This window comes from Amycolatopsis sp. 195334CR, assembly GCF_017309385.1.
Taxonomy (GTDB): Bacteria; Actinomycetota; Actinomycetes; order Mycobacteriales; family Pseudonocardiaceae; genus Amycolatopsis.
The window spans coordinates 1,126,376-1,184,046 of record NZ_JAFJMJ010000001.1; the positions used below are offsets into that span (position 1 = coordinate 1,126,376).

The following is a 57,671-nucleotide window of genomic DNA, read 5'->3' on the forward strand; positions in this document are numbered from 1 at the left end:
GCAGTGCCTCGGCGACGATCAGCACGGTCTCGGTGGCTTCGCTGACCGCCGACAGGCCGCTCTGGCGATTGGTCCAGCGGCGCGCGTGCGCCCGCCCGGCCTCGTCGGCGAAGATCACCTCACCGGGCTGCGGGTGTTCGAGCGCACCGCCGAAGGTCTGGTACTCCTCGTCGCCGGTGGCGTACCGCACCTCCAGATCGCCGGTGATCCGCGCGAGGTCGAGCACGGCGACCGGGATGGCGTAGGCCATCGAGACGGCGTTGCACAGGTCGATCACCGGGTGGATGCGCGGGAGCACGTGGTCCTTGCGGAAGCGGCGCAGCAGCGCCTCCGAGGCGCAGCGGTACTGCGTCGGTTTGAGGCCGAGCTGGGTGTAGGCGCGGCGCCAGGCCTGGATCTCGGGGAGCTGGGTCTCGGTGGTCCCGTCGAGCCGCCGTTCCGCGGTTTCGAGGTACTCGGTGAGGTCCCGCCGGGCGTCGGGGCGTTCGACGTGGAGAACACCGGGCACGAGCTGGGGGAAGTCGGCCCAGAGGGCGTCGGAGTGGCGGAAGGTGCTCACGCGTCGGTCACCGCCAGCTTCAACGCCAGCCCGGCGAACGCGGCGGAGAAGGTGCGTCGGGTCCAGTCGAGCACCTTCGGGCGGGTGAGAACGCGGTCGCGCAGGGCGGCGGCGAAGGCGCCGTAGCCGAGGAAGACGACCAGGGTGAGGCCGGTGAACACGGCGCTCAACTCCACCATCCGCCACACCGGTTCGCCGGGCTGGACGAACTGGGGCAGGAACGCGAAGAAGAAGATGGTCAGCTTGGGGTTGAGGAGGTTGATCAGCACGCCTTCGGCGATCACCCGGCCCGCCGAGGCGGGTGCCTTGCGGGGTTCGAAGGCGCTCTTGTCGCGCAGCGTGGCCCACGCGAGGTACAGCAGGTAGGCGACGCCGATGTACTTGAGGACCTCGAACGCCACGGCGCTGGTGTGCAGGAGGGCCGCGAGCCCGGTGATCGCGGCGAGCAGGTGGGGCAGGGTGCCGAGCGTCCCGGCGAAGGCGGCCACCGCACTGGCCTTGAACCCACGACTGAGCCCGGCCGCCAGTGTGTAAAGCGCCCCGGTCCCCGGCGTGGCCACGATGACCAGCGCGGTAAGAAAGAACTCGATACTCACGGGGCCACCGTGGCAGGTGGGGTGGCCCAGTGAACAGGTCCAATCAAGCCCCAGCGAACTGGTCCACATGGAGTTTCAGGGTGGGTGTGACGGTGCGGATAGTAGGGTGGGTGTGACGGTGCGGATAGTGCCGTCGGAGTTGAACTCCATCCGGTCGATCGCGGTTTCCCGGTTGGTGCCGCTGCCGCCCGGTACGGCGATCTCTCCCGGTCGAGCTCGGTGAACATCCATCGACCCGCGGTACGGCGAACACCGACAAACCGACCGCTGGCGGATCGGTGCTGCGCAGCTTCCGTCTGTCACCGCACTGGGTTGTCTGCCGGTCCGACTACACTCCGTTCGAACCGGTGGGCGTGACTGACTAGGAGGGGCTGTGGCATCGGGCGCCAAACCTCGCTCGTCCTCAGCGCGGTGGTATCAGCGCAAGCAGTCGGACTTTGCCTGGGAACAGGAAGGGCTCGACTTCATCAAGCGGCAGATGCCGGACGCCGATCCTTATCGCGCCTGGGCTACGTTTTCGTTCACCGCGATGTCCGGCCGGATCAATGAGTGCGACCTACTCATAGCCGTCCCCTCCGGCTTGTATCTGCTCGAGCTCAAGGCGCATCCCGGCCGGGTGACCAACCACGGTTCGACGTGGCGCGTCACCGACCGGCACAGCGGGCGGGTCCGGACCTTGCAGAATCCACTCGAACTAACCAACCTCAAGGCAAAGGAGCTGCGGGGACAACTGATGCGTGCGGCGCAGAAGGACGGCTACACCGGCCGGTTCCCGCGGATCGAGCCGATTGTCTTCCTGACCGACGCCGGACTCCGCAGCGAACTGGACGAGTTCCAACGCCCGAACGTCTATGCCCGGCACGCGAACAGCGGCTTGCCTGCCGTCTGGGACGACCTGCTGGCACGTCCGCCGCACCGCGAGGCAGACCGCATCAGGCCGGACTTCGCGTCTCGCACCTTGCCGCGGCTGATGAGGACCATCGGCATCCAGTCCGCCACGGCCCACCTGCGCTATGGGGACTTCTGGAAGCTCGATCAGCGGGCACTCGACGCCGGGCCGTTCTGGGAGGACAGGCTGGCCAGGCGCGACGACGGCGTACTCGACGAGCAAGGCCGGCTCCGGATCTACCTGATCAGCAAGGGCACCAGCAAGGCCGACGCCGAGAAGGCCGACCGGGCCGCCAGGCGTGAGTACCAAGTGCTGCAAGGGATCGACCATCGAGGCATCGCCCAGGCTCGGCAGTTCGGGGATCACCAGGGCCGACCCGCGATCCTGTTCCGGCACCACGAGTCGGATCTGAGGCTGGACGCCTACCTGGCGACGTTCAGCGACTCGCTGACCTCGGAAACCCGCCTCGGTCTGGTCCGCCAGCTGGCCGAAGCCCTCAAGTACGCCCACGACCGACTGCTCTACCATCGTGCGTTGTCCCCACGGTCGATCTACGTCTCCTGCAGGCAGGACGGTTCCCGGCCGGTGCTCCGGTTGACCGACTGGCAGACGGCGGCGAGGGACTTCGAGACTACTTCGTTGCGGTCCATCGGGGACTCGTCGCTGGATGGGGCGTTCATCGAGGACACGGCGCTGCGCTACCTGGCCCCGGAGTCGGAGCAGCAGTATCCGGATCCGGTGGAGCTCGACATCTTCGGTCTCGGTTCGGTGTCCTATCTGGTGCTGACGGGGCGGCCACCCGCTTCGAGCCGGTCCGAACTCGTCGAGCGGCTGGGTACCGACGGTGGCCTCCAGGTCTCCGCGGTGGATGACACCCTGCCCCCCGAACTTGGCGAGCTGATCTACGACGCGACCCGCTCGGACGTCGTCCTCAGGCTGGATTCGGCGGCGGCCTTCCTCGACCGGCTCGACGACGCGGAGGAGGACGCCAAGCCGGTGCCCACCGGGCGTTCGTTCGTGGATCCGCTCGAGGCGATCGCCGGTCAGGAGGTGGACGACGAGTGGTTCGTGCGCCGCGTCCTCGGCACCGGGGCGACCGCGCGCGCTCTGCTGGTCGAGCGGCTCAGGGAAACCGACGACGGCACCGTCGTCGACGAGCGCGTGTTCAAGGTTGCCCTCGACGAGGACAGCCGGGCGGCGAAACTGCACGATGAGGCAGAGGCCCTGAACAGGCTCAACGGTGGTTCAATTGTCCGGCTGTTCGACGGGCCGCGGACAGTTGGCGGTCACACCGCGCTGGAACTGGAGTTGGCAGGTGAGGTCTCGCTGGCCCGGTACCTGCGAGAACAGGGCGGGCTCACCTACCACGACCTGGACAACTTCGGCCACCAGCTTTTCCAGGCGATGTACCAGCTCGAAGCGGCCGAGATCCACCATCGCGACATCAAGCCGGACAACCTGGGCATCCACCACCGGGCGAACCGGTCGCGACAGCTCAAGCTGCTCGACTTCTCCCTGGCCAAAGCCTCTCCGGCCGATCACGTGGGCACTCGGGGTTACCTCGATCCGTTCGTGCACACCACGCGGCGGCAGCTCTACGACGACCACGCCGAGCGGTACGCCGCGGCGGTGACCCTGTACGAGATGGCCACTGGCGAGCGTCCACAGTGGGGCGACGGCATCACCGCGCCAACAGTGACCCAGGACGAGACGCCCCGGATCGAAGGACACCTGTTCGACGATCGATTGCGGGACGGGCTCACCGCGTTCTTCATGCAGGCGCTGCACCGGGACACCGAGCAGCGGTTCTCATCGTTGCGCAAGATGGAAGCACTGTGGCGGTCGGTGTTCGCCGACGCCGACCAGGCGCGCCCGGCGACGACGCAGGCCACGGTGGAAACGTCCGCAGCCGAGCGCTCGGACAACGAAGTGTTGGACCGCGCCGCGGAAGCCGCCGAGCTCACGACGCCGCTTGCGGCGGCGGGTCTCACTTCTCGTGCTGTTTCGGTCGCCGACGGCCTTGGCGCGACAACCGTCGGTGAGCTACTGGACATCCCGGCGTCGACGATCACCCGTGCCCGCGGGGCGGGTGCGCTGACCCGCCGCGAACTGACCAGACGACACCGGCAATGGACCGCGAAACTCCGCACGGGCGCCGCGCCCAGGTTGTCCTCGGAGAAACTGGCCGTTCCGGTCAAAGTCGGGTACCAGTCGGTCGAGTTACTGCTGGAGCGTCTGCTCACCAAACCCCACGGCAAGGACAAAGGCCCCGACGTCGAACGCCTGACGCTGGGACTTCCCAAGTCCGACGGCACCGTCACCAGGCTCAACGCCTGGCCTGTGCAACGCCTGGTCGCCGACGTGGTCGGGCTCACACAGCCCTCGGTGTCGCAGAAGTACGGCAAGTCCGTCAAGAAGTGGCGCACGTTCGCCTGGATGGACACGATCCGCCGTGAGGTCACCGAGATCCTCGACGACCTCGGCCGGATCGCGAGCGCGTCGGAGGTCGCGGCGGAGCTCCTGGCACGGCACGGCTCAACGGAGAACGACCCAGCCACCGCGCTGCGCAATGCTTCGGCGGTGGTCCGTGCCGCCGTGGACACCGAACTGATGCCACCGGGCAAGGAAGAGCCGGAGGTTCCCGAGCCTGCGTTGGCCGTCCTGCGCCGCAACGAACGGGTGCTCATCGCTTCCGAGTCGCTCAACGGCTCGGACGACCCGACGCCCAACGAGCTGGGCGACTACGCGATCGCACTGGGCCAGGCGGCCGATGTGATCTCGGCCCGCGACCCGCTGCCGAGTTCAGCGACAGCTCTGCGTGACCTCCAGGCGGTCGGCCAGCCCGAAGGGATGCGGCCGCTGGCCGACACCAGGCTGCTTTCCCTTGCCGCGGCGATGTCCGAGCGCTCGGCGGCTTCCCGCCGTCTGGAGCTCTACCCTCGCAACCTCCCGCTCGAGCGCGGCCTGCGTATCTCCCAGGCCGCAGCCGGGGTCGGCGAGGACGGAATCGCCTTGGACGCTCTTCTCGCCAAGGTCAGAGCCCGTTTTCCGGAGATCTCGCTCGGAGATCTCTCACCGATCGACGTCGGGGAAGCACTGCGCGAAGCGGGCAGCAGCCTGACCTTCGATCCGGTCAAGAATCGCTTCTGCCCGCCCAGACCGGTCGAGAGCCAGCGGCAGGCCCGGTCGTCTTCGGGCACCCTGACCTCGATCGACCATGTCGCCATCAGCACTGGCCGCAGCTCCGCCGAGCTGATCGCGGCACGGCTCGACGAAGGCCGAAGGCTCGGCGGCTTCCTCGCACTCAAGATCAAGGCGATGAAGCTGCCCGGAGCGGCCGAACTCGTCGCGTCGGAGCACGACGTGGTGGCCGTCGACCTCGGGCGGCTGTTCCTCACCGAGTTCCGGGCGCTGGCCCAGGAGCGCAACCAGGGCTGGGATCGCGTTCTCACCGCCGACACGCGCATCGCGCACAACGGCACCATGCCGCCGGGGCTTGCTTCCTACGTGTCGGTGAGCTGGCAGCGGGTGCGGGACCGGCTGCTGGCCGCGCTGGCCGCAGCGGGGCCGCGCAGCGTGCTGTTCCTGCACGACGCCGGACTGGTCGGCCGGTACTTCGAAGCGGGCGGCCGCACCTTCCTGACCGAAATACAGCACGCCGCCCGCGACCCACAGGGTGTGCCGCACGGCCTTTGGTTGCTGTGCCCGGCGGAGAGTGCGGGCGAAACACCCAGTCTGGCCGGGCACATCGTCGGGACGGAAGGCGACCATGAGGTGCTGATCCTGCGCAGCGAGTATCTCGATCTTCTCCGCAAGGGCGAAGTCGCCTGAGCCTTCGACTCATGCGCTGCGTTAGTCGGCAATCCGCCCTCCTGTTTGCATAACGGATTGGTACGTTGAGTAGCGCTTAGTGGCCGCGCGACGATGAGGCCACGGTGAGCACGAGGGACAGGGAGCACATGCGCGTGGCGGACGGGATCGATCAGGACGCTCTGCTGGCAGATCTGCGGCAGCAGTTGAAAATGCTGGAAGACGATCTGCGCGAGCGCAGCGCCGAACAGGTGTTCGACGGCCCGCTGCACGAGGAGTATCAGAAGGCTCTCGACGCGGACCGCACGGCCGCGACCTACGAGACCTGGCGTGACGATCGGGTCACCCAGGCCGCGGTTGCCTGGCTACTCGGCTGTGTCTACGTGCGGTTCTGTGAGGACAATTGCCTGATCCCCGAGCCGTTCCTGTCCGGCCCCGGTGATGCGTTGGCCACCGCCCAGGAGCGGCACGAGGCGTTCTTCCGCGCCAACCCACATCTCAACGACCGCGACTGGCTCGAAGCGGCATTCAACCACCTCGCGGAAGCGCACCCGACGGCCGCGGGCTTGTTCGACCGTCGGTACAACCCGTTGTGGGAACTGACCCCGTCGTTCGAGGCGGCCAGCGCACTCCTTGCGTTCTGGCGCCGCCGCGGCCCGGACGGCGAGGTCGTCCATGACTTCACCGACGAGTCGTGGAACACTCGTTTCCTCGGTGACCTCTACCAGGATCTCTCGGACCACGCTAAGAAGACATACGCGCTGCTGCAGACCCCGGAGTTCGTCGAGGAGTTCATCCTCGACCTGACCTTGACGCCGGCGCTGGAGACGTTCGGCCTCGACCCGACCGTGGAGATCCATCGCCAGGGCGGCGGAGTCGAGCGCACCCGCGAGGGCCTGCGCACGATCGACCCCGCTTGCGGCTCGGGCCACTTCCTGCTGGGCATCTTCCACCGCCTGATCGCCGAGTGGCGTCGCACATCGCCAGGTGTGGACGATTGGATCCTGATCCGGCGCTCCCTGGAATCGGTGCACGGCTGCGACAAGAACCCCTTCGCCGCGTCGATCGCCCGCTTCCGCCTCTTGGTCGCCGCCCTCAAGGAGGGCGGAACGCGCACTCTTGAGGCCGCCGGGGAGTTCCCAATCAACGTTGCGGTTGGCGACTCACTGCTGCACGGTATCGGTGTCAAGGGCGAGCAGATGGACATGCTCGGCTCGGAGGCGGATGATGAGTTTACCTACCGCGCCGAGGACGTAACCGAGTACATCAACTCCTGCGACCTGCTGACCCAGGCCTCCTATCACGTCGTCGTCGGAAACCCGCCGTACATCACGGTAAAGGACAGCAACGAGAACAAGAAGTACCGCGAACGGTGGAAAGCCTGCTCCGGCACCTACGCCCTGTCGGTCCCGTTTGCCGAGCGCCTGTTCCACCTGGCGACCCGCACCTCCGGCGGCGGCTACGTCGGCCAGATCACCGCGAACTCATTCATGAAACGCGAGTTCGGCAAGAAGCTGGTCGAGAAGTTCTTCCCGACCGTCGACCTGACCCACGTCATCGACACTTCAGGCGCCTACATCCCCGGCCACGGCACCCCGACGGTAATCCTGATCGGCCGCAAGCAGTTACCGCCCCCGACCAAGACGATCCGAGCAGTACTCGGCATCCGAGGTGAACCTGGCGTCCCCGCAGACGCCGACCAAGGACTCGTCTGGCAAGCCATCACTAATCACATTCACAAGCCAGGCAGTGAAACTGAGTGGATCTCCGTTTCGGATTTCGAGCGATCCGCCGTGGCAATGCACCCTTGGTCACTGGGCGGCGGCGGAGCAGGCGCACTCGTCGGCGCGATCGAACTGAATTCGATTCCTCTTGAGAACAAAATTAAGAAACCGATCGGTCGAGCTATTCGTGCCGGTGCTGACGAAGCCTATATCCGACCCAGTCGGCGTACGTTGCAGACAGTGGCCGAAACATCGGCGTTGCGACCACTCATGGTCGGTGATGTCGTCCGAGACTGGCATGCAAAACCAGATGAAAAAATTTGGTATCCATACGACGCCGAACTCACCATGGCCAAGTTGCAAGCAGAACTTTGGCCATTGCGGACACTTCTTGCTGCGCGCCGAACGTTTCAGGGCGACATGGAGGATGCAGGTCTCGAATGGTGGGACTATATGCAACACACCGCGTCTGCGTACTCCACGCTGCTGTCCATAACGTTTGCGGAAGTGTCCACGCACAACCACTTCGTGCTGGATCGTGGAGGGAAGGTGTTCAAGCAGACGGCGCCGGTAATCAAGTTGCCGGCGGAGGCGAGCGGGGATGACCACCTGGCGATACTTGGAGCACTCAACTCGTCCACAATCTGCTTCTGGCTCAAACAGCGCTGTTTCCCCAAGGGGGGGAGTGGTATGGGGCGGGGAATTCAACCCGAAGATTGGATGGAGCGATACGCGTTCAATGCTGCCAATATCGGGGAAATACCTCTAGTTTTCAATCTGCCACTAAAGTCCGGACGCCTGTTGGATTCATTGGCGCAAGAGCTTGCTCAGCAGGAGCCGACGACAATCGTTGAAGAATCCACGCCAACTCGCGAAGGGCTGGACAAGGCTAGAGCAGAACACAACCACCTCCGTGGCCGAATGATTGCGTTCCAGGAGGAGCTGGACTGGGAGGTTTACCAGCTCTACGGCCTGCTCACTGATGTCGAAGCGCAAGACTTGCGGGCAAACGACGTGCCGGAGCTCAAGCTCGGTGAACGCGCCTTCGAGATTGTCATGGCGCGTAAGATAAAGGGCGGAGAACTCGAAACAGCTTGGTTCGAACGGCACGGATCGACGCCGATCACGGAGCTCCCACAGCACTGGCCCGACGCCTACAAACGCGTTGTCGAGAAGCGGATTGAGACGATCATCAACCACCGCGATATCGCGCTGATCGAGCGTCCCGAGTGCAAGCGCCGGTGGGCAACGGAACCGTGGGAGAAGAAGGAACGCAGGGCTCTCGAAACCTGGCTGCTCGACCGGTGCGAGGACAAGGATCTCTGGTTTGCCCTCCGTGACGGCCTGACCGGTCCGCGCACATTGACCGTCAGCCAGCTCGCCGACCTGCTGCGCGGTGACGAGGACGTCAACTCCGTCGCCGCGCTGTATGCCACCGACCATCTCGGCAAGCGGGATCTGCCGCTGGCCGACGTGCTGGAGCAGGTCATCGCCACCGAGCACGTTCCCTATCTCGCCGCGATGCGCTACAAGGAGACCGGCCTGCGCAAGCGGGCGCAGTGGGAATCTGTCTGGGAGCAGCAGCGCGAGGAGGACCGCACCGGTGAGTGGCTCGATATCAAGGTGCCGCCGAAGTACACCTCCGCCGACTTCCGCAAGACCTCCTACTGGTCCCACCGCGGCAAGCTCGACGTGCCCAAGGAGCGGTTCATCTCCTACCCGGACGCCGGGCCGGAGGCCGACCCGACGCTGCTGCTGGGCTGGGCAGGCTGGGACCACAAGGACCAGGCGCTCGCGCTGGTCAACGTGGTCAACGACCGGCTCGAGCAGTCGGGCTGGGGGGCCGACAAGATCACACCACTGCTCGCCGGGCTGGCCGAGCTGCTGCCGTGGGTCAAGCAGTGGCACGCTGGCTACGACGCCAAGTGGGGCGGGAACCCTGCCGAGGAGTTCCGGACCGTTCTCGAACAGCAGCAGGCCAAGCATGGGCTGACCGACGAGGCGCTGAGCGACTGGCGGCCGGAACCGGCGCGGCGGGGACGCCAGAAGGATTGAGGGAGGGGACGAGGATGGCCGAGGAGGTCTATCTCCGGGATGTGCTGCACATGCCGGAAGAGGTCAACCGGGGCGACTTCAAGATCGACCTGACCAAGGGGTTTACCGCTACCGACGAGCTGGTCGGCAACTACGTCGTCACTGACCAACTCCGCGGCGCCTTCAACCAGGCGCTCGCCCTGCTGCGCACGGCGGTGCGCGACGGCAACTCGCACGCCGCCTACCTGCACGGCTCGTACGGTTCCGGTAAGAGCCACTTCATGACCGTGCTGCACGCGGTCCTGAACGGCAACGACAAAGCACGGGAGAAACCCGAGCTGCGAAAAGTCGTCGCCGAGCACGACGAGTGGCTGGCAGGCCGCAAGTTCCTCATGGTGCCGTTTCACCTGATCGGAGCCGTCGACCTGGACGCGGCGATTCTCGGCGGCTACGTCAAGTACGTGCAGGACGCCCTGCCAGGCAAACCGGTCCCCGCGGTGTTCCGGGCCGACGCGATGCTCACAGATGCCAGGAATCTGCGCGCCGCGGTGGGCGACACCAAGTTCGCGGAGATGCTCGGCGGCGAGGACGCCGACCTTTCCGACCCCGCCGACCTCGAACCTCTCGAAGGGCCGCCCGGCACCTGGAGCACCGTCGAACTCGACAACGCGTTCAGCTCCCAGCCCGGAGATCCGCGGCGGGACGCACTGGTGTCCGCGCTGCTGTCCGGGCCGATGGCGTCCTACTCCCGTGGCGCACTGGGCGACAAGGACGCCTACCTCCCGCTGGAGAACGGCCTCTCCGTCATCAGCAGGCACGCGCAGCAGCTCGGTTACGACGGCATCGTGCTGTTTCTCGATGAGCTGATCCTGTGGCTGCAGGGATACCTGTCCCGCCGCGACTTCGTCAACGTCCAAGTGAACAAGCTGGTCAAACTGATCGAGTCCGGCGACAGTGATCGGCCGGTGCCGATCATCTCCTTCGTCTCCCGGCAGCGTGACCTCGGCACCCTCATCGGCTCGGACATCATGGGCTCCGAGGTCAGCAACCTCGAACAGCAGGTCCAGTACCTCGCCGAGCGGTTCGACACGATCAACCTCGAGGACCGCAACCTCCCCGCGATCGTCAAGGAGCGCGTACTCAAGCCACGCCCGGAGAAGGCCCACCTGCTCGACGCGGCTTTCAAAAGCATCGAGTCGACCAAGTCCAGCGTCAAGGACGCGCTGCTCGACGCGAACGGCGCGACGCACTCGGACTGGTCGGACTTCCGCGACGTCTATCCGATCTCGCCGGCGTTGCTCAACGTGCTGGTGGCGTTGTCCGGCGCGCTCCAACGCGAGCGCACCGGGCTCAAACTGCTGCAAGACATGCTGCACCGGCGGCGGGCTGATATGAAGCTGGGCGACCTCATCCCGCTCGGCGATCTGTGGGACGTCCTGGCCGAGGACACGACCGCCGCCTTCACCGACAAACTACGCGCCGACGCGGCGGCAGGACAGCGTTTCCACAGCAGGGTTCGCCGCTATCTGGAGAACAAGTACGGCTCAACCACCGACCCCCGCTTTGTCGCCGACGAACGGCTGATCAAGACCCTGCTGCTGGCCTCTCTTGCGCCCGACGTGTCCGCACTGACCCGGCTCACCGGCCAGCGGCTCGCCGCACTGAACTACGGGTCGATCACCTCGCGCACCGCCCAGCCGGGCGACCTGGCAATCACTCGGCTGGGTGACCTCAAGACCGAGTTCGGCGAACTGCGCAGCGACGGCGACGAGAACCCGGTGTTCAGTCTGCACCTGTCCGACCTCGACATCGAGCCACTGCTGGACAATGCCAACGAGGCGGACGATGCCGCCAACCGCCGTAAGTGGCTGCGCCGCCAACTCTGGGAAGCGATGGGTGTCAAGGACACCGGCGACTTCGTGTGTGAACGCGAGATCGTCTGGCGTGGCACCAAGCGAACTGCCGAGTTCGTGTTCGAGAACGTCCGCGACCCGCAGGCGATGCCGGACTTCCAGTTCCGGCCCAGCCTCGATGGGGTGATCCGGTTCATCGTCGACTACCCCTTCGACGACCCCGACCGCTCACCCCGGCAGGACGCCGAACGTGTCGAGCAGCTCAAGCAGCACGGTCACGAACACCTGACCCTGGTGTGGCTGCCGACCTTCTGGTCCGAACAGCGCCATAACCAGCTCGGCCGACTACTGAAGATCAACAACCTGCTCGAGCGCGGCAGGCTCGAAGCGGTCGCGGCGAACCGGTCGGCCGAGGACCGGATCCGGCTACGCACCCAGCTCGAAGTGCACAAGGAGAACCTCACATCGAGCCTGCGCGGTGTGCTCGCCCAGCTCTACGGGCTCTCCCGCGGTGACAATTCGAACCTGCGCGACCCCGAGGGCGAGCCCGGCCGGGTACTCAGTCTGTTCCCGCAGCACGCTCCACGACTGCACGTCGGCGCCCCGTTCGAGTACAACGTGCTCGAACTCGCAGACGGCATCCTCGGCGCGAAATACCGGAACCATCCGGACTTCGATCCCAAGAAGGAACGCAAGGCTGTCACTATCGGTGAACTGCGCACCGCGCTGAACTGGATCACCAGGGCGGCCGAGCAGGGCGGCCGGGTCGAGCTGGAGCGGAACCAGCTCGCCCAGATGCGTAAGATCGTGCATCCGCTCGGGCTGGGCGAAGTTCACGACGGGCCGTTGACGCTGAGCTACGACTGGCGCACCCGCATCGAGCAGCACGCGGCGAGGAAGCAGGTCGCGGGCGACTACTCGGTAGACGACATCCGGCGCTGGCTCGACGAGCTCGAGTACGCCGGCCTCGACAAACCGGTCGCGAACCTGATCATCGCCACGTACGCGTTGCTCGCCGACCGCGCCTGGATCCGCGAGACCATCCCGCAGGATGCCCCGGACATCGGCAACATCGGCTCCGGCTGGGCGCTGCGTGCGCAGGAGCTGCCCAGTGAAGAGGAGTTCGCGGCAGCCCGTGCCCGGGCGGGCGCGATCCTCGGTGTGTCCGCGCCCGCGGCCCGGTTCACCCGCAACATCACCAAGCTGGCCAACGGTGTGATCGAGCAGGTCAGCAAGCACGAGCAGGTGGTGCACCGCCTGTACGAAGCCCTGAACAAGCATGCTTCCGAGCTCGGGATCGAACCGTCGTCACCACGGGTGATAACGGTGAGAGCAGGCGCGGACCTGCTCGCCAAGCTGATCGGCATCACGGACTCGACGAAGCTGATCAGGACGCTGGCGCACCTGCCGAACCCGGACGACGACGAGGCGCTGGCCAAGACGATCTCGTCGGCCCAAGAGGTCCTGAGCGCGCTCGAAGGCGCCGATTTCGAGCTGCTGCGAACGATCAGGCCGTATCTCGACCGCTCCGACGGCATCCGGGATCGCACCGAACGCCTCATGACCGATATCGCGGAGACAGCACAGGCCGACGAGAGAACGCGGCAACTTGGCCCCAAGTTGCAGGGCTTCCGTCCGATCGCGATGAAGATCATTCAGGACGCTACCGCCGGGCCTGGCCCAGGTCCGACACCACCTCCGGCCCCGCCTCCCGCGCCGCAAGCCCGGCAGACACGCCGGATGACGGCCGACGCACCTCCGGCGAAGTTGGCTGAGACGATGGACGACGTGCGGCGGTCGGTGAGCGAGTTCGCCAGGGAACACCCAGGCCAGGAGATCGAGATCTCCTGGCGTGTCGTCGACGGGAAAGCCTGATGGCCCGGGTTCCTTTTGTCACGCGGGCGGGGATCGAGTCCCTGCTCACGCAACACAGAACCGAGCTGGACAAGCGGCCGGGTCGATGCCTGGTGCTCGTCCACGGCCGGTATGAGCCGGGGGAACGTGCCGAGTTCCGGCTGAAGCCTGTCGGAGGTGAGCAGGGCGAGCGGGCCGTGCGCGTGACCGACCAGCCCTCGGTGCTGGGTATCGCGGCCGAATGGCTGGACTACCAGGAAACCGGAGCCGACTCGGGTGTGCTGGTGGTGACCACCGGGGTGGATCCCGACGAGCTCGACTGGGACCTACGGGGACATGCGCTCGACACCGGCCTGTTGCGAGTCGACCCGGTCGAGATCCTGAAGTTCCGGTTCGGCGCCAACCGGCTGGATCCCCGAGTGTGGCAGTCCGGCTGGCTGGTCCAGGCGCTGCTCGACGCCGAACCCACGGGTGGCTGGCCGCGCCGGGGTGGCGTGCTGACCTACGACAACGCCCTGCTCGCGCTCGTCGGACAGCGACTCGGCGTCGATGCCGCGGCCCTCGACCTGGACCGGCTGCTCGACTGGTCACGGGGCGCCGGAGCGGCCCGATGGGGCGATCTGGACACCGCCGAACGTGACGGCATCCGCGACTGGCTGGTCGAGCGCCTCGGTCCCGCCGCGGAGACCGTGCTCACCTTGGTCTCGGCTGGTCGAGGGCGTGACGCCTTGGCACTGGGCGTGGTCGGCACGGCACTCGCTGATCCCTCCCTGCCGCGCGACGCACTGGTGTCGGTCGGCGGGCTTTTCCCCAGCATCCGCTCGGATGCAGTCGAAGCCTTCTCGTCGGCGGTCGACGGCACGCTGAGCCGGTGGATCACCGCGGCGGGACCTGAGGACTCCCAGGCATGCCACGACGTGCTCGCCTTGCTCGAACGTGCCGACGAGCTGGCTCGCCAAGCCGGTCTCGGCGAGGCGTTGTCCGGCAGCACTCTGCTCCCCTCCGCCTGGCGAGCACGCCTTCGCGCCTTGGCCACGGCACTCCCCGACCCGAAGGCGGCGAGCCTCGCACTCGGCGAGCTCCGCCGACATCGGTTGGCCGACCTGTTGACCTCCCAGAGGGCCACCGCGACCATGGCCGTCCGGTTGGCACGGTGGCTGTCGACACCGGACCCAGGTGTCCCGTCCGTGGCCGTGGGCGTCCGGCAGCAGGTCACCGAATGGGGCTGGGTCGACTACGCTATCGCCGTGCTGTGGGCCGGTGATGCGGCAGTCGAGCCGGTGAGTGCTAGGGCCTATCACGACCTCTGTGAGCAGGCGGTCGCCCGTCGCGCCGGTTCCGACGAAGAGTTCTCGCACCGCTTGGTTTCGTGGGTACCGCACGCCCGCGCACAGCTCTCGGAAGGCGCATTGCTGATCGAAGACGTGCTGACGGCGGTCGCGGTCCCGCTGGCCGGTAACACGGCACCCGTCGTTGTCGTGCTCGACGGCATGAGCGCCTCGGCTGCGGTACAGCTGGGCGACGAGCTGGGGCGCCGACCGAACTGGCAGGAGGCTACCCCTGCATCCGGCACCCGGCTGGCTGCGGTGTCGGCGTTTCCGTCGATCACCACAGCGAGCAGGCCGTCCCTACTGTGTGGAAGACCCGTCGCGGGTGGCCAGCCGACGGAGAAGGACGGCTTCGCCGTCTTCTGGAAGAGGCACCACAAGCTAGCCCGGTTGTTCCACGAGAACGAGGTCGGCGGTGGAGCAGGCATGAGCCTCAACCCCGAGCTGGTCGCGGCCCTGGCCGGGGAGGAGGTCATCGGTGTCGTGCTCAACACCATCGACGACACGCTCGGCCCCGGTCGCGAGGGCGAGGGGACGACCTGGCGCCTCCAGGACATCCGGTATCTGAACACCCTGCTCACCCAGGCACGTAGCTACGGGCGCCCGGTCGTGCTGACCTCCGACCACGGGCACGTACTGGAGCGTGGCCGCGCGGTCGGCCCTTCCTCAGCGACTGGCGAATACGGCGCGCGGTGGCGGACCGGAACGGCCGCCGACGGCGAAGTCGAACTGCGCGGTCCACGGGTTCTCGAAGGGAACGGCAAGGTCGTCCTGCCGTGGCGCGAAGATCTCCGATACACGCAGAAGCGTGCGGGCTATCACGGTGGCGCGGCTCTGGCCGAGGTCAGCATCCCTGTCCTAGTCCTGTTGCCCTCGGTCGACGGGCTCCCGGGCGGCTGGACCGGGCTCGCGCCCGAGCAGACGACGCCTTCGTGGTGGTGGGACGCCCCGGAGCCGGTGACCGAGATGACCACCTCAGTTCCCAAACCGTCACGCAAGAAGCCGAAGTCTGTTCCCGACGGCCCCGGCCTGTTCGACCGCCTCCTGGCGGAGACCCCCGCGTCAACTCCAGCGTCGCCGCAGAGCATCGGCCAGGAAGTGGTCAAGTCGAAGATCTTCGGCTCGCAGAAGGCTTTTGTCCGCAGGGCTCCCGACGTCGAGGTGATCGCCGCGGTGATCGACTGCCTTGTCGAAGCGGGCGGCAAACTGTCACTCGCCGCGATCGCCGCGACAGCGGGCAAAGCGGCCCGGAACATCGACGGGTTCCTCGCCACCGTTCAGCGTCTGCTCAACGTCGAGAGTTATCCGGTGTTCGAGCTCATCGATGGCGGTCGGACCGTGGAGCTCAATATCGAGATGCTGCGTACGCAGTTTCAGTTGGATAAGCCGTGACGCCGGCCAGCGCGGTACGCCGTCGTGAGGTCGTCGACGCGCTACGTCGCGGCACGGTCCCCCAGTCCGGGTTGGACCTGTTCGCGGTCGGGCTCGACCGGTTCGCCAGGGCGCTTGACGATGATCTCGACACGATCAAGCGCGGCGGCGCGGCCTTCCACGCGATCCGCGGTGAATACGGCTCGGGCAAGACGTTCTTTGCGCGCTGGCTTGCCGAACGAGCGAAGCGAGCCGGGCTGGCGACCAGCGAGATCCAGATCTCGGAGAGCGAAACCCCGTTGCACCGCCTCGAAACCGTGTACCGACGGCTGTCCGAGCGGCTGGCGACCTCCACTCACCAGCCGAGCGCGTTGCGACCGGTGATCGACTCCTGGTTCTACACACTCGAAGAAGAGGTCCTCGACACCGGCGAAGTCGATGAGGATGACGAAGACGCCGTCGCCGAAGCAGTGGACACGCTGATGGAGCGCCGCCTGGGCGACGTAGCCAGAACGACCCCCGCGTTCGCCTCCGCGCTCCGTGGATACCGTCGCGCGAAGCGCGCCGACGATGCCGCAACCGGAGAAGCGGTTATCGCCTGGCTGGGCGGGCAGAAGTCGGTAGCGGCGTCCGCGAAGCGGGCTGCCGGAGTACGCGGGGACCTCGACCACTTCGGCGCGCTCGGTTTTCTCCAAGGCATGCTGACCGTGCTGAAGGATTGCGGCCACCCCGGCCTGCTGGTTGTGCTCGACGAGATCGAGACCCTGCAACGCGTTCGCGGTGACGTGCGGGAGAAAGGCCTCAACGCACTCCGGCAGTTGCTGGACGAGATCGACACCGGCCGCTTCCCCGGGCTGTTCCTGGTGATCACCGGCACTCCGGCATTCTTCGACGGGCAGCAGGGCGTGCAGCGCCTGCCACCGCTGGCGCAACGGCTCGCGACCGACTTCACCACCGACGCCCGGTTCGACAATCCGCGCGCGGTCCAGCTCCGGCTGCCCGGGTTCGACTTGGATCGTCTGGGGGAGCTGGGCCGGAACGTCCGCAACCTCTACGTCGGCGACGCCAGGGAGCCCGAACGGATCGCCGCGCGCGTGGACGATGCCTACATCGACGATCTGGCGGGGGCCGTGACCGGGCGAATGGGCGGCCGGGTGGGTGTCGTTCCGCGCGTTTTCCTCCGCAAGCTCGTCCAGGACGTGCTCGACCGGGTCGACGAACACGAAGAATTCAACCCTCGGGTGCACTACCCGGTGACCGTGAAGAGCTCCGAGCTCTCAGAGGAGGAACGCAACGCCGTCGCAGACGCGGACGACATCGACCTGGACCTCCCGTGAGTTCCGGGCCAGACCGGCTGCTGCCTGCGCTGGTGCACCACATCGTCAACACGCTCGGCTGGCCGGAGCTGCGTCCACTGCAGGCCGAAGCGATCGATCCGCTGCTCGACGGCTCCGACGCGATCCTGCTGGCGCCGACGGCAGGCGGCAAGACCGAAGCTGCCGTGTTTCCACTTCTCAGCCTCATGGAGGAGCAGTCGTGGCTGGGTATATCGGTGCTGTACATCTGCCCACTGCGGGCGCTGCTGAACAACCTCCAGCCCAGGTTGGCGAGTTACGCGGGCTGGCTCGGACGAACCGCCGAGGTGTGGCACGGCGACGTCGGCTCCGGAGCACGGGAGCGCATGCGCCGGGAACCGCCGGACATCCTGCTGACCACGCCGGAGTCCCTCGAAGCAATGCTGGTGTCAGCTAAGGTGGACGCCCGGCGCATGTTCTCCGGCCTTCGGGCGGTCGTGGTCGACGAGGTCCACGCCTTCGCCGGCGACGACCGCGGATGGCACTTGCTCGCAGTCCTCGAACGGCTGTCTCGGATCGCCGGACGCCCGCTTCAGCGCATCGGGCTGTCGGCCACCGTGGGCAACCCGGCCGAGCTGTTGGAGTGGCTGCAGGGCTCACAACGCTCCAGGCCACGATCTGTGGTGGCGCCCGTCGGCGGCACAACGACGGCGCCGGATCTCACTGTGGACCATGTGGGCTCGGTCGAGAACGCGGCCACGGTCGTCGCTGCACTGCACCGAGGGGAAAAACGGCTGGTCTTCGTCGACAGCCGCCGCCGTGCTGAGGAGCTCGGAGCGGCGTTACGCGCCCGCGAGGTCACCACGTTCCTCTCGCACTCCTCGCTCTCCGCGGACGAGCGCCGCAGATCGGAGCAGGCTTTCGCGGAAGCCCGCGACTGCGTGATCGTCGCGACCTCCACCCTGGAACTGGGTATTGACGTTGGCGATCTCGACCGGGTGATCCAGATCGACGCTCCACGGACGGTGGCGTCGTTCCTCCAGCGTCTGGGCCGGACGGGACGTCGCCCGGGAAGCACCCGAAACTGCCTTTTCCTTTGTCTCGAAGAAGCAGCCGTGCTCAGCATCGCCGGCCTGCTCGAACGGTGGGCCGCAGGGTGGGTGGAGCCGATCGCGGCTCCGGTGCACCCCTGGCACATTACCGCACAGCAGGTGCTCGCCCTTGCCCTGCAAGAGAATAAGATCGGGACACACACCTGGAGGGAGTGGTGGGGCGACCTGCCATTGTTCGACGAACACCGGGTCGAGATTTTCGATCATCTGCTCGCTGAGGGCTACTTGGAACGGGATGGCGCGATGGCATTCATCGGGCCAGAGGCGGCGAAGAAGTTCGGCCGACGGTACTTCTCCGACCTGCTCGCCGTGTTCAGCGCGCCACCGGAGTTCACGGTCCTCGCCGGACGCGAGGAGATCGGCCGGGTTGGGGACGACGTCCTGCTCGCCGATGACCATGACGGGCCGAGGGTTCTGCTGCTCGCCGGGCGCGCGTGGAAGGTCGGATACGTCGACTGGAAGCGAAGGCGGTGTTTCGTCGAGCCGAGTGATCTTCCTGGCCGCGCCAGATGGGGCGGTGGCGAGGGCGGCCTGTCCTTCGCCCTTACCCGCGGCCAGCAGTCGGTCCTGCTGGGCACCGATCCTGCCGGGGTCCGATTCACTCGCCGAGCCGCGTCTGTGCTAGCCGAGCTTCGTGAGAAGCACGCCGACCATGTGGCGGAAAACGCGACCGTGGTCCGACGGTCGGCAGGTGAGCTCAGGTGGTGGACCTGGGCGGGCGCCGCCGTCAACCGTACCCTGCAGGCTAGTCTCCCCCGTATTGTGGATCCGCGGCAACGCATAACCGATCATTCCTTACGCCTGCTGCCAGATATCTCGAACATCGAATTGCTCCGCGAACTGTCCACGCCGATTCCGCTCACCCGCCCTGACGTGAGCAAATCAGCGGTGAACGGGCTCAAATTTTCCACAGTGCTTCCGGAAGCGCTCGCGATCGAAACAGTCGCGGAACGCCTTTCTGACCGGACGCACGCGAAGATCGTGTTGTCAGAACGACGCGCGTTCGTGCACGTCACAAGCTGAGCCCCGGACAGGTTGCAGGCAGCAAGAGCAGCCAACCGAGCGCGCATCGAGAAGATCCTCTGCCACACCCCGCGGCGCACATCACCGGAGCGGTGATCATCCGGGAAGGCATTGGGAAGAACCACCCGTATCCAGCCGGATTTGCCTGGAGGCAACCGGGGATAGGGAAAGATCGCTTAGACTGCGAAAAAGCAGGTCAGGAGCGGTTTTTCCCGCTCCCCTGGGGGTGCCCTCGGCAGGATTCGAACCTGCGACACCTGCCTCCGGAGGGCAGTGCTCTATCCCCTGAGCTACGAGGGCGTATCGCCTGGGCGACGTGGAGAAGCCTAGCGCATGCCGAACCAGCGCCGACAGCGGGTTACCGATCCCGCCCGACGGGAAGCCCCGGTTGGGGGGTTGGGCATCCGACACCGCCGCCGTACCGTCGGACATGAGCTTAGGCTCACCTGTATTGCACTCATGCGCATGTCACTATATATTCCCCCGTAGTCGATACGGGAGGCAGTGAATGGGCCACGGACACGGCCACGGGCAGGTCCCCGCGACGGGCGCCTCCGGCCGGTACGTCAAGGCGCTGACCGCCGCGCTGCTGATCGGCGCGGTGTTCATGGTGCTCGAGTTCGCCGTCGGGTTCGCGACCTCGTCACTCGCGATGATCTCCGACGCCGCCCACATGTTCACCGACGTGCTGGGCGTCGGCATGGCGCTGGCCGCCATCCTCCTCGCCCGCCGCAGCGGGCCGACCTTCAGCCGCACCTTCGGCCTCTACCGCGCCGAGGTGCTCGCCGCGCTCGCCAACGCCGTGCTGCTCTTCGGCGTCGCCGGGTACGTGGTCTACGAGGCCATCTCCCGCATCACCGACCCGCCCGAGGTGCCCGGCCTGCCGGTGATGATCGTGGCCGCCGTCGGCCTGGGCGCCAACGTCGTGTCGTTCCTGCTCCTGCGCGACGGCGCCAAGGAGAGCATCAACGTCCGCGGCGCCTACCTCGAGGTCATGGCCGACATGATCGGCTCGTTCGGCGTCCTGCTCAGCGGCCTGATCACGCTGACGACCGGCTGGCGCTACGCCGACCCGATCATCGGTGTCGCCATCGGCCTCTTCGTGCTCCCCCGCACCTGGACGCTGGCCCGCCGCGCGCTGCGGATCCTGTTCCAGCACGCCCCCCACGGCGTCGACGTCGGCCGCATCAGCGAGGAGCTGGCCGCCCTGCCCGGCGTCGCCGACGTGCACGACCTGCACGTGTGGACGCTCACCTCCGGCATGGAGGTCGCCTCCGCGCACCTCACCGTCGAGCCGGCCGCGACCCACTCCGACGTGCTGGTCGAGGCGCAGAACCTGCTGGCGGGCACCTACGGCATCGAGCACGCCACGCTGCAGGTCGAGCCGACCGAGTCGGCCCGACGCTGCAGCGAGCTGTCCTGGTAGCCCCTACTTCACCTGGCGGGACAACCACCGCTGGAGGGTGACCACGATCAGCAGGATCGTGCCGCTGACCACCGCCTGCCAGTTCGAGTTGAGCGAGCCGACCTGGTTGATCACGTTCTTGATCACCTGGAGCAGCAGCACCCCGACCAGCGTGCCGAGAATGGTGCCCGCGCCGCCGGTGAGCAGCGTGCCGCCGAGCACCACCGCCGAGATCACCTCCAGCTCCATGCCGACCCCGAGCACGGTCACCCCGGACGAGGTGTACGACGCGATCAGCAACCCGCCGAACCCGGCCAGCAGCCCGGACGCCAGGTAGGTGACCACCTTCGTGCGCACCACCGGCAGGCCCATCAGATCGGCGGCGTCCTCCTGCCCGCCGATCGCCAGCACGGTCGAGCCGTAGGTGGTCCGGTGCAGCACCAGCGCGCCGATGCCGAAGGCGAGCACCACGATCCAGATCGGGTAGCCGATGCCCAGCACGCTGCCCTGCGCCAGCTCGCGGAACGCGGAATCCGGCGGCACCTTGTACGTGGTCGCGCCCTCGTCGCTGATCAGCAGCAACACCCCGCGGGCGAACAGCAACCCGGCCAGCGTGACGATGAACGGCGGCAGCCCGCCGCGTGCGATGACCAGCCCCTGCACCAGCCCGATCGCCCCGCACACCACCAGCGGCAGCAGGATCGCCGCCCAGGTCCCGTACTGCGCGCCCCACGCGGCGAGCACCCCGCCGAGCGCGAACACCGAACCCACCGACAGGTCGATGCCGCCGGTCATGATCACGAAGGTCATGCCGAGCGCGACCACCGCCAGGAACGAGGCCTGCAACGCGATGTTCGTCAGGTTCCCGGTGGTGCCGAAGGACTCGAAGGCGAAGGTGGACGCCACCACGGCGACCACCAGGATCACCAGCGCGCCCTGCCGCTGCACCGAACGCGCCACCCTGGCGCGGGTGGCCGTGGGTGTGGTCGTCATGTAGCCACCTTCTTCCGCGCCTTCTTCCGGCCGAGCTGCACGTAGACCGCCGCGACCACGATCACCGCCTGCGCCACCTGCGCGGTGGAGTCGGGGATGTCGTGGAAGATCAGCGTCGCGGTGATCAACTGCATCAGCAGCGCACCGGCGATGGTGCCGGCGATGCGCACCTGCCCGCCGGACAGCGGCGTGCCACCGATCACCACCGCGGTGATCGCGGACAGTTCCACCAGCAGGCCGAGCTTGGTCGGGTCGCTGGCCTGCGACCGCGCCGCCATCAGCACCCCGGCCAGCGCGGCGAGCAGCCCGCAGATCACGTACGTGGTGATCAGCACCCGCTTCACCGGCAGCCCGGCCAGTTCCGCGGCCCGCTTGTTGCCGCCGATGGCCACCAGCTGGCGGCCGTAGGTCGACCGCCGCACCAGGAACCACGCCAGCGCGGCGACCACGGCCGCGATCAGCACCACGTACGGGATGCCGAGCACGTCACCGGAGCCCAGTTCGACCATGCCGTCGTCGCGGATGCTCTTGATCTCACCACCGAACACGTTGGCGAGCCCGCGCCCGGCGACCATGATGCCGAGCGTGGCGATGATCGGCTGCACACCGACCTTCGCCACCAGCACCCCGGCCAGCACCCCGGTCACCGCACCCGATGCCACCGCGATCAGCAGCGAAACCACGGTGCCGTAACCGATGTAGAGCGGCACCAGTGCCGCCGCGATGGCCATCACCGCGCCGACCGAGAGATCGATGCCCTCGGTGCCGATCACCAGCGCCATGCCCAGCGCCACCAGCAGCACCGGGGCCACCTGGATCAGCTGCAGGCGCAACGTGCCCGCGCTGACGAAGTTGTCGGTGATCACCACGTTGATCAGCAACAGCAACACCAGTGCCACGTAGACGCCGTTGCGGCGCACCCAGTCCTTGTCGAACCGGCTCATTCGCCGTCCTCCCCCGCCAGCGCGGCCAGCAGTTCCGCGCCGGTCACCTGCTCCCCGGTCAGCTCCCGGCTCACCGATCCGGTGTGCAGCACCACGATCCGGTCGGCGCCCTCCACCAGTTCCTCCATCTCGCTGGAGATCAGCACCACCGCGAGGCCCTGGTCGGCGAGCTCGTCGATCAGGCCCTGCACCTCCAGCTTCGCGCCGACGTCGATGCCTCGGGTGGGCTCGTCGAGCAGGAACACCTTCGGCTCGGTGCACAGCCACCGCGCCATCAGCACCTTCTGCTGGTTGCCGCCGGAGAGCTCGCGCACCTTCTGCGCCGGGCTGGAAGCCTTGATGTGCAACCGGTTCATGAACGTCTCGACCAGCGCGTCGATGCGGGACTCGGAGACCAGCCCGCCCTTCGACAACCGCGGCAGCACGGCCAGCGCGATGTTGTCGCGCACCGACAGGTCGGGGATGATGCCCTCGGCCTTGCGGTCCTCGGACAGCAGCGCGATCCCGGCGCGCAACGCGTGCCGCACGGAGTTCGCCCGCACCTTCTTGCCCTGCACCGAAACCGACCCGGCCTGCGCGGGAAGGGCCCCGTAGACGGCCTTGACCGTCTCGCTGCGCCCGGACCCGAGCAGCCCGCCGAGGCCGACCACCTCACCCGGCCGGACCGTCAACCCGACCCCGGACAACCGGTGCCGAACGTCCAAACCGGACACTTCCAGCACAGGTTCTTCCCCGCGCGTGTGGTCCTCCCCGAACTCGGTGGCGCCCTCGCGTTCCACCTTCTCGATGTCCCGGCCGAGCATGCGCGCGACCAGGGTGACCCGGTCGAGTTCGGCCATCGGCCCGGTGTGCACCTGCCTGCCGTCCCGGAGCACGGTCACCCGGTCGCACAGTTCCCACAGCTCGTCGAGCCGGTGCGAGACGAAGATCAGGCCGACACCGCGGTCCCGCAGCCCGCGCGCCACCTCGAACAGCGTGGCCACCTCGCGGGTTTCCAGCGAGGAGGTCGGCTCGTCCATGATCACCACGCGGCTGTCCACCGACATCGCCCGCGCGAGCGCCACCATCTGCTGCACACCGAGGCCGAGCCTGCCGAGTTCGGCGGTGACGTCGATGTCCAGCCCCAGCTGGCGGGTCAGCTCGGCGGCCTGGCGGTTCATCGCCGCCACGTCGATCAGCTTCCACCGGTTGCGCGGCTCGCGGCCGAGGAAGATGTTGCGGGCCACCGAGAGCAGCGGCACCAGGTTGATCTCCTGGTAGATCGTGGAGATCCCGGCGTCCTGCGCGGCGGAGGGCCGGTGGAACTCCACCGGCTCCCCGCCGAACCGCACCTGACCGCCGTCCGGCCGGTACACCCCGGTCAGCACCTTGATCAGCGTGGACTTTCCGGCGCCGTTCTCCCCCACGAGGGCGTGGATCTCCCCCTCGGCGAGGGAGAAATCCACGCCCCGCAGAGCGTGCACGCCACCGAACGACTTGGTGACGCCGGTTGTTTCGAGTACGGACTTAGAAGGCATTGCCGAGGTTCTGGGCGGCGTTGTCCTTGTTGTACTCGTCGTCCTCGATGATGACGTTCTCCGGGATCGCCTCACCGTTGTAGAACTTCTGCGCGGTCTCGAAGGCCAGCGGGCCGAACCGCGGGTTCGACTCGATCACCGCGTTGATCTGACCGTCCACAATGGCCTGGACCGCGTTGCGGGTGCCGTCGATGGAGACGATCTTGACGTCCTCGCCCGGCTTCTTGCCGGTCGCGGTCACCGCGGTCACCGCACCGAGGCCCATCTCGTCGTTGTGCGCGTAGATCGCGGTGATCTCGGAGTTGGCCTGCAGCAGCTGTTCGGCCACCTGCTGCCCCTTCTCCCGCGCGAAGTTGCCGGTCTGCTCGGCGACGATCTGCAGGCCCGGGTACTGCTTGAGCTGGTCCTTGAACCCGGCGTTGCGGTTGTCGGTGACGTTGTTGCCCGAGGAACCGAGCAGGATAGCCACCTTGCCGGTGCCGCCGGTCGCCTTGTTCATCGCGTCGGCGGCGCGCTTGCCCTGCTCGTAGAAGTCCGAACCGAGGAAGGCCACGTAGTCGGTGCAGGCGGTGTTGGTCACCTTGCGGTCGATGGTCAGCACCGGCACGCCCTTGGCCTTGGCCGCGGCCAGCGCCGGGTCGAGGCCGTCGGAGTTCACCGGCGCCACGATCAGGAACTGCGCGCCCTGGTTGAGCAGGTCCTGGATGTCGGCGATCTGCTTGGGCAGCTCGTTGTTCGCGTTGGTCACCAGCAGCTGCTTGACGCCCGCCTGCTCGGCGGCCGACTTGATGGACGCGGTTTCGGCGGCCCGGAAGGCCGCGGTGTCGGGCTCGGACTGCGAGAACCCGACCACCGCGGTCTTCAGGTCCAGCTTCTGCGCCCCGTTCTTCTCCAGGGTGCACCCCTCCCCCGCCCCGGGGGCCTGGCTCTTCACCACCTGACCGTCACCGCCGGTGGTCCCGGTCGGCGCCGCGGAACTGCCTGAATCTCCGGGATTGGTGCACGCGGTGAGCGCCATTCCGGCGGCCGCCAGCACCGCGACCGACAGCCGGACTCTTCTGTTGTTCATCGTTGAACTCCTTGTGGGGCGGGGAAACGGGTGGAACTACGGACGGGTCGCGATGGCCGCGATCTCCTGGTCGGTCAGCGCCCGGTCGAACAGGCGGACGTCGTCCACGTCACCGCGGAGGAAGTCGACCTGGTTGCCGCCGTACTGGCCGCGGCCGATCACCGTCGGGCCGGCGGACTCCGGCGCGGTGCAGGCGCTCTGCGCGGCGACCTTCTTGCCGTCGACGTAGAGCGAGACCGTGCCCGCCTTGGCGTCGCGCACCCCGGTCAGGTGGTACCAGCGGCCGACCTCCGGCTTCTCCGGCGACAGCGCGCGCAGGCCGACGAAGCTCATCGCCCAGCGCTGGTCCTGGCCCGAGTACTGCAGGAAGAAGGCGCTGTTGCTGCCGGTGTCCTGGCTGACCACGGTCTGGAAGGCACCGTCGGCCACGTCGAGCTTGACCCACGCCGAGGCCGAGTAGCTGCTCCCGGTGTTCACCAGCGCGCTGCCGGGATTGGCGAATCCGGCGCCGTTGAAGGAAACCGCGCCGCCCTGCACGCCGGTGGCCCATTCGGCACCGGTGAGCGCGGCGTTCTTGCCCCCGACCGAGTCGGCGGCCGTGGTGCCGGTGCCCTCGTCGAACTTGTACGCGTTCACCCCGTCGGTGCCCGGCGTGCCGGGACCGGGGTCGGGCGCGCCGGTGCCGCTGCCGTCGGACTCGCGGATGATCTGCTCGTTGATCGCCTTGACCTGGCCGAAGTCCATCTTCTTCACCTGGCGGTCGTAGGTGAAGAAGCCGTTGACCTCGTGCTCGACGTCGGTGATCTGGGTGTAGATCGCGCCGCCGATGCCGCAGCGCTGCGCGGCCTTGAGCACGTCGGTCTGGTTCTCCACGTACCGGCGGGTCAGCGTGGCCTGGTCCGGGGTCATCTCGTAGGCGTGGCCCTCGCCGAACCACATGTGGCCGTCGATCTCCAGGCCGAAGCCGCCGTGCTCACCGTCCATCGAGGCGCGGTTCGCGTCCGGCACCGGGGTGCCGGGGCCGACGTACATGTGCCAGTCGAGCACGTCGCCCTTGCCGGAGTCACCGAGCGAGTCGCAGCAGTTCACCCCGCTGTGCGCGTTGACCAGCCGGGACGGGTCCTGCGCCTTGACCTCGTCGGCGATGCGGCCGGTGGCCTCGCGGTTCCACTCGCCCCAGCCCTCGTTGAACGGCACCCAGCCGATCACCGAGGTCCAGTTCTTCTTCTCCTCGACGATCTCGTCCAGTTCCTTCTCGAACTGCTGCTGCGCGTCGACCGGCGGGCGGCCGCCGGTGCGCATGGCCGGCATGTCCTGCCAGACCAGCAGGCCGAGGCGGTCGGCGTGGTAGTACCAGCGGTCGGGCTCGGTCTTGATGTGCTTGCGCACGGTGTTGAAGCCGAGTTCCTTGTGCTGCTCGAGGTCGAAGGCCAGCGCGGCGTCGGTGGGCGCGGTGTAGATGCCGTCCGGCCAGTACCCCTGGTCCAAAGTGGACATCTGGAAGAGGATCTTGCCGTTCAGCGTCATCCGCAGCTTGCCGTCGGCACCCTCGATCTTGCCGATCTCCCGCATGCCGAAGTACGAGGAGACGCGGTCGACCGGGCGGTCGTTGGCGTCGCGCAGGATCACGTCGAGGTCGTAGAGGAACGGGCTGTCCGGCGACCACAGCTTCGCCTGCGGCACGTCGACCTTGATCTCGCCGGCGGCCGGGCTGCGCTTGCGGCTGACCACGGCACCGCCGTCGCGCACGATCACCTCGGCGGACAGCTTGCCCGCGTCACCGCTGGTCTGCACGGTCAGGCCGAGGGTGCCGGTGTCGATGTCCGGCACCATGCCCAGGTTCTCCACGTGGGCGGCGGCCACCGGCTCCATCCACACGGTCTGCCAGATGCCGGACGCGCCTTCGTAGAAGATGCCGCGGTCGGGCACGATGCGCTGCTTGCCGACCGGCTGCCAGGTCTGGTCGGCGCGGTCCTCGACACCGACCACGATCTCCTGGTCGGCGCCGGGCTTGAGGGCGTCGGTGATGTCGGCGGAGAAGGCGCCGTAGCCGCCCTTGTGCTCGGCGACCTTCTTGCCGTTGACGTAGACGGAGGCGAGGTAGTCGACCGCGCCGAAGTTCAGCTTGAGCCGGTTGCGGCTGCCGACCTGCCAGTCGGCGGGCACGGAAACCGTGCGGCGGTACCACATGTAGTCCTCGTGCCGCTCGATGCCGGAGAGCACCGATTCGCTCGGGTACGGGACCAGGATGCGCTCACCGAGCGTCTTGCCGAACGGCGGCGCCTCACCGGCCTTGGCACCGGCGAACTCCCAGACGCCGTTGAGGTTCTGCCAGTCCTTGCGGGTCAGCTGCGGCCGCGGGTACTCCGGCAGCGCGTTGTCGGGGTTGACCAGGTGGGTCCAGGGGGTCGGCAGCTTCGGCGTGCCCATCTGCCAGCTCGGCTGCGCGGTCGCCGGCGGGGCGACCACGGTGAGCGCCGCCACGATCGAGGCGAGCGCGGCCGCGGCCCACGGACGTCTGATCTTTCGGCGTCGGCTAACTCGTGACATCGTTGTCGTACACCCTTCAGGTGAGGTCCTGGTGAACCAGCGGCTGCTGGCGCCGGGAAACGGAGCCGCGTGTGCCGGCACGCAGTGGACCCGTCGTGACACATTTCACGCGGGAACTCAACAGATGTCAACACATCCGACCACAGATACTCAGCTCTCAACATTTGCGCTCGCACCGGCTCTGCCCAGGGGATGTCCGTTTTGCTTACCGGACGAACAAGATCCCCGGTGCAGTGGGACGCACCGGGGATCTGTTGATTCTTGTCTTTTTGTGGCGGACCGCCGAACGGCCTAAGCAGAGATCCGATCTCAGAGCAGACCGCGGCGAACGGCCCAGACCACCGCCTCGATCTGGGTGCGCACGCCCAGCTGGTCGCAGATGGCCCGGGTGCGGCGGCGGATGGTGCGCCCGGACAGGCCGAGCCGCCGGGCCACCGCGTCCGCGGGCAGCCCGGAGGCGAGCAGCTGGAGCAGGACCAGGTCGTCGTGGCTGAGGCGTTCCTTGGTCAGCACGTCAAGCCCCCCAGCCCATGGCCGCACCACCGGTCCGCTCGGCCTCGATCCGGGCCTGGTAACCACCGCGGTGGTAGGCGGCGATCGGGTCGGGGTCCAGGCCCATGTCCTGCCGCAGCTCGGCCAGCTTCGGCCGGACGTCGGTGTTGAAGGCGTCCATCACCACCGCGTTCGCGCCGAGCACGTCGCCCTCGGCCTGCGCCCGCGCGAGCGCGTCGGTGTCGACGAGCAGCGCCTTGGCGGTGGCCTCCTGCACGTTGAGCACCGAGCGGATCATCGCCGGCACCTTCGGTTCCAGGTTGTGGCACTGGTCGAGCATGAACGCCACGTTCGCGGCCGGGTCGAGCCCGCCGGCCGACACCAGTTCGTGCATGATCCGGAACAGCTGGAACGGGTCCGCCGCACCCACGATCAGGTCGTCGTCGGCGTAGTTGCGGCTGTTGAAGTGGAACCCGCCGAGCCTGCCCTCCCGCAGCAGCACCGCGACGATGAACTCGATGTTGGTGCCGGGCGCGTGGTGCCCGGTGTCCACCAGCACCTGCGCGCGTTCGCCGAGGCGCAGGCACTGGGCGAACGACGTGCCCCAGTCCGGTACGTCCATGGTGTAGAAGTGCGGCTCGAAGAACTTGTACTCGAGCAGCAGGCGCATGCCGTCGGGCATCCGGTCGTAGGCCTCGCGCAGGCCCTCGTGCAGCCGGTCCTGGCGGGCGCGGATGTTGTCCTGGCCGGCGTAGTTGGTGCCGTCGGCCATCCACACCGACAGCACGCCCGAACCGGTGGCGCGCCCGATCTCCACGCACTCCAGCAGGTGGTCGACGGCCTTGCGGCGGACCCCGGGATCGGGGTTGCACAGGCTGCCGAGCCGGTAGTCGTCCTCCTGGAACACGTTGGGGTTGATGGCACCCAGCTCGATCCCGCGATCGGCGGCGTACCGGCCGAGCGCACCGAAGTCGTCGACGCGGTCCCACGGGATGTGCAGCGCGATGCTCGGCGCGACGCCGGTCAGCTCGTGCACCTTCGCCGCGTCGTCGATCTTCTCGTACGGATCACGCGGGATCCCCTTCTGCGCGAACACCTTGAACCGGGTGCCCGAGTTCCCGTACGCCCAGGACGGCGTCTCGATCCGTTGTGCGCGCAGCACTTCCGCGGCCTGTGCCCACGAACTCATGCGGTGCCCCTCTCAGAAGTCGAACCGGTCGATGTTGGCCGCGTCGAACACGGTCGGCGGGCCGAGCACGACCTCCCCCTCCGCGCCGATGGTGTACTCGCCCAGTTCCCCGGCGGTGAACTTCTCGCCCGGCGCGCCGGTGATCCGGCCGGAGGCGAGCGCGGTGGCGGCCTGCACGCCGAGGTAACCGAGCTTGTTGGGCTCCCACAGGGCGAACTGGCCGACCGTGCCGTCCTTGACGTAGGCACGCAACTGGTTCGGCGTACCGAGCCCGGTCAGCGCGACCTTGCCCTTGTACTCCGAGGAACTGAGGTAACGCCCGGCCGCGGCCAGGCCGACGGTGGTCGGCGAGACAATCCCCTTGAGCTGCGGGTGCGCCTGCAGCAGGCCCTGCGTCTTCTGGAAGGAGATCTGGTCGTTGTCCTCCCCGTAGGCGACCTCGACCAGCTTCAGCCCGGCGTGCTCGGGCTTCGCCAGTTCCTGCTTCATGATCTCGATCCAGGTGTTCTGGTTGGTCGCGTTCGCGGTCGCGGACAGGATGGCGATCTCCCCGCTGCCGCCGACCGCCTTCGAGATCAGCTCGACCTGCTTCACCGCGATGTCCCGGGAATCGGCCTGGTTGATGAACACGTCCCGGGCGTCGGTGGCCACGTCGGAGTCGAGCGTGACCACCTTCATCCCTTGCTGGCGCGCGGTTTTCAGCGCCGGTGCCACCGCGTTCTCGTCGTTGGCCGCCATGATCAGCGCGTCCTGGCGCTGCTGCGCGGCGGTGTTGATGTAGGTGACCTGCGAGGAGGCGCTGGCGTCGGACGGGCCAGTCGCCTTGAACTCGGCCCGCAGTTCGGCCGCCGCCTTCTCCCCGCCCTGCTGCACCACGGTGAAGTACGGGTTGTTCACCTGCTTGGGCAGGAAGGTCATCTTCAACCCGGTTTTCAGCGGGGCCGCCGGGTTGGCCGCGCCGGTGGCCTGTTGCGCCGGGCCCGACCCAGAACTGTCCTTTGTGGTCCCACTGCAGGAGGCGAGCAGCAGGGCCATACCCAGAACCGCGACACCTCGTCGTGCGACGGTGCTTGCCTTCATCACGTTTTCCTTCCTGCTGGGAAAATCCGGCTGCCGAGCAAGCGCGGGATGAGCACACCGGCGAGCAGCAGCGCGCCGGTGACCACGGTCAGCACCTCGGTCGAAACGTCGTCGAGGATCAGGAGGTTGCGCAGGCCGCCGAGCAGCAGCACCCCGGCGATGACGCCGCCGAGCGTGCCCCTGCCGCCGAAGATGGACACCCCGCCCAGCAGCACCGCGGCGACCACGGCGAGTTCCAGCCCGTTGCCGTTGTCCGCGCGGGCGCTGGAGAAGCGCAGGGTGTAGACGATCCCGGCGATCGCCGCGACGGCCCCGGTCAGGATGAACAGGATCAGCTTGACCCGCTTGACCCGGATCCCGGAGAACCAGGCCGCTTCCGGGTTGGCACCGATGGCGAAGGTGGACCGGCCGAACGAGCTGTAGTGCAGCAGCACGGCGAACCCGATGGCCAGCAACGCGAACAGCAGGATCGGGTACGGGAGCTGCGTGTCCGGGATCGGCGTGTTGCCGAACTGGGTGAAGCTGGCCGGGAAGTCGGCGACCGCGGTGTCGCCGAGCAGCACCAGCGCGAGCCCGCGGTACAGCGCCAGCGTGCCGATGGTGACCGCGAGCGAGGGCAGGCCGAGCCGGGTGACCAGCAGGCCGTTGACCGCGCCGCACAGCGCCCCGGCCGCGATCGCCACCGGCAGGATCAGCTCCAGCGCCCAGCCCGCGTTCCACAGCGTGCCGACCAGCGCGCTGGACAGGCCGAGCACCGACGCCACCGACAGGTCGATCTCGCCGGAGACCACCACCAGCGTCAGCGGCAGGGCGATCAACGCGATCTCCGAGATGTCCAGGCCGAGGTAGAAGAGGTTGCCGCCGGAGAGGAAGGCGCCGTCGGTGCGGATGCTGCCGGCCACCGCGACCACCACCAGCAGGAGCACCAGCACCGACTCCCAGCGCAGCAGGCGGGCCATCACGCGCCCCCTCCCCTCGAGTTGGTGCGGCGCAACGCGGCCGCCAGCCGCAGCGCCACCAGCCGGTCGATCGAGATGGCCACCAGCAGCAGCGCGCCGGTGATCGCCTGCTGCCAGAACGCGGGCACGCCGAGCACCACCAGCGAACCGGCGATGGTGCTGAGCAGCAGCGCGCCCAGCGCGGCGCCGAGCACCGTGCCGGAGCCGCCGAAGATGGCCACGCCACCGACCACCACCGCGGCGACCACCTGCAGTTCGAGGCCGGTGCCCGCGGCCGCGTCGACGGTGCCGAACCGCGCGGCCCACAGCGCGCCCGCCAGCCCGGCGATCGCCCCGGACACGGCGAAGGTGGCGAAGGCGCGCCGCCGCACCGGGATCCCGGCGAGCACGGCGGCGTCCGGATTGGACCCCATCGCGTACAACTGCCTGCCGGAGCGGTACGAGCGCAGGAAGAACCACGCGGCCAGCACCACGACCAGCGTGACCAGCACCAGGTTCGGCACGCCGAGCAGTCGCCCGCTGCCGAGGGAGAGCAGGCTTTCCGGCAGGTCGGCGGCGTTGACCTGCTGTCCGGAGGCGAGCGCGAAGTCGAGGCCGCGGAAGACGTACAGCGTGCCGAGCGTGACCACCAGGCTCGGCACCCGGCCGAGCGCGACCACCAGCCCGTTCGCCGCGCCGCAGGCGAGGCCGATCAGCACGCCGAGCCCGATCCCGGCGACGATCGGCAGGTTTTCGTTGGCAGCGAAGGTATCCGCGGTGAGGAAGGCGGCGAGTCCGAGCACCGAGCCGACGGACAGGTCGACGTTCCGGGTGATCACCACGATGGTCTGGCCGACCGCGAGCAGCGCCACGATCGAGGCGTTGAGCAGCAGGTCGCGCACGCTCTGCGCCTCGATGAACCGGGGGTTGCTCAACGCCGTGCCGACGACGACGAGCAGCAGCGCGAGCAGGATGCCGAGTTCACGCACCTTGCCCGCGCGATCGGCGAGCCGGCGGGCGGTGGTGCCCGCTTCCGGGACCCGTTGGTCCACTGTGGACTGCGCCGTCATGCCCGGCCCGCCGCGGCCAGCGCCACCGACTCCTCGGTGGCCGCCGTCCGGTCCAGCTCGGCGGCGAGGCGGCCCTCGTGCATCACCAGCACGCGGTCGGCCATGCCGAGCACCTCGGGCAGTTCGGAGGAGATCATCAGCACCGCCACCCCTTCCGCGGCGAGTTCGGACAGCAGCCGGTGGACCTCGGCCTTGGTGCCGACGTCGATGCCGCGGGTCGGCTCGTCCACGATCAACACGGCCGGTCTGCGGGCCAGCCACTTCGCCAGTACGACCTTCTGCTGGTTGCCGCCGGAGAGCACGCCGACCGGGTCGCCGAGGCGGGCGAACTTGAGCCGGAGCTTGACCGCCCAGTCCCGGGTGAGCGCGCGCTCGTCGGCCTTCCGGATCAGCCCGCCGCGGCTGAGCGAGCCGAGGGAGGCCAGCGCCGCGTTGCGCTCGATGGACGCGTCCATCACCAAGCCCTGCTGCCGCCGGTCCTCCGGCACGAAGCCGATCCCGGCGGCCATCGCGGCGGTCGGTGAGCCGGGTTTCAGCGGTTTGCCGTTCCTCCGCACGGTTCCGGCGTCGGGCCGGTCGATGCCGAAGATCGCGCGGGCCACCTCGCTGCGCCCGGCGCCGACGAGCCCGGCGAGCGCGACGATCTCGCCCGCGCGCAGGTCGAAGGAGATGTCGGTGAAGACGCCTTCCCTGGTCAGGCGGTCGACTTGGAGCGCGATTTCGCCGGGGGTGGTGTCCTGCTTGGGGAAGAGCGTGGAGAGCTCGCGGCCGACCATGCGCCGGACCAGGTCCTCGGGGGTGTGCCCGGCGAGGTCGCCGGTCCAGACGTGCTCGCCGTCGCGGAGCACGGTGGCGCGGGTGCACAGCTCGAAGACCTCGTCGAGCCGGTGGGAGACGAAGAGCACCGCCACCTTCGCCTCCAGCAGGGCCCTGACCACGCCGAACAGCCTGCGGACCTCCACTTCGGACAGCGCGGCGGTCGGCTCGTCCATCACCACGACGCGGGCGTCGAAGGAGAGCGCCTTGGCGATCTCGACCACCTGCTGGTCCGCGATCGAGAGCCCGCGGGCAGGCCGAGCCGGATCGAGCGCGACGCCGAGCCGTCCCAGGAGCGCGCGCACGGCTTCGTGCATGGCGCGCGTGTCGATCCTCCTTCCGGAGCGGAGGGGCTGGCGGCCCATGAACACGTTCTCCGCGACGGAGAGGTCGCCGAAGAGGGTGGGCTCCTGGTAGATGACCGCGATCCCAGCGGCCCTGGCGTCGGCGGGCCCGTGGAACTTCCGGGGCTCGCCGTCGATCAGCACGCTGCCCTCGTCGGGGCGGTGGACGCCGGCGAGCACCTTGATCAGGGTGGACTTGCCCGCGCCGTTCTCGCCGAGCAGGGCGTGCGCCTCGCCGGGCCGCAGGTCGAGCGACACCCCGCTGAGCGCCCGCACGGCGCCGAAGGACTTGGTCACCTCGCGCAGCTCGGTCACCCGGTCTCCCTCCCGCGAATAAATCGTTTCAATCCACGGCTGAGGCGAGCCTGCTTCGACTCTGTGACCCATGTCAAGTTTTCAGCGGCTTCTGTCCCGGAAATGACGCTTGCCTGCACGCTGTGCACACGCTCGGCTACTGCTTCGGGGCGGGTCATTAGAACGTTTCAAGTAACCCGAGCGGGCCGAGGTGGGCGCCTCGACGGACCAGCGAATGCTATGAGTGGGGCATTACTTGCATTCAACGCAAGTAATGCCCCACTCATAGCAATCGGGGACGCGGGCGGGCCGGGTCAGGGAGGCGGGGCGAGCCGCGGCGCGAAGCGGGGCAGGCGAGCGGACCAGGCAACCGGGGCGAGTTGCGGCCGAGGCAGGCGGCCGAACAGCTCACGCGGTAGGCGCGATGAACCGCCACTGGCCGTGCGTGGCGCGGTAGACGGCGCACCCCCGCTCCATCCGGACGAACTCGGCCGAAGGAACCGACGTGACCTGCCCGGCAGCCGAAGCCGGCAAGTGGACTTCGGCGACCGAACCGACCGGGACGTCCACGGTCACCCTCAGCCCGCCCCCGACCTTGGCCCAGTTCACCCCCGCGCGCCCCCGGACCGTCTCCACCGTGGTGCCCGCCCAGTGCACCCCCGCCCGCGCGTCCGGCCGTACGGTGAACGTGCGGTACCCGTCATCCCCCGGACGCAGCCCCGCCACGTTCTCGTACAGCCACTGCACGACCGTCCCCTGGAAGTAGTGGTCCCGCGAGCGCGAGTCCAGCTGCCACATCTCCCACATCGTGTCGGCGCCGTTGTCGAACCAGTAGCCCCAGCTCGGGTAACTGCGCTGCGTCGCGATCGCGTGCGCCACGTCGGCGTGCCCGTGTTCGGTCAGCACGCGCAGCAGCACGCTCGTGCCCAGGTTGCCGGTGTTCAGGTGATCCCCCCTGGCCCGGACGTCCGCCACCAGACTGTCCACAACGGACTTGACCGCCCCCGCGGGCACCAACCCGAAAGCCAGCGGGATGGCGTTCGAGGTCTGCCGGTAATCCGGGTCCTTCGCCGTCCGGTAGTGCCCTTCCGGACCGAGGAACGCCGCGTTCAACGCGTCCCGCAACCCGTCCGCGACCGACCGGTACCGCGCGGCGTCCGCCCCGCGCCCCAGCAGGTCGCCGAGTTCAGCGGTGCCGACCAGCGCCCGGTGCAGGTACGCCGTCGCGGTCAGGCGGGTGTCCTCCGGCGGCACCCCGCCGTACCCCGGCGGCAGGTAGTCGCCCAGCGCGGTCACCGCGAGCCCGTTCTGCAGCCTGCCGATCTCCCAGTCCAGGTACTTCGTCAGCGGCTGCCAGTGCTCCTCCGCCACCCGCTTGTCGCCGTACCAGCGGTACATTTCCCTTACCAAATAGGGGTAAACCGTCGTCCACTCCGGAGCGGGTGCCAGTTCCTGGTATCCCCAGCCACCACTCGGCACGATCACCGGCACCTGCCCCGGCTCGTTCTGGCTGTCCGTCAGGTCCCCGATCCACTTCGTCAGGAACCGCGGCACCTCGAACGCGTACGCCAGGCAGGGCGCGCCGACCTGCGCGTCCCCGGTCCAGCCATTCTTCTCGTACATCGGCGTGTCGGTGGGGATCCCGTGCAGGTTGTTCAGCAGCGTCCGCCGCATCGCACGGTCCAACTGCTCGAAGAACGGCTCCGAGCAACGGAAAGTCCCGACCTCGCGCACCTTCGTGTGCACCACCCGGCCCAGCAGCCGGGGCTGCACGTCGAGCCCGTGCACCTCCACGTACCGGAAGCCCTTGTACGAGAACTTCGGTTCCCAGGTTTCCTCACCGGTGCCCGCGCAGGTGTAGAAGTCCTTCTGGTGCCTGCCGGGCACGTGCCCGTTCTCCCAGATCACGCTCCCGTCCTCGCGCAGGCGTTCGCCGTGCCACAGTTCGACGGTCGTCCCGGCCGGTGCGCGGACGGTCAGCTGGGTCCAGCCCGCCATCGTGCGCCCCATGTCGGCGACGTACACCCCCGGCCGCAGCGTGGTGATCGACACCGGCGTCACGGTTTCCACGACCTCGATCGGCTCGTGCTGCTGTGCGCGCACCACGCCCTTCGGCGCGCTGTGCACCACCGGCGTCGACCAGTCGCTGTCGTCGAACCCCGTCGACGACCAACCCGGCCGCACCAGTCGCGCGTCATAGGATTCGCCCGCGTACAGGGAATCCGAGACGGTCGGGCCGTCGGCGATCCGCCACGATGTGTCGGAAGCGATCGTGGTCCGGCTCCCGTCGGGGTGCGTGATCTCCAGCTGCGCCAGCAGTTTCGGCTCACCACGCCAGTCCGGTTTCTCCCACCGCCAGACGTTCGGCGTGGTCATGGCGTAGAACCCGCGCCCGAGCGTCACGCCGATCGCGTTCGCTCCCCCGGCGAGCAGACCGGTGACGTCGTGCGTGGCGTACAGCACGGTCTTGTCGTAGTCGGTGAACCCCGGATCGAGCACCTGCGTGCCGACGCGCTTGCCGTTGATCTCGGCTTCGTAGTACGCCAGACCGCTGATGTACAACCGCGCGCTCGCCACCGGTTTGTCCACAGTGAACTCCCGGCGCAGCAGCGGCGCGGGAATCGGCGGCAACTGCACGGAAACCCCGCTGCCCCACGGACCCTGGCCGTACGGTGCCAGCACCACCGCGTCCGGCCAGCCGCTGTCGTCGAAGTCCGGCTGCTCCCACCCGCTCTGCTCGGTCTCCGCGACCTTCCACCCCGTCCCGGTGACCAACTCCCGCGACCCCGCCCGGAACCGGATCAGCAACCCACCCGGGTTCACCGACACCGACCCGCGGTTCGTGGCCAGCACCGCGACCACCACCCGGCCACTCACGCCGACCTTGGTGTGCCGCGCGGTCCGCCAGCCGTCGACCTGTTCCGGCGCGTGGAGCACCTGCTCCCCGTTGAGGAACAGGGTGAAGTCGTCGTCCGCGGTGGCGACCAGTTCCGCTTCGGTGACCCCGGCGGGCACCTCGACGGCGGCGCGGAACCAGCGCGGCCCGGCCGGCGCGTTCCCGGTGGTGCTGCCCGGCGACCAGATCCACGAGGCACCGGTGAAGTCCAGCGGCGCCGTCGGGGCCGGCGCGCCGATCCAGTCCGCCGTCCACTCGGAACCGAGGAAACCGGTCTCCCACCAGCCGTGCGCGCTCCAGTCCGACGGCTGCCCGTCCTGGTCCCACAGGCGCACGCGCCACCGGTACCGCGTGCGCGGGCTCAGCGCCGGACCGTCGTAGGTGATGGCGGTCGAGCGGTCGGACTCGACGCGCCCCGAGTCCCAGAGCCCGTCCACCTCGATCTGGTAGGCCGTCTGCCGCGCGTGGTGACCACCGGCGACCGGCACCCACGACAGCAGCGGACGGGCGACATCGGTGCCCAGCAGGGTTTCCGCGTACTCGACGGTCAGCCGTTCGGCCCGGAGCACACCGGCCTTCCCTTCTGCCGCCACCGCGGCGGTGGTGGGCAGCGCGAGTGCGCCCGCGCCCAGCGCGGAGGTCTGCAGGAAGCTACGCCGGTTCAGTCCACCAGTCATCACCGGAACGTACGAACGCGTTCGCGCGGGCGGCAACGCCGGTGTCCGGTTTCGGCCGCTTCACCACCCGGTTGCGCCCGGCCGCCCCGGGTTCAGCACGGTGGCGCTCTTCAGCGTCCGCACCACCGGCGCGGTCTCGATCTCGCGCACGCCCGGCAGCACCGCCAGCCGTCGCGTCAGGTAGCCGTAGAGGTCCTTCACACTGGTGCAGACCACTCCGGCGACCAGGTTCGTCCGGCCGGTGGTCGCCGCGACGTAGGCCACCTCGGGGTGTTCCTCGGCCATCAGCCGCCCGGCCATCTCCAGGTCGGCGGGCTCGACCGCCAGCCACAGCAGCACGTGCACGCCGAAGCCGAGCATCCGGTGGTCGAAGTCCACGCTGAACCGCAGCAGCCCACCGGCCCGCAGTTCGGCCAGCCGCCGCCGGACGGTGGTCTGCGACCAGCCGGTCGACTCGGCCAGTTCGGCGATCTGGGTCCGGCCGTCCGCCCGCAGCAGGGCGAGCATCGCGCAGTCCTGATCGGACATCTCCCGCCGGGGCGGGGCGTCGGCCGTCCAGGTCAGCTCCTCGACCTGCGCCCCGGTCAGCACGCGGGCCTTGCGCAACAGGCCCTCGCCCCCGCCGAGGAACACGTTGAGCACGCACTGCGCGGTCACGTCCAGCACGCGCGGGGTGTGCGGGAGTTGCTGCAACAACGGCGTGTTCTCCTCACCGTTGCCGCCCGGAACCCTGGTCACGCAGACGATCTCGGTCCCGCCCGAGGTCAGCTGCACCCACGAGGTGTCGTCGCGGCGGGCGATCGCGCCCGCCACCGCGCTCGCCGCGTCCGGCGTGCAGCGCACCCTGGTCAGCCAGAGCACTTCGCCGAGCACGTCCGGATCGCTCAACCCGATCACCTTCAGCGCGCCGTGCGACCGCAGCGCGGTGTAGCGCCGGGCGATGGTCTGCCCGGACACCCCGAGCACCTCGCCGATCCGGCTGAACGAAGCGCGTCCGTCGAGTTGGAGGGCGTGGAGCAAACGGCGATCGAGATCGTCGAACGCGTGCGAAGTCACCATCTCAGGCTAGATCGCGGAGGATCCAGCCGACAGGCGCTAATTCACTGGATCGCTCAGGTTGTTCGCGAAGACCATGTCGGCATGACCATTCTTGTCACCGGAGCACGGGGTTCCGTGGCCCGCGCGCTGATCGACCAGCTGCTCGCCGAAGGGGAGAAGGTGCGCGCGTCGAGCAGTTCACCCGACGTAACCGTGCCCGACGGCGTGGAACTCGTGACCGGCTTCGACCTCACCGGCGTCACGAAGGTGTTCCTCTACGCCAATGCCGAGGTCATCCCGGAGTTCCTGGCCGCGGCGAGCGGCATCGAGCACATCGTGCTGCTGTCCTCGCTGGCCTCGGCCGAGCCGGAGATGGCGCCCGGGATCGCCGAGTGGCACCTGGCCGCGGAACGGCCGATCGAGGCGTCCGGCATCCCGTGGACCTTCCTCCGGCCGGGTGCCTTCGCCACGAACACGCTCGCCTGGGCACCCGGCATCCGCGAACGCGGGGTGGCCAGGGAGGCGTTCCCCGAAATGCACCTGAACTCGGTGCACGAGCAGGACATCGCGCAGCTCGCACTGCACGCGCTGACCCGACCGGGGCACGCGGGCAAGGCCTACTCGCTGACCGGGCCGGAGTCGCTTTCGGTGCGGCAGCACGTGGACCTCATCGGCGCGGCGATCGGCCGTTCGCTGGAGGTCGAGAAACTGCCGCGTGCCGAGGCCACCCACCTGCCCGACGCGGCGCTCGACGCGATGGAGGCGGCCGGTACCGAACCGGCGCCGGTCGGGCCGACCCTGCACGACCACATCGGCGAACCGGCGCGGACCTTCGCCACCTGGGCGACCGACCACGCCGACGACTTCCGCTGATCAGCGGAACCGGTCGACCGCCTCCAGCAGCGCTTCACCCATCGCACCCCGGGCGTGGTGGCCGGCGTCGGGGATCACCTTGAGCTCGGCGTCCGGCCACGCCTTGGCCATCGCCCACGCGGTGCCCAGCGGCGCGCTCAGGTCGAGCCTCCCGTGCACCATCACGCCCGGGATGCCGGCCAGCTTGCCCGCCTCGCGCAGCAGGATGCCGTCCTCCAGCCAGGAGTCGTGGTGGAAGTAGTGCGCCGCGGTCCTGGCCAAGGACATCCGGAAGTCCGGGTCCGCCCAGCGCGGATCCGGATCCGCCGGGTCCTCGTCCACCGCCGCGGCTTCCCAGGCGCACCAGTCGCGCGCGGCCTTCTCGCGGACCGCGGGATCGGGGTCGTTGAGCAGCCGGTTGTACGCGGCGACCACGTCGACAACGGCACCATCACCGGCACCTTCGCGGAACCGGTCCCACGCCTCGGGGAACAGGCTGCCGAGACCGCGGTAGAGCCAGTCGGTCTCCGCCGGGCGCGAGTTCGTGATGGCCACCAGCACCAGTTCGGAAACGCGCTCCGGGAACCGTTCCGCGTAGGCGAAGCCGAGCGTCACGCCCCACGAACCGCCGAACACCAGCCAGCGCTCGACACCGAGGTGCTCGCGCAGCTTCTCCATGTCGGCCAGCAGGTGCTCGGTGGTGTTGACGCTGAGATCGGTCTCGGGGTCCACGACCGACGGCGTGCTGAGCCCCACGCCGCGCTGGTGGAACTGGATCACGCGGTAGGCCGCCGGATCGAAGTACCGGCGTCCGCCCGGCGCGGTGACGCCCGGTCCGCCGTGCAGCAGGACCGCGGGCTTGCCCGCCGGATTGCCGGAGACGTCCCAGTACACGTGGTTCCCGTCACCGACGTCGAGCAGGCCGTGGTCGTACGGCTCGGAGTGCTCGTACATGCTTCCTCCCAGGTGTATTAGCGCTGTTATATTAGCGCTGTGACTTCACCCGCCATCGGTACCCGGCTGCGCCACCTGCTCGAACTGCTCGACGGCGACGTCGCCCGCGTCTACGCCGACCTGGGGCTGCCCGAGTTCCGGCCGCGGTTCACCCCGGTGGTGCGCGCGCTGACCGCCCGCGGGCCGCTGCCGATCCGGGCGCTGGCCGAGGCACTGGGCGTGACGCATTCCGCGGCCAGCCAGACCATCACCCAGATGCGCAAGCTGGACCTGGTCGAACTGCACCCCGGCGGGGACGCCCGCGAGCGCATCGTGCACCTGACCGCGAAGACGCGGGAGCTCCTGCCCGTGCTCGACGCCGAATGGACGGCCACCGAAGCCGCCTTCGCCGAACTGGAGGACGAGCTGCCCGGCTCGCTGTCCGCTCTGGTCGCCGCCGCGACGCGCGCGCTGGAGGAGCGGCCGTTCCACGACCGCGTGTCCGCCCGGCTCAGAAAAGCTTGAGCTGCCCCTCGTGTACCTCCTTCAGGTGCACGTCGGCGCACCGCCGGCAGGTAACCGGCTCCTCGGTCGGCGCCAGGCCGCGCAGCGGGTCCCAGGTGTTCAGCCCGGCCCCGCACACCGGCAGCCAGGCGTCGGTGACCAGGTGCACGGTGCCGGACGGCGTCCGCCCGCGGGCACCCTCCCGTGCCGGTGGCAGCGGGATCCGGTGGTGCGGTTGACGACGGCGGAAGGCCTGCAGCGGCTCACGGCCGGCCAGCGGCTCGGTGGTCTCGAAGGTGTCGGCAGGTTCCACACCTCGATGGTCGCACGTGGCACCGACAGTCCCAGGCGGGGAAAAGTCCCAGGCAGGCGCCCCGGTAGATTGACGCGGACCCCGACCCCGTTGCGTGAGGACCTGGTGTGGTTGCGCTCATCTGCGGCTGGCTGCTGCTGGCCGCTCTGGTACTCGGCGGGTGGACCCGCATCTCCACCAGCCGGGCATGGCGCGTCGCCGCACTGACGCTCGCGGTGGCGTACTCGCTCGCCCACCAGGCCCTGTTCTCCACCGTCGCCGAGGACGCGTTCATCACGTTCCGCTACTCGGAGAACCTGGCCGACGGCAACGGCCCGGTGTTCAACGCCGGCGAGCGGGTCGAGGGGTACTCGAACTTCCTCTGGATGGTGTTGATCGCCATTCCGAAGGCCCTGTTCGGCAAGGGCATCGTGGTCGGCGCGGCGGTGCTCGGCGTGGTCTGCACGGTGGCCTGCGTGGTGCTCTCGTACTTCCTGGTCAACCGGATGGTCGGCAAGGACACAGACAGGGCGCTCGGCGTGCTCGCCGCCGTGCTCACCGCCGGGGCCAGCGGGCTGGCCGCCTACGGGCCGTCCGGCCTGGAGACCCCGCTGTTCCTGCTGCTCGTGCTGGGGGTGCTGTACGCGCTGGCGGCCAAGCGGCCGCTGATCGCCGGGCTGCTCGTCGCGCTGTCCGGGATGACCAGGCCGGACGGCCTGCTGATCGCCGTGCTCGTCGGTCTCTACCTGCTGGTGCGCGCGATCCGGAAGCGGACCGGCTGGCGCCCGGTGCTGGAGTACGCCGCCGGGCTGCTGGTGCTGGCGCTGCCGTGGACGATCTGGCGGGTCGTCTACTACGGACACCTGCTGCCGAACGCGGTCGCGGCGAAGTCGGGCGGCTCGTTCGGCTGGCAGCTCGCGCAGGGCGGCGAGTACCTCGGCGGGTTCGCTTTGGCGTCACTGGGTTTCCTGGTGCTCGCGGCGCTGGCGATGATCGGCCTGGTGCGGTTCGGCGGGGAGAGCGAGCACCGGTCCCTCGTCTGGCTCACCTTCGGCCTGGCGTTCGCCTACCTCGCGTTCATCACCTACGCGGGTGGTGACTGGATGCCCGCCTACCGCCTGCTCGCGCCGGTGCCGCCGCTGCTCGGCGTCGCCTCGGTCGCCGCGTACGGGATGCTGGACACCGAACGCCTGCGGGCACGCGTGGCCGGGCTGCGCCTGATGCCGCTGGCCGCCGCAGCGATCTGCGGGCTCTCGCTGCTGGTGTCGATCACCGATCCGAAGATGCTCGACCTGATGCACCAGTGGCGCGCGAAGATCGCCGAGATGGAGGAGTTCGGCTCGCTGCTCGGGCAGAACCTCCCGCCGGGCACGCTGATCAGCACCTACGCCAACGGCGCGCTGTCCTACCGGGCCGGTCCGGGCGTGCCGGTGGTCGACGTGCTCGGCCTGACCGACGAGCACATCGCGCGCAACGGCCTGCGCACCGAGGAGAGCGGCCCGATCGGGCACATCGCGCACGACTACGACTACGTGGTCAACGTGCGCAAGCCGGCACTGGGCATCGTCACCGGCAACGGGTTCGCCGTCCGTCCACAGTGCACGGACGACGCGATCTACCGCGACAGCTACCAGGTGGCCAACTTCCGCCGCGAGGGCACGCAGCTCTACGCCGTGGTGTTCCCGCGCAAGGACCAGGCCGGACGGCTGATCGCCGCGCTGGACGCCGATCCGCGGTTCGTCTACGAGCCGTGCCCGGCTACCGCACCAACGCCCTGACCGCGACCTTCAGCTGCTCCCGCACGGTTTCCGGGTCCTCCAGGTAGCCGCCGACCATCGCGCCGTCGCGCAGGAAGACCAGCACGCCGGACAGTTCCGCGGGAATGCCCGCGGCCACGGCCAGGTCGGCGAGCACCTCGGCGAACCAGTCGCGGTGCACGCGCACGGCCTGGCGGACCGGGTGCTCGGGATCGGGGTACTCGACGGCGGCGTTGATGAACGGGCAGCCGCGGAACCCGGCCCCGCAGATCTGGTCACCCAGACCGCTGACCAGGCGTTCCAGCAGCTCGCGCGGGTCCTCGGCGCGGGCGCGGGCCTTTTCGACGTTCGCCCGGACGCCCTGGTCCTCCGCCTCGACGTAGGCGCGGACCAGCTCGTCCTTCGAGCGGAAGTGCCGGTAGAAGGTGGCCCGGCTGATGTCGGCGTCCTCGATCACCCGGTCCACGCCGATCGCGTGCACGCCCTCGGCGTAGAAGATGCGCGCGGCGGCCTCCACCAGCCGGTCCCTGGCCGCCGAGCGGCGTGCTGTAGCCATGAGACGAGCGTAACAGAACGTTCTGTTTCGTTTTGCTTGACGAACCCGGCCTCCTCGCTCTAACTTCAGTCAGGTCAGAACGAAACAGAACGTTCTCCCTCATTTAGGAGCCGAGATGGCCACCGCCAATCCGCACCACCTGCCGCTCGAACCGGCCGCCCAGGCCTTCGCCGAAGCCACCTCGCAGCCCCCGTTCCTGTTCGACCTGGCCCCGGCCGACGGCCGCAAGGCGGTCGACGAGGTGCAGTCCGGCGAGATCGCCAAGCCGGACGCCGAGATCGAGGACCTGACCATTCCCGGCGACGTCCGGATCCGGATCATCCGCCCCGCCGGGCTGACCGGCCCGCTCCCGGTGATCGTCTACATCCACGGCGCGGGCTGGGTTTTCGGCAACTCGCACACGCACGACCGGCTCGTCCGCGAACTGGCCACCGGCGCCGGCGCGGCCGTGGTCTTCCCCGAGTACAGCCTTTCGCCGGAGGCCAGGTACCCGGTCGCGATCGAGGAGAACTACACCGCCGCCAAGTGGGTCGCCGAGCACGGCGGTGAGCACGACCTCGACCCCACGCGGATCGCCATCGCCGGGGACTCGGTCGGCGGCAACATGACCGCCGCGGTGACCCTGCTGGCCAAGCAGCGCGGCGGCGTCTCGTTCCGGCAGCAGGTGCTGTTCTACCCGGTGACCGACGCGAACTTCGACACCGAGTCGTACCGGCTGTTCGGTGAGGGCTACTTCCTGCGGCGGGACGGCATGCAGTGGTTCTGGGACCAGTACACGACCGATCCGGCGCAGCGCGCGGAGATCACGGCTTCGCCGCTGCGGGCCGAGGTTCCGGAGCTGGCCGGGCTGCCGCCCGCACTGGTGATCACCGCCGAGGCGGACGTGCTGCGGGATGAAGGTGAGGCGTACGCGAACAAGCTGCGCGAGGCGGGCGTCCCGGTGACCGCCGTGCGGTACCAGGGCGTGATCCACGACTTCGTCATGTTGAACGCGCTGCGGGAAACCCCGGCCGCGGGTGCCGCCATCGCGCAGGCCGCCGCCACCCTGCGCGACGCCCTCGCCTGACGGCGCGGCTCTCTCCCACCGGGCTTCAACTCGGTGGGAGAGAGCCGTTACGGGCTGTACACGGCAGTTCCGGCTCTGGCAGGATTTTCCGGTGAGGGGGTCCTGCGAACAGTGATGCCGGTTCGTCACCGGCCGGAGTTCGAACCGGCCGAGTTGCCGAAAGCGCGGATGATCCGCTGGTGGTTGTTCAGCGGAGTGGCCGCGTTGCTCGCGCTCGCCTTCCTCCTGCTCCCCTACCTGATCACCATTCCCGCGGACGCGCCGGTCGGCGCCTCCTTCACGCTGACCGTGGCCCTGTTCACCGGGCTCGTCGTCTCGCTGCTCTTCACCCTGTACGGCATCGGCCGCGCGCGGCTGGAAATCGCCGCGTACAACGCCAACGAGGTGGACATCGAGCTGTTCGAGATCGACGGCGACTCCTCGCCCGCCGAGGTCACCGCGGTGTTCAAGAACAAGCTCAACGAGTCCCGGATGTACACGCCCGCCGTGGTTCCCGGGGTTTCGCGCTCCTACGACTTCATCCAGATCGTCGAGACCGCGGGAGAAGCGGCGACCGGCTGGTGGCGGGTGGCGTCGCGGCTGATCAAGCTCGCCCGCCCGCCGCACGCGATCCGGATCAGCGGCCGCCTGCGCCAGACCGCGGGCGGGCAGCACCAGCTCGTGCTGGAAGTGGTGCGGCAGCCCGGTTTCGCGGCCAGTCCGCTGCTGCTCACCGACGACGACGAGCAGCGCCTGCTCGGCCGCGCGGCGAACGCGGTGGCCGCGCTGGTCATCCCCCGCAGCAAGTACTGCCGCAACCAGCAGTGGGCCCGCTGGCGCGGGGCGAAGATCCCCGGCGCGCTGTTCGACGCCTACGAGCGCGCCAACCAGTACAAGTCCGAGCGCCGCTACGACGAAGCACTCGCCGAGTACCACCGCGCGATCGAGCTGGACCCGGCCAACGTGCACATCCGCGTGGAGATCGGCAACCTCCAGGAACGCCTCGACCTGCACCTCGCCGCCCTGGTCACCTACGACGACGTGGTGACCCTGTGCGAGAACCGGAAGTACGGGCCGTCCACCCCGGAGGCCGCCGCGCTGCTGCTCGCCCGCTACCGCCGTGCCCTGGTGCTGGGCCGCGGTGACTGGCTCGCGCACGACTGGTGGCTCGCCGACCCCAAGACCCGGATCCGGCAGACCCGCCTGCGCGAGTCGATCCGCCTGCGGTTCGACCGCTACCGCTCGACCGTGCCCGCACCCGCCGGTCTGCTCGCCGACCCCGACGGCGCCGCCAACGAGGAGAAGGCCGCGCAGCTGCGCGCGTACCTCTGCGAAGTCGCCCAGTACGAACTGGAACGGCTGATCGCCGAGCAGCGGCCGAAGCACCTGCGGGAACTGCTGTCGGACAACTGCCTCCGCCTCGGCCTGCTCGCGGTGTACCTGCGCCGCCTGATGGCCAATGCCGAGATGGGCTCACCGCTGAAGGGTTATTCGGCGGTGAAAGGCGTTGCGGTGAGCGGGTTCGAGAAGCTGGCGACGGACACCTCGTGGCCGCCGTCGGTCGACGCGCTGATGGACGTGGTCGCCGAGCAGCTCACCCCGCGCGGCCCGTCCTCGATCTGGCACGAGCACTACAACGCCGCCTGCGTGTACGCGGTGGCCCTGCTGCCCTCCGGCATGCGCGGCGAACCCAGCGCCACCAAGGAAACCGTGCGCGTGCTCGCCGCCGACGAGAAGAAAACCCTGATCACCAAAGCGATCGCGCAGCTGGACAACGCGGCGGCCTCGCGGCATTCCGGTTATCTGGCGCAACGGCGGCCGTGGGTGATGTCGGAGGACCCGGACCTGTCCACCCTCCGCAGCCAGCCGGAGTTCCGCGCCTTCGAGATGATCACCTACTCCCCCGACCGCCCGACCCCGCTGCGCCCGCGCCGGGTGCACGCCTGGGAGCTGGCCACCTACACCTCGAACCTGGTGCGGCACATCGCTTCGTGCCTGACGCACGCGTGGCGGCGGCACACCCCGCAGCCACGGGCCCTCGTCGACGAGTCGGCCGCGGAAACCTGGCACCGCGCGGAGAACGAGGCGTGGGAGACGGTTTCCCAGCTGGCGTCGGGGAACCAGGAGTGGCAGACGCGCTACCAGGCGATCAAGGCACTGCAGCGCTGGTCGCGTGCCTCCGGGTACGCCTGCGACGACCTCCGCTTCCCGGCCTACTCCGAGCCCGAGCTGTTCACCAGGGCGGCCGCGCTCACCGACGACCCGGACCTCCGCAAGGAGTGGCAGCTCCCGCAGGGCGAGGAGACCATCAACAAGGAGACCGAGCTCTACCTGCAACGCTGCACGGACCGGCTGGTGGTGTTGTCGCACCTGCTGCGCACGCCCGGTGACCGCGCACTGGTCCCGCGCACCCGCAGGGAGTTCCAGCAGGTCGCCGAGGCCTGGGCCGCGCTGGCCGACTGGTTCGCCGACGGCGACTCGCTCAGCCCGGTGTCCACCCGCCAGGCCCGCTTCGAACGCGCGTTCCGCCGGTAGGGACAACCCCACCCCGAATCCTGGTGGCAACTGCCTGTAACCGCGTGATCGCGGACAATACGGTCGAAGCATGCGAGGAAAACGAGCCACCACCGCCACCGTCATCGCCGCGCTCACCACGGCCACCGTCGCCCCGGCACTGGCCGTCACCCCGGGTTACGACGGCGCCGCGCTGCAGCGTGACCTCGACGCCATTCGCGCGGCCGGGATCGTCGGCGTGCAGGCACACGCCGACACCGGGGCGCGACGGCTGACCGCGCGTTCCGGCACCGCGGAGGCCGGTACCTCGATACCCGTGCCCCGCGGGGGCTCGTTCCGGATGGGCAGTTCCACCAAGACCTTCGTCGCGGTGGTGGTGCTGCAGCTGGTCGGCGAGGGCAAGCTCGCGCTGGAGGACAAGGTCGCCGGGTTGTTGCCGGGGGTGGTGACCAGCCCTGCCGGAGACCAGATCACCGTGCGGCACCTGCTCCAGCAGACCAGCGGCCTGCACGACTTCGTGGCCGACCTCCCGGCGCGCGACCAGGCCGCCTTCCTCGAGCGTCGCTTCGACCACGTGCCCGCCGCGCAGTTCGTCGCCGACGCCATGAGCAAGCCGCCGGAGTTCGCGCCGGGGACCGGCTGGGCCTACTCGAACACGAACTACCTGCTGGCCGGGATGCTGGTCGAGCGGTTGACCGGGAACTCGTGGGCCGACGAGGTCCGGTCGCGGATCCTGGACCCGCTGGAGCTGAACGACACCTACGCGCCCGGTGAGGCGACCGGGCTGGCCGCCCCGCACGCGAAGGGCTACACCCGCTGGCCGGGCACTCCCGAACCGGTCGAGACCACCGAACTGTCCCCGACCTGGGGTGACGCCTCCGGTGGACTGGTCTCGACCACGGCCGACATGACCCGCTTCTGGCAGGCGCTGCTCGGCGGGGAGCTGCTGGCGCCGGCCGAGTTCGCCGAGATGCGCAAGACCGTGCCCGCGACGGGCTGGCAGAAGAACAACCCCGGCAGCGCGTACGGGCTCGGCATCGCCAGCCTGCCGCTGAGCTGCGGTGAAGTGGCGTGGTCGCACAACGGCGACGTCATGGGCTTCCAAACCCGCAACGGCTTCAGCGACGACGGCAGCCGGGGCGTGGTGGTGTCCCTGTCCACCCAGGACTTCGGCACCAGCCCGGCGCGGGACGTGGTCAAGCGCGTGGTCGACGAGGTCGTTTGTGAGTAGGCGTATGGCCGGTTGCAGATCGGCGGGAGTTGATCAACTATGGGCCCATGACCGCCAAGCGGACACCGGGGGCCAGCAGTTCCCGCAAGGTGCTGCAGTTGTTGCTGGCGTTCTCCGAACGGCGGCCCGAGGCCACCGTGGCCGAACTCGCCGCGCTGGCCGGTACGCCGATCGCCACCACCTACCGCTACGTGGCCCTGCTCAAGGAACTGCACCTGCTCGAAGAGGGCCGGGCGGGCTACTACCACGTCACCTCCCAGGTGATGCCGCTCGCGCGGGCCGCGCAGGTGGCGAACGACCTGGCCAGGCTGGCCCGCCCGGTGATGGAGGAGGCGGCCCGCGAACTCCGCGAGACGGTCCTGCTGTTCCAGCAGTTCGGCGACGCGGCGGTCTGCACGGAGCGGGTCGAATGCGACCAGGCCATGCGGTTCACCTTCCAGCCCGGTCATTCGGTGCCGCTCGGGGTCAGTTCCTCGGGCAAGATGCTGCTGGCCAGCCTTGCCGAGCCGGAACGCAGCCGACGGCTCTCCGCCGTGGTCGCGCGCCGCGGCAGCAGCCTGCGCGACGAGCTCAAGCGCGCCGAACTCAACCGGTACGCGGTCAGCTGGGGTGAGGTCGACGAAGGAGTCTGGTCCTGCGCGGTGCCGGTACGCGTGCCGGGGCAGCGGCCGACCGTGCTGACCGTGGCCGGCCCGGCCGCCCGCATCGGCGACGAGGGCAAGCGCACCGCGATCACCGTGCTCCAGGCACACGCGCAACGCATCCAGGACGCGTTCACCCAGTTCGTGCTGTAACGCCGGAACGTTCCCTGGCGGTACTCAGTTCCGTGGCTCTTGTCATGGGCGACACGACGGAACCGGTGACTCGGCCAGACGTCGTATCCAGTATCCAGTGCGGAGGGACCGAGGAGTGCCGATGACAACGAGTGTGCTGGGGCAGGCCGCCGCGATGATGGACGACGCGGCGGAGACGAGCCGGTTCGCGGCCGGGGTGGTCGAGCTGGGCCGGGAGGAGCCGGACCCGATGACCGGTGGGGCGCCGTTCGGCTTCTCCCCGCAGGCGAGGCGGCTCGCGGAACTGTGGAACTCCGCGCTGCGCACCCGCGCCGCCGGGATGCGCGCGCTGGCCGATTCCACCGAGCGGGAGGCAGACGAGCTGCGCGACGCCGCCGACGGCCGCGTGCTCCGCTACGCCTGAGCAAAGGAACTCCCCGATGGTCTTCATGCACCCCGACCTGCGGACCGCGGCCGGCCACCTGGTCCGGCTGCGGGCGGCGGCCGAGTTGCTGCACGCGCCCGACCCGCTGGACGCGCTGCGGTACACCGACTGCGCGCCCGCCGCCCTGCGCGGCATGGTCGAGCGGGCGCGGACGGCGCAGAAACCGTTGGCGGACGCCCACATCGAGTACAGCGACGCCCGGATCCGGGCCCAGTTCGGCGATCGCGGCAGCGAGCTGGCGGTGGCCTACCGCGACGAGCGGGAGGCCACCGAACGGACCGTGCTGGCCGGGTTGCGCGTTGCCGACCAGCTCGACCTGCTGGCCCGCTCGGCCGCCCGGCACGCGGTGGAGATCGCCACCGCGGCGGACCCGGCGTGCGTGCTGGTGCTCGACGGCGACCTCACCCCGGAACCGGCCGAGGCGGTGCACGACGCGTGCGCCGCGATCGTGCGCTCGGTCGAACAGCACCTGGCCGCGATCGACGCGCTGGCGTCCGAAATGGACGGTCTCAGCGGGTGAACTCGGCGATCTCTTCGGCGCTGTAGCCCAGTTCCGCCAGCACCTCGGCGGTGTGCTGCCCCAGCGTGGGCGGTGCGGAACTGGGCCGCGCCGGGGTTTCCGACGCCTTCACCGGGAATCCCGTGCCGTAGTAGGTCCCGACCGACGGGTGCGGCAGCCGGACGATCTGCTCGCGTTCCTCCGCCCACGGGTCCTCGTACACCTCGTCGATGGTGCTGATCGGACCGGCCGGGATCGAGGCCTCGTCGAACTTCTTCAGCCATTCCGCGCTCGGCCGCGTGCGCATCACCGCGAAGACGCGCTCGTTCAGCTCGTCCCGGTGTTCGGCCCGCAGCGCGTTCGTGGCGAACCGCGGGTCGTCGGGCAAGCCCAGCAGTTCCCGGAAGGCGCGCCACAGCTTTTCGCTGCCCACCGCGACGTTCAGCCAGCCGTCGGCGGTCGGATAGGCCTGGTACGGCACGATGCTCGGATGCGCCGAGCCCATCCGCTCCGGGCGCTTGGCGTCGTAGAAGTACGCGCCCGCCGCGTAGCTGTGCCACGCCAGTTGAGCGTCCATAAGGGACACGTCGAGGTACTGCCCGCGACCGGTGGAATGCCGCGCCTGCAACGCCATCAGCACCCCGATGATGGCCCACGTGCCCGCGTTCAGGTCGGCCACCGGCAGGCCGACCTTCGCCGGCGGGCCGTCGGGCTCGCCGGTCAGGCCCATCACCCCGCCCATGCCCTGGGCGATCAGGTCGTACCCCGGCCGGTCGCGGTACGGGCCGGTCTGCCCGAACCCGGTGATGGACACGTGGATCAGCCGGGGGTTCAGCTCCGAAAGCTGCTCGTAGCCGAGCCCCCAGCGCTCCAGCGTGCCCGGGCGGAAGTTCTCCACCAGCACGTCCGCCCGCGCCACCAGCCGCCGGACGGCCTCCTGGCCGCGCTCGCTCTTCAGGTCGAGCACGATGCCGCGCTTGTTCCGGTTCGCGGCGAGGAAGTAGACGGCCTCGTCACCGACGAAGGGCGGACCCCAGTTCCGGGTGTCGTCCCCGTGTCCCGGTGGTTCGACCTTGATCACCTCGGCCCCCATCTCGCCGAGGTACTGCGTGCAGTACGGCCCGGCGAGGATGCGGGACAGGTCGATCACGCGGAGGCCGTCCAGCGGTCGCATCAGCGCTGGATCGCCTTGGTCTCGAGGAACTCCTCCAGTCCGAAGCGGCCCAGCTCGCGCCCGTTGCCGGACTGCTTGTACCCGCCGAACGGAGCCAGCGGGTTGAACGCACCGCCGTTCACCTCGACCTGCCCGGCGCGGATGCGCTTGGCGACGGCGGTCGCGTGCTCGGCGTCGCCCGCCCAGACCGCGGCGGCCAGGCCGTACGGCGTGTTGTTCGCGATGGCCACCGCCTCGTCCTCGGTCTCGTAGGTCAGCACCGAGAGCACCGGGCCGAAGATCTCCTCCTGCGCGATGGTCATCTCGGGGGTGACGTCGGCGAACACCGTCGGCCGCACGTAGTAGCCCTGCTCCAGGCCTTCCGGTGCGTCCGGGCCACCGGCGACCAGCGTCGCGCCCTCCTCGATGCCCTGCTGGATGTAGCCGCGCACGCGGTCGCGCTGGGCGGCGGAGACCAGCGGCCCGAGCTTCGTGGCGGCGTCGGACGGGTCGCCGACGGAGAACTTCGCCACCCCGTCCGCGAGCAGGCCGACCACCTCGTCGCGCTGGTCGCGGTGCACGATCATCCTGGTCAGCGCGGTGCAGGTCTGGCCGCTGTTGAGGTAGACGTTGCTCAGCCCGGCCTTGACCGCGGTGGGCAGGTCGGCGTCGGGCAGGATCACGTTCGGCGACTTGCCGCCGAGTTCGAGCGCCACCCGCTTGACCGTCTGCGACGCCACCTCGGAGACCCGCGCCCCGGCGCGCGAGGAGCCGGTGAACGAGACCATGTCCACGTCCGGATGCGCCGCGATGGCCTCGCCGACCACCGGGCCGGTGCCGCTGACCAGGTTGAACACCCCGGCGGGCAGGCCGATCTCGTCGAAGATCTCGGTGAGCAGGTAGGCCGCGAGCGGGGCCACCTCGCTCGGCTTGAGCACCACCGTGCAGCCGGCGGCGAGCGCGGGTGCGACCTTCGCCACAATCTGGTGCAGCGGGTAGTTCCACGGCGTGATCGCGCCGACCACGCCGATCGGCTCGCGCACGATCAGCGAGTTGCCGACCTCCTCGCCGCCGACCGGGACCACGGCCGGGTCGCTGTAGGTGGCCGCCACCACCGCGGGCAGGCCGGCCTGCACCTTCTGCGCGATCTTCACCGGCGCGCCCATGTCCGCGGTGATCGTCTCGGCGATCACCTGGTTGCGCTCCTTCAGCTTGGCCGCGACCTGGCCGAGGTAGGCGCAGCGCTGCTCGGCGGGGGTGGCCGCCCAGCCGGCGAAGGCCCGGTGCGCGGCGGCCACCGCGGCGTCCACGTCGGCCGCCGTCCCGGCGGGCACCCGGTCGATGACCGCCTCGGTGGCCGGGTTGACCACCTCGATGGTCTCCGCACTGGAGGAGGCGATCCACTTGCCGTCGACATAGATCACGTCACGCATCGAGCGAACTCCCTTGTTGGTCCGAAGCCTGCCCCGACCTTAGGCGCTTTCTTTCACAAGCGGCGGAGCCGCTTGCGGTGGGCCGTCAGCCCGCGCTCTGCTGCCGAATTCTCAGGCGTCTTCTCGCGAGGACAGCTTCACCGTGGTGAATCGGCATTCATGAGGTGGAGATCCCGGAGCGAGAAGACGACTGAGGTTCCGCCACCCGCACCGCCACGCAAACCACGGTCAAACCGCACCCTAACCCCGGGCTCGTTCGATGACGGCCCAGGCGGCTGCGGCGTCCTGGACACCGACGCCCGTGCTGTTGTAATAGACCAGATCATCCGGCGACCGCCGTCCCTTCGCGGTGCCGACGAGCACCTCCCCGAGTTCCTGGAGTTCCGGCTCGCCCAGTGGCGCGTCCACGATCGGCCCCGCGTGCGAGAGCGCGGTCTCGCGGTGGTCGACCACCACCGCCGCGGCCGCTTCCACCACGTCCCGCCCGAGTTCCCGCCGGTGCGGTTCGAAGGACCCGACGCTGATCACCGTGCACCCGGTCGCCAGCCACTCCCGCCGGATCACCGGTTCGGTGCTGACCGTGCACAACGCGACGATCCCGGCCCCGCGCACGGCGCTCTCCGCGTCGTCCGTGGCGACCACCCGCAGGCCCAGCTCCCTGGACAGCTCGCGGGCGGCCGTAGTCCGGTGTTCCTCGCTGGGGCTGTGGATCCGGACCGTCTCCAGTGGACGGACAGCGGCGATCGCGCGGACGTGCGCCACGCCCTGCACCCCGCTGCCCAGCACGGCCAGCTCGGTGACGTCCGGGTTCGCCAGCGCGTCGGCGGCCACCGCGCTGGCCGCCGAGGTGCGGATGGTGGTCACCGCCGCACCGTCCAGCACCGCCACCGGCACCCCGGTTTCCGGGTCCAGCGCGACGATCAGGCCGTGGATGCTGGGCAGCCCGTGCTCGGTGTTGCCCGGGTTGAAGCTGATGAACTTGCACACCGGCCCGGTGTCCGCCGACAACCGGCACGGGTACGCCAGCGCCAGCGCGCCGCCCGGCCCCGGCAGGTGGGTTTTCGCCGGCAGCACGGCGGTTTTCGCGCCGAGCGCGCGGAAGGCGCGCCGCTGCGACTCGATCGCCGCGCCGACCCCGAGCACGGCGCCGATCTCGTTGGCATCGAAGAACCGCGGTGCGGTCATGGGGTCTCCCTTCGGTGGTACGCGGCGAGCAACTGCCGCTCCGCGTCTCGCAGATAGCGTTCCAGTGCCTGCTCGGCGAGGTCGAACCGGCGTCGCCGGAGGTGGCCGATGATCTTCTCGTGCCGCGCCAGGTACGGCTCGAAGAACGCCTGCGTGTTCTCGGTCAGCACGAAGAACAACCGCGTCTCGGCGAGCACCTGGCGCATGGTGCCCGCCACCCGGTCGCTGCCGGACAGCTCGGAAAGCGCCTGGTGCCAATGGATGCTGGCGGTGCCGACGCCCTGCCAGTCCTCGTCGAGCGCGGCCTGCTTGCCCTCGGCCAGCGCGTTCTGCAGGTCGGTGAGCACCAGGCCGTCGCGATCGGCGGCCTCGCGCACGGCCGCGCACTCCACCATGCGCCGGATCCGGTACAGGTCGACGATGTCCGGCGCGGTCAGCTCGCGGACGAACACACCCCGGTTCAGCTCCCGCACGGCCAGCCGTTCGTGCGCCAGCAACTGGAACGCTTCGCGCAGGGTGTTGCGCGAAACACCGAGCGCCGAACTGATCGCGGGTTCGGCCAGCCGCGTGCCGGGCAGGAACACGCCCTCGGCGATCCGCTGGCGCAGCACCTGGGCCACCCGCTCGGCGGTGCCCGCACGGGCGAGGGCGCGCCGGTCCCCCGCGAGCACCGCCGACGGATCGCCGCTGGTCATCGCACGCCCAGTTCGAATTCGAGCGAGTAGCGGTTGCCCGGCATCGCCCCGGCCGCCTTCGCGCCGTCGACCGGCACCACCGCGCCGTTGATGAACCGCGATTCGTCGCTGGCCAGGAACAACACCGCCTTCGCCACCTCCCACGCCTCACCGACGCGCGCGGCGGGCGTGCTCGCGGTCAACTGGTGCTGCTTGGCCTCGAAGTCGTCCGGGGAAGCCAGCGTGCTGCGCAGCATGTCGGTGTCGATCGCGCCCGGGTTGACCGTGTTGACGCGGATCCCGAGGTGCGCGTGCGCCACCGCGAGCGACTTCGCCAGCCCGACCAGCGCGTGCTTGGTGGCGTTGTAGACCGGGTCGGCCGGGCGGCCCATCATGCCGCCGTTGGACGAGGTGAGCACGATGCTGCCCGCCTTCGCCTCGATCATGTGCGGCAGCACCGCGCGGGTGGCCAGGAAGGCGGTGCGCACGTTCAGCGCGAAGATGTGGTCGAACTCGGCGAGCGTGGTCTCCGGCAACGGCTTCCCGAGGTGGATGCCGACGTTGCTGAACAGCACGTCGATCCGGCCGTGCTCGCCGAGCACCTGCTCCACAAAGGACTGTACGGCGTCCTCGTCGGTGGCGTCGACGGTGGTGTGGCTGAAGTTCGGGTGCCCGACCTCTTCGGCGGGCTCGCGGATGTCGCTCGACCGCACGATCGCGCCCTCGGCGAGGAACTCCTTCACCGCGGCCAGGCCGATCCCCCGCGCCCCGCCGAACACCACGACGACCTTGTCTTCCACACGCCCCATGTCAGTCCCTCTCCACGATCTCGTAGTCGGCGGGCAGCCGGACCAGCGCGTCCGGCCTGCCGGTGTACCGGATTTCGACCCCGTAGACGTCACGGGCCGCCTCGATCGAGACGTACCCGTCGACCACGTCGGCCAGCACGCGTGCGGGGTCGCGTTCCCTCGGATCGCCGTAACCACCCGCGCCGGGAAGTACCACGTCCACCACGGCGTCCGGTTCCAGGTGGACCCGTCGTTTGCCGGGCAGCGCGGTGCCGTCGGCCAATCCGAACCGGCCGGGCTCGCCGTCCAGTCCGCCGTGCACGCCGATCGCCGGTGAGCTGGTGCGGTCGACGTTCCCGTTGACGCTCCAGGAAATGTCACCTCGTGCGGTCACCGTGGTCGACTGGCCGAGACCCCCGCGGTGCTTGCCGGCGCCACCGGAGTCGGTGCGCAGCACCCGCCGGGTCTGGACCAGTGGTGCCATGGTCTCGATCACCTCGGTCGGCGTGGCCCGCAGCCCACTGGGGAAGCCGGTGGTGTTCAGCCCGTCCTTGGTGGCCCTGGCCCCGATGCCACCGGTCTGGAAGACGTTCAGCATGAACTCGCGTCCGTCCTGATGGGACTGTCCACGCCAGATGGTCATCCAGAGCGCGTCCGCGCTGTGCGCCATCCGCCCGTCCAGCGCGCCGATCAGCAGCGACGGCAGGAAGTGCCCGATCAGGTGCCGGGAGGCGACCGGTGCGGGTGGCAGGCAGTTGAGCACCGACCCGGCGGGCGCGGTCACGTGCACCGGGCGGAACGACCCCGCGTTGTGCGGTACCCCGGGCGAAATCGCCGCCTTCACCGCGAAGGACGCGTACGCCCTGGTGTAGTTGAGCACCACGTTGATGCCGTGCTTGCTCTGCGGTGACGAACCGGCGAAGTCGATGTCGATGTCCTCGCCCCGCACGGTCAGCGCGACCTTCAGGCGCACCTCTTCCTCGCCGAAGCCGTCGGTGCGCAGCTCACTGCGGAAGGTGCCCTCTGGCAGCGCGGCGATGGCGTCGCGCAACGCCCGTTCCGAGCGGTTCATGATCTCCGCGGCGATCTCGTCGATCGAGTCCAGGCCGAACTCCTCGGCCAGGCGCACCAGGCTCGCCGCCCCGACGTCGTTGCCCGCGACCTGCGCGTACAGATCGCCGACGGTTTCCTCCGGCGTGCGCACGTTGGCGCGGATGATCGCCTCCAGCTCGGCGTTCACCTCACCGGCTTTCAGGAACTTCATGATCGGCAGCCGGATGCCCTCTTCGAACACCTCGTTGGCCTCGGCGGAAACCAGGCGGCCACCGATGTCCGGGGCGTGGCAGCACGAGGCGAACCAGGCGATCACGCGGCCGCGGTGGAAAACCGGGGTGGCCACGGTGATGTCGTTGATCTGACCCGCGGTCTGCCAGGGGTCGTTGGTCAGCAGGACGTCGCCCGGCTCCAGCTTCTCCGGTGGGAAGGCGGCGACGAAGTGGTGCATCCCGGTGGCCATCGCGTTGATGTGGCCGGGGGTGCCGCCGACGGACTGCCCGATCATCTCGCCCCGCGAGTCGAACACCGCGCACGCCAGGTCGAGCGATTCGCGGACCACCGACGAGAAGGCCGTGTTGACCAGGGCGTTCTGCTGTTCGGCGAGGATCGAGTGCAGCCGGTTGCCGACCACGCCGACCAGGATCGGGTCCACGCTCACGGGATCACCACCAGACTGGAGTCGGCTCGCACGGTGCAGCTCGCACCCGGCGGGATGACCAAAGTGGACTCGCGTTCCTCGATGATCGCCGGGCCGTCGATCCGGTCGTCCGCGCGCAACCGGTACCGGTCGTACACCGCGGTGTCGACAAAGCCACCCGGGAAGTAGGCCTGCCTGCTGCCCTTGCGTGCTTCGCCTTCCCCGGCTTCCACGCTCAGCCGCAGGTTCACCCGGGGCACCGGACCCGAGGAGACCACGCGCCAGTTGAGCACCTCGACACCGACGTCCGGCCCGGTCCGGCGGTACAGCTCGCGGTAGGCCTCAGTGAAGTCGTCGACGAGCGAGGTGGGCCAGTCCCCCTGGTTCACCGGCACCCGGATTTCGTAGCCCTGCCCCGCGTACCGCATTTCGGCGATCCGGCTGTGCGTCACCACGTCCACTCCGGACGCTTTCAGCAGCTCTTCGCCCTCGCGTTCCATCTCGGCGAACAACGCGTCCACCTCGGACCAGCTCAGCTCGTCGACCCCGGCGCGCGACGTCCGCACGAAGTCGAAAGCCAGCGG

Annotated in this window: 41 protein-coding genes and 1 tRNA gene (2 of these 42 running past the window's edge); 16 read left to right on the plus strand and 26 right to left on the minus strand. The window is 69.1% G+C overall.

Annotation, left to right across the window (positions count from 1 at the left end):
* Nucleotides 1-559: the 5' portion of a B3/4 domain-containing protein gene (locus JYK18_RS05590; protein ID WP_206801080.1), read on the minus strand. 110 nt of this gene lie to the left of the window's left edge; only the first 559 of its 669 coding nucleotides appear in the window; it begins with the start codon at nucleotides 557-559; the stop codon falls past the left edge of the window.
* The gene (locus tag JYK18_RS05595; protein WP_206801081.1) at nucleotides 556-1,155 is read right to left on the minus strand and encodes a LysE family translocator; all 600 of its coding nucleotides are present in this window, start codon (nucleotides 1,153-1,155) and stop codon (nucleotides 556-558) included. Before JYK18_RS05595 ends, JYK18_RS05590 begins: the two co-directional genes overlap by 4 nt.
* Nucleotides 1,156-1,528: 373 nt before the next feature.
* Here JYK18_RS05595 and pglW point away from each other — a divergent pair, with 373 nt between their 5' ends.
* The 6 genes from pglW to JYK18_RS05625 all read left to right on the plus strand — a co-directional run bounded on the left by pglW (nucleotide 1,529) and on the right by JYK18_RS05625 (nucleotide 19,448).
* Nucleotides 1,529-5,875, plus strand: a complete 4,347-nt coding sequence (gene pglW, locus JYK18_RS05600; RefSeq protein WP_206801082.1) for a BREX system serine/threonine kinase PglW — start codon at nucleotides 1,529-1,531, stop codon at nucleotides 5,873-5,875.
* Nucleotides 5,876-6,003: 128 nt separating this feature from the next.
* Nucleotides 6,004-9,633: a BREX-2 system adenine-specific DNA-methyltransferase PglX gene (pglX, locus tag JYK18_RS05605; RefSeq protein WP_206801083.1), complete on the plus strand. Its 3,630-nt coding sequence runs from the start codon at nucleotides 6,004-6,006 to the stop codon at nucleotides 9,631-9,633.
* Nucleotides 9,634-9,647: 14 nt separating this feature from the next.
* Nucleotides 9,648-13,340: a DUF6079 family protein gene (locus JYK18_RS05610; protein WP_206801084.1), complete on the plus strand. Its 3,693-nt coding sequence runs from the start codon at nucleotides 9,648-9,650 to the stop codon at nucleotides 13,338-13,340.
* Nucleotides 13,340-16,039 carry a BREX-2 system phosphatase PglZ gene (pglZ, locus tag JYK18_RS05615; RefSeq protein ID WP_206801085.1) on the plus strand — a complete coding sequence of 900 codons (2,700 nt, stop codon included), beginning with the start codon at nucleotides 13,340-13,342 and terminating at the stop codon, nucleotides 16,037-16,039. Before JYK18_RS05610 ends, pglZ begins: the two co-directional genes overlap by 1 nt.
* A complete protein-coding gene (brxD, locus tag JYK18_RS05620) occupies nucleotides 16,036-17,355 on the plus strand; it encodes a BREX system ATP-binding protein BrxD (protein WP_206801086.1) in 1,320 nt (439 codons plus the stop codon). The genes pglZ and brxD overlap by 4 nt, the downstream gene beginning before the upstream one ends.
* Complete coding sequence (locus JYK18_RS05625; RefSeq protein WP_206801087.1) at nucleotides 17,352-19,448, plus strand: DEAD/DEAH box helicase; 2,097 nt, start codon at nucleotides 17,352-17,354, stop codon at nucleotides 19,446-19,448. The genes brxD and JYK18_RS05625 overlap by 4 nt, the downstream gene beginning before the upstream one ends.
* 227 nt (nucleotides 19,449-19,675) lie before the next feature.
* Here JYK18_RS05625 and JYK18_RS05630 read toward each other — a convergent pair.
* Nucleotides 19,676-19,748 (minus strand) — tRNA-Arg (locus JYK18_RS05630).
* Nucleotides 19,749-19,956: 208 nt separating this feature from the next.
* On the opposite strand from JYK18_RS05630, the gene JYK18_RS05635 reads away from it, so the two are divergent.
* Complete coding sequence (locus tag JYK18_RS05635; protein ID WP_206801088.1) at nucleotides 19,957-20,874, plus strand: cation diffusion facilitator family transporter; 918 nt, start codon at nucleotides 19,957-19,959, stop codon at nucleotides 20,872-20,874.
* Nucleotides 20,875-20,877: 3 nt separating this feature from the next.
* Here JYK18_RS05635 and JYK18_RS05640 read toward each other — a convergent pair whose 3' ends face one another.
* The 13 genes from JYK18_RS05640 to JYK18_RS05700 form a co-directional block, all read right to left on the minus strand.
* Nucleotides 20,878-21,846: an ABC transporter permease gene (locus JYK18_RS05640; protein WP_206801089.1), complete on the minus strand. Its 969-nt coding sequence runs from the start codon at nucleotides 21,844-21,846 to the stop codon at nucleotides 20,878-20,880.
* Nucleotides 21,843-22,790: an ABC transporter permease gene (locus JYK18_RS05645; RefSeq protein WP_206801090.1), complete on the minus strand. Its 948-nt coding sequence runs from the start codon at nucleotides 22,788-22,790 to the stop codon at nucleotides 21,843-21,845. The genes JYK18_RS05640 and JYK18_RS05645 overlap by 4 nt, the downstream gene beginning before the upstream one ends.
* Complete coding sequence (locus tag JYK18_RS05650; protein ID WP_206801091.1) at nucleotides 22,787-24,307, minus strand: sugar ABC transporter ATP-binding protein; 1,521 nt, start codon at nucleotides 24,305-24,307, stop codon at nucleotides 22,787-22,789. The genes JYK18_RS05645 and JYK18_RS05650 overlap by 4 nt, the downstream gene beginning before the upstream one ends.
* Entirely contained in the window at nucleotides 24,297-25,376 is a 1,080-nt protein-coding gene (locus tag JYK18_RS05655) for an ABC transporter substrate-binding protein (protein WP_206801092.1), read from the minus strand. The genes JYK18_RS05650 and JYK18_RS05655 overlap by 11 nt, the downstream gene beginning before the upstream one ends.
* A gap of 36 nt (nucleotides 25,377-25,412) precedes the next feature.
* The gene (locus JYK18_RS05660) at nucleotides 25,413-27,926 is read right to left on the minus strand and encodes a LamG-like jellyroll fold domain-containing protein (RefSeq protein ID WP_206801093.1); all 2,514 of its coding nucleotides are present in this window, start codon (nucleotides 27,924-27,926) and stop codon (nucleotides 25,413-25,415) included.
* Nucleotides 27,927-28,235: 309 nt separating this feature from the next.
* Complete coding sequence (locus JYK18_RS05665; protein WP_206801094.1) at nucleotides 28,236-28,439, minus strand: LuxR C-terminal-related transcriptional regulator; 204 nt, start codon at nucleotides 28,437-28,439, stop codon at nucleotides 28,236-28,238.
* Between the two features lies 1 nt (nucleotide 28,440).
* Nucleotides 28,441-29,607 carry an L-rhamnose isomerase gene (gene rhaI / locus JYK18_RS05670; RefSeq protein WP_206801095.1) on the minus strand — a complete coding sequence of 389 codons (1,167 nt, stop codon included), beginning with the start codon at nucleotides 29,605-29,607 and terminating at the stop codon, nucleotides 28,441-28,443.
* A gap of 12 nt (nucleotides 29,608-29,619) precedes the next feature.
* A complete protein-coding gene (gene rhaS, locus JYK18_RS05675; RefSeq protein WP_206801096.1) occupies nucleotides 29,620-30,687 on the minus strand; it encodes a rhamnose ABC transporter substrate-binding protein in 1,068 nt (355 codons plus the stop codon).
* Nucleotides 30,687-31,646 (minus strand): ABC transporter permease, encoded by a 960-nt coding sequence (locus JYK18_RS05680; protein WP_206804037.1) that lies wholly within the window; start codon nucleotides 31,644-31,646, stop codon nucleotides 30,687-30,689. The genes rhaS and JYK18_RS05680 overlap by 1 nt, the downstream gene beginning before the upstream one ends.
* Complete coding sequence (locus tag JYK18_RS05685; protein ID WP_307795790.1) at nucleotides 31,646-32,677, minus strand: ABC transporter permease; 1,032 nt, start codon at nucleotides 32,675-32,677, stop codon at nucleotides 31,646-31,648. The genes JYK18_RS05680 and JYK18_RS05685 overlap by 1 nt, the downstream gene beginning before the upstream one ends.
* Nucleotides 32,678-32,691: 14 nt before the next feature.
* Nucleotides 32,692-34,170, minus strand: a complete 1,479-nt coding sequence (locus JYK18_RS05690; RefSeq protein WP_307795791.1) for a sugar ABC transporter ATP-binding protein — start codon at nucleotides 34,168-34,170, stop codon at nucleotides 32,692-32,694.
* 387 nt (nucleotides 34,171-34,557) lie between these two features.
* Entirely contained in the window at nucleotides 34,558-37,722 is a 3,165-nt protein-coding gene (locus tag JYK18_RS05695; RefSeq protein WP_206801099.1) for an alpha-L-rhamnosidase, read from the minus strand.
* Nucleotides 37,723-37,782: 60 nt separating this feature from the next.
* Nucleotides 37,783-38,778 (minus strand): AsnC family transcriptional regulator, encoded by a 996-nt coding sequence (locus tag JYK18_RS05700; protein ID WP_307795792.1) that lies wholly within the window; start codon nucleotides 38,776-38,778, stop codon nucleotides 37,783-37,785.
* A gap of 84 nt (nucleotides 38,779-38,862) precedes the next feature.
* Between JYK18_RS05700 and JYK18_RS05705 the strand changes: the two genes are divergently transcribed.
* A complete protein-coding gene (locus JYK18_RS05705) occupies nucleotides 38,863-39,633 on the plus strand; it encodes an SDR family oxidoreductase (RefSeq protein ID WP_206801101.1) in 771 nt (256 codons plus the stop codon).
* Here the strand turns inward: JYK18_RS05705 and pip are convergent, their stop codons facing one another.
* A complete protein-coding gene (gene pip, locus JYK18_RS05710) occupies nucleotides 39,634-40,566 on the minus strand; it encodes a prolyl aminopeptidase (protein ID WP_206801102.1) in 933 nt (310 codons plus the stop codon).
* Between the two features lie 39 nt (nucleotides 40,567-40,605).
* On the opposite strand from pip, the gene JYK18_RS05715 reads away from it, so the two are divergent.
* Nucleotides 40,606-41,070 (plus strand): MarR family winged helix-turn-helix transcriptional regulator, encoded by a 465-nt coding sequence (locus JYK18_RS05715; protein ID WP_374194989.1) that lies wholly within the window; start codon nucleotides 40,606-40,608, stop codon nucleotides 41,068-41,070.
* Here the strand turns inward: JYK18_RS05715 and JYK18_RS05720 are convergent.
* The gene (locus JYK18_RS05720; protein ID WP_206801103.1) at nucleotides 41,057-41,362 is read right to left on the minus strand and encodes a hypothetical protein; all 306 of its coding nucleotides are present in this window, start codon (nucleotides 41,360-41,362) and stop codon (nucleotides 41,057-41,059) included. The two genes, JYK18_RS05715 and JYK18_RS05720, sit on opposite strands and share 14 nt — an antisense overlap.
* A gap of 107 nt (nucleotides 41,363-41,469) precedes the next feature.
* On the opposite strand from JYK18_RS05720, the gene JYK18_RS05725 reads away from it, so the two are divergent.
* Nucleotides 41,470-43,119, plus strand: coding sequence for a glycosyltransferase family 39 protein (locus JYK18_RS05725; protein WP_206801104.1), 1,650 nt, complete (start codon nucleotides 41,470-41,472; stop codon nucleotides 43,117-43,119).
* Here the strand turns inward: JYK18_RS05725 and JYK18_RS05730 are convergent.
* Nucleotides 43,100-43,654 (minus strand): TetR/AcrR family transcriptional regulator, encoded by a 555-nt coding sequence (locus tag JYK18_RS05730; protein ID WP_206801105.1) that lies wholly within the window; start codon nucleotides 43,652-43,654, stop codon nucleotides 43,100-43,102. The two genes, JYK18_RS05725 and JYK18_RS05730, sit on opposite strands and share 20 nt — an antisense overlap.
* Before the next feature lie 115 nt (nucleotides 43,655-43,769).
* On the opposite strand from JYK18_RS05730, the gene JYK18_RS05735 reads away from it, so the two are divergent.
* The 6 genes from JYK18_RS05735 to JYK18_RS05760 all read left to right on the plus strand — a co-directional run bounded on the left by JYK18_RS05735 (nucleotide 43,770) and on the right by JYK18_RS05760 (nucleotide 50,182).
* Nucleotides 43,770-44,720, plus strand: a complete 951-nt coding sequence (locus tag JYK18_RS05735) for an alpha/beta hydrolase (protein WP_206801106.1) — start codon at nucleotides 43,770-43,772, stop codon at nucleotides 44,718-44,720.
* 114 nt (nucleotides 44,721-44,834) lie between these two features.
* Nucleotides 44,835-47,234, plus strand: coding sequence for a tetratricopeptide repeat protein (locus JYK18_RS05740; RefSeq protein WP_206801107.1), 2,400 nt, complete (start codon nucleotides 44,835-44,837; stop codon nucleotides 47,232-47,234).
* Nucleotides 47,235-47,304: 70 nt separating this feature from the next.
* Complete coding sequence (locus tag JYK18_RS05745) at nucleotides 47,305-48,444, plus strand: serine hydrolase (protein WP_206801108.1); 1,140 nt, start codon at nucleotides 47,305-47,307, stop codon at nucleotides 48,442-48,444.
* A 47-nt stretch (nucleotides 48,445-48,491) separates the two neighbouring features.
* Nucleotides 48,492-49,238 (plus strand): IclR family transcriptional regulator, encoded by a 747-nt coding sequence (locus JYK18_RS05750; RefSeq protein ID WP_206801109.1) that lies wholly within the window; start codon nucleotides 48,492-48,494, stop codon nucleotides 49,236-49,238.
* Nucleotides 49,239-49,359: 121 nt separating this feature from the next.
* The gene (locus tag JYK18_RS05755) at nucleotides 49,360-49,641 is read left to right on the plus strand and encodes a hypothetical protein (protein WP_206801110.1); all 282 of its coding nucleotides are present in this window, start codon (nucleotides 49,360-49,362) and stop codon (nucleotides 49,639-49,641) included.
* 16 nt (nucleotides 49,642-49,657) lie between these two features.
* Nucleotides 49,658-50,182 (plus strand): hypothetical protein, encoded by a 525-nt coding sequence (locus tag JYK18_RS05760; protein ID WP_206801111.1) that lies wholly within the window; start codon nucleotides 49,658-49,660, stop codon nucleotides 50,180-50,182.
* On the opposite strand, the gene JYK18_RS05765 is transcribed toward JYK18_RS05760, so the two are convergent.
* The 7 genes from JYK18_RS05765 to JYK18_RS05795 form a co-directional block, all read right to left on the minus strand.
* Nucleotides 50,172-51,335 carry a CaiB/BaiF CoA-transferase family protein gene (locus JYK18_RS05765; protein WP_206801112.1) on the minus strand — a complete coding sequence of 388 codons (1,164 nt, stop codon included), beginning with the start codon at nucleotides 51,333-51,335 and terminating at the stop codon, nucleotides 50,172-50,174. The genes JYK18_RS05760 and JYK18_RS05765 overlap by 11 nt on opposite strands.
* Entirely contained in the window at nucleotides 51,335-52,747 is a 1,413-nt protein-coding gene (locus JYK18_RS05770; protein WP_206801113.1) for an aldehyde dehydrogenase family protein, read from the minus strand. The genes JYK18_RS05765 and JYK18_RS05770 overlap by 1 nt, the downstream gene beginning before the upstream one ends.
* Nucleotides 52,748-52,987: 240 nt before the next feature.
* Nucleotides 52,988-53,932, minus strand: coding sequence for an ornithine cyclodeaminase family protein (locus JYK18_RS05775; RefSeq protein WP_206801114.1), 945 nt, complete (start codon nucleotides 53,930-53,932; stop codon nucleotides 52,988-52,990).
* Nucleotides 53,929-54,627, minus strand: coding sequence for a GntR family transcriptional regulator (locus JYK18_RS05780; protein WP_206801115.1), 699 nt, complete (start codon nucleotides 54,625-54,627; stop codon nucleotides 53,929-53,931). Before JYK18_RS05780 ends, JYK18_RS05775 begins: the two co-directional genes overlap by 4 nt.
* On the minus strand, nucleotides 54,624-55,415 hold the full coding sequence (locus JYK18_RS05785) for an SDR family NAD(P)-dependent oxidoreductase (protein WP_206801116.1): 792 nt from the start codon (nucleotides 55,413-55,415) through the stop codon (nucleotides 54,624-54,626). The genes JYK18_RS05780 and JYK18_RS05785 overlap by 4 nt, the downstream gene beginning before the upstream one ends.
* A 1-nt stretch (nucleotide 55,416) precedes the next feature.
* Nucleotides 55,417-57,108 (minus strand): hydantoinase B/oxoprolinase family protein, encoded by a 1,692-nt coding sequence (locus tag JYK18_RS05790; protein WP_206801117.1) that lies wholly within the window; start codon nucleotides 57,106-57,108, stop codon nucleotides 55,417-55,419.
* On the minus strand, nucleotides 57,105-57,671 hold the 3' end of the coding sequence (locus tag JYK18_RS05795) for a hydantoinase/oxoprolinase family protein (protein ID WP_206801118.1). It continues 1,467 nt past the right edge of the window; the window shows 567 of its 2,034 coding nt (coding positions 1,468-2,034); its start codon lies beyond the right edge, outside the window — the gene reads right to left on this strand; it ends in the stop codon at nucleotides 57,105-57,107. Before JYK18_RS05795 ends, JYK18_RS05790 begins: the two co-directional genes overlap by 4 nt.

Excerpts from the sequence above, each read along its gene's own strand:
- pglX (WP_206801083.1), top strand. The coding sequence starts at position 6,004 with ATGCGCGTGGCGGACGGGATCGATCAGGACGCTCTGCTGGCAGATCTG.
- JYK18_RS05610 (WP_206801084.1), top strand. The coding sequence starts at position 9,648 with ATGGCCGAGGAGGTCTATCTCCGGGATGTGCTGCACATGCCGGAAGAG.
- pglZ (WP_206801085.1), top strand. The coding sequence starts at position 13,340 with ATGGCCCGGGTTCCTTTTGTCACGCGGGCGGGGATCGAGTCCCTGCTC.
- JYK18_RS05635 (WP_206801088.1), top strand. The coding sequence starts at position 19,957 with ATGGGCCACGGACACGGCCACGGGCAGGTCCCCGCGACGGGCGCCTCC.
- JYK18_RS05640 (WP_206801089.1), bottom strand. The coding sequence starts at position 21,846 with ATGACGACCACACCCACGGCCACCCGCGCCAGGGTGGCGCGTTCGGTG.
- JYK18_RS05645 (WP_206801090.1), bottom strand. The coding sequence starts at position 22,790 with ATGAGCCGGTTCGACAAGGACTGGGTGCGCCGCAACGGCGTCTACGTG.
- JYK18_RS05650 (WP_206801091.1), bottom strand. The coding sequence starts at position 24,307 with ATGCCTTCTAAGTCCGTACTCGAAACAACCGGCGTCACCAAGTCGTTC.
- JYK18_RS05655 (WP_206801092.1), bottom strand. The coding sequence starts at position 25,376 with ATGAACAACAGAAGAGTCCGGCTGTCGGTCGCGGTGCTGGCGGCCGCC.
- JYK18_RS05660 (WP_206801093.1), bottom strand. The coding sequence starts at position 27,926 with ATGTCACGAGTTAGCCGACGCCGAAAGATCAGACGTCCGTGGGCCGCG.
- rhaI (WP_206801095.1), bottom strand. The coding sequence starts at position 29,607 with ATGAGTTCGTGGGCACAGGCCGCGGAAGTGCTGCGCGCACAACGGATC.
- rhaS (WP_206801096.1), bottom strand. The coding sequence starts at position 30,687 with ATGAAGGCAAGCACCGTCGCACGACGAGGTGTCGCGGTTCTGGGTATG.
- JYK18_RS05680 (WP_206804037.1), bottom strand. The coding sequence starts at position 31,646 with ATGGCCCGCCTGCTGCGCTGGGAGTCGGTGCTGGTGCTCCTGCTGGTG.
- JYK18_RS05695 (WP_206801099.1), bottom strand. The coding sequence starts at position 37,722 with ATGACTGGTGGACTGAACCGGCGTAGCTTCCTGCAGACCTCCGCGCTG.
- JYK18_RS05705 (WP_206801101.1), top strand. The coding sequence starts at position 38,863 with ATGACCATTCTTGTCACCGGAGCACGGGGTTCCGTGGCCCGCGCGCTG.
- pip (WP_206801102.1), bottom strand. The coding sequence starts at position 40,566 with ATGTACGAGCACTCCGAGCCGTACGACCACGGCCTGCTCGACGTCGGT.
- JYK18_RS05730 (WP_206801105.1), bottom strand. The coding sequence starts at position 43,654 with ATGGCTACAGCACGCCGCTCGGCGGCCAGGGACCGGCTGGTGGAGGCC.
- JYK18_RS05735 (WP_206801106.1), top strand. The coding sequence starts at position 43,770 with ATGGCCACCGCCAATCCGCACCACCTGCCGCTCGAACCGGCCGCCCAG.
- JYK18_RS05740 (WP_206801107.1), top strand. The coding sequence starts at position 44,835 with ATGCCGGTTCGTCACCGGCCGGAGTTCGAACCGGCCGAGTTGCCGAAA.
- JYK18_RS05745 (WP_206801108.1), top strand. The coding sequence starts at position 47,305 with ATGCGAGGAAAACGAGCCACCACCGCCACCGTCATCGCCGCGCTCACC.
- JYK18_RS05750 (WP_206801109.1), top strand. The coding sequence starts at position 48,492 with ATGACCGCCAAGCGGACACCGGGGGCCAGCAGTTCCCGCAAGGTGCTG.
- JYK18_RS05755 (WP_206801110.1), top strand. The coding sequence starts at position 49,360 with ATGACAACGAGTGTGCTGGGGCAGGCCGCCGCGATGATGGACGACGCG.
- JYK18_RS05760 (WP_206801111.1), top strand. The coding sequence starts at position 49,658 with ATGGTCTTCATGCACCCCGACCTGCGGACCGCGGCCGGCCACCTGGTC.
- JYK18_RS05765 (WP_206801112.1), bottom strand. The coding sequence starts at position 51,335 with ATGCGACCGCTGGACGGCCTCCGCGTGATCGACCTGTCCCGCATCCTC.
- JYK18_RS05770 (WP_206801113.1), bottom strand. The coding sequence starts at position 52,747 with ATGCGTGACGTGATCTATGTCGACGGCAAGTGGATCGCCTCCTCCAGT.
- JYK18_RS05775 (WP_206801114.1), bottom strand. The coding sequence starts at position 53,932 with ATGACCGCACCGCGGTTCTTCGATGCCAACGAGATCGGCGCCGTGCTC.
- JYK18_RS05780 (WP_206801115.1), bottom strand. The coding sequence starts at position 54,627 with ATGACCAGCGGCGATCCGTCGGCGGTGCTCGCGGGGGACCGGCGCGCC.
- JYK18_RS05785 (WP_206801116.1), bottom strand. The coding sequence starts at position 55,415 with ATGGGGCGTGTGGAAGACAAGGTCGTCGTGGTGTTCGGCGGGGCGCGG.